The organism is Alkalihalobacillus deserti, from assembly GCF_020734105.1.
Lineage (GTDB): Bacteria > Bacillota > Bacilli > Bacillales > Bacillaceae_D > Halalkalibacter > Halalkalibacter deserti.
The window spans coordinates 1-57,671 of the sequence record NZ_JAJAFR010000022.1; the positions used below are offsets into that span (position 1 = coordinate 1).

Genomic DNA, 57,671 nt, shown 5'->3' on the forward strand with positions numbered 1-57,671 from the left:
TGGGCTAAGCTTGATGGAGCACACGTCTGGCAAACATAAGGGACAAACTAGAATAACCAAAAGAGGCAGGAAAAATCTAAGAGCCCTTTTGTTTAGAGTCATTATGCCGCTTGTGGCTAAGAATTCTGCTTTTAAAGCCTTACACGAATACTATACAAAACGCCCTGATAATCCATTGAAAAAGATGCAGTCACTGATAGCCTTATGTAATAAATTGATACGAGTGTTATTTGCAATCGGTAAGAAGCAGTTTGAGTTTAGTGAAGATAGAATGCTAAAGGATATTCCTCATATGACTGAATTGCCAAAGGTAGCTTAATTTTTCTCGATACTAGGAAAATAATATGGTTTTTAAGTAGATTATTTCAATAATTAATAGACATTTGAAGCACGGATTAGTCAGTAAATCAACTAAAATACGGACATTGATCCTGTCGGGCAGCATAACTGACATCTACCTCATGGAAAGGTTGGACGAAGGAATTTTGGAGCATAGACTCTGCGAGATATGGGAGGGTTGACCTCCATGAGAAATGTAGACATCCACCAGTGCGACCATACTTCAACTTAATATCCACTTTTTGGATAGAGGTGGTTTGGGTGCATACAGTCTTTTTTGCTTCTCAACTCCAAGATATACCTATAAAACAACTTTATCCCATGTTATCAATGTCTATTAAAAATGGATGACTATGAAATAGTGAGAAAAGGCTAGAAATCGAAAGATTTACCTTTCTATATAGAGGGAGTTTAGCTTTAATGTAAAATAATTAGCGGAATCCACTTCCGATACGATAGGGAGGAATTTATTACATAATAGGGGAATGATGATTCCTCGGAGTAATTGAAAGTGGATTCCTAGTGGTACCGAAAACAAGTCTTATAGATGGGATTTTAAGAGAGCTTCTGTTTTAAATCATAACGAAGACGGTACGTGATTTTCGCACCGTCTTCGTTAATTGATCCCATTTTTATTTACATCCCAAGATTTATAAAAAGTCTTTTGGCAGAAAAATGTCATCATAGATTTTAAGTTTTATACCGAGATAATAGACTGGACAACTCATCAAGATTCACTTTAAAGTTCCATTTTCCCTCCCAATCGGTTCCTCGTTCAGCATCGTTAATTAAATAGTAGTAATCGAAATTAAAGTAATTGAAAAATCGCTGATAAATATTATTAACATAGCTGTTAGACTGCAATTCCACAATTTTAGTACCAGGCCTGCAAAATATCAAGTTAGTTTCACCGGCTCCATGTGGTGTTATCACAACATCTGCTGAAGCAAATAAATTGACTTTTTCTGCAACTGATAATGAGCTTAGAGACACACTCTTAAAACCAAGAGGTTTGAGTAGCTCGATAACCTCAGTTTCATTGATAACCCTACGATAATGTGCATCAGTACGACTTATATACAATCTCTTATTGCGTTCCCAGTTATAAGGGAATTTAAATTTATTCATGAGTTTAGCCCGAACGAACTGCGCGCTCCATTTCGGATAATAAGACGTAACTCCGATCCAAGAAGTTACGATTAATTTTTTGGCTTCAAGATGAGTATCTGGAGTACATTCGATAATTTGATTCCTATCTATACCCAATGCAACAAGTGTTTCATATTGAAAAGTCTGAGACAATTTATTGAATACATATTTGTCAATTGGAATACCACTTTTCTGGATCAAGTGAATTCTAGGTAAGACATCAAAAAACCAATGGAAGTAATTTGTACTAGCAAGATCATAGGTTAAAACAGCAACTGTCTCAGAGGTGATTTGTTTGGGTGGTAAGGGTGTGGAGAATACATCTGTTTCTACCAAGGTGAAATCGCTGCAAATATCCAACAGTAATTTGTTGTTTGGAGTCAGGACGTAACCGTTTTCCTTTACCACTTTGCCTTGGCCGATCGCAGTAACATAAGCACTCCTAGAAGGGTGATATCTTTCTTGAAATTCGGGGTGCTCCATTCGTGTTAATGTTTTGCCTGCCTTAATAGGAAATTGATCATCTGAATAAATTTTTGTAACCATACCCTTGGTGTCGATGCCTATTGCTTCTAATTCTTTCACCCATTCTGATGTTGTCATGTATTGACCTGTTATATAATCCATTTAGACTCTCCTTTATTATTATGAAGGAAAAGTTCCTCACTGATATCTGTTTTGTTGTAGCAAGATCTCAATTATAACCATTATCTTTTAAGGCTTTCTTAACAGCTTCTATATAACGAAATTGGTTTTGTTTATCTGGCTCCAAATACGTTCCTTCCGCCCACTCATTCCATGCATTTATAAACAAAAATTCACTTTGGTATATGGTTTCTGCCCTTTTTATTTGCTCGCTCAGATATTTCTCAAACTTTTCAGGGGTGGCGCCTTGATAGATAGTAGCCTCGGTTCCCCTACGAGCAGTGTTATCCCAATCAAGAAAAGCACCAGGAAAGATTTTTGTATCGTCCCTGCTGTTTTTCCGACTGAGAATACACGACCAGATAGCATCATAATCTATCACTGCTTTTCTTTTCTTGTATCCAGAAACCATGCGCCAAATATTTGGACAGTTTGTATGCGCAGCTGTGTAATGTGGTTCAAATTCTACACTTGCATTAAAGCGTTCAAGCTTACTAAGCGGTAAATGACCATTCAATGTTCTGACAAAATAAATACCTTTTAAGCCGTTTTGCTTCGCTAAAATATCCCAGTAATCTAACATTTCTGAGCAGTTTGGAATACTTTCCGGTCTATAAATTAGAAATAAAGGTTTCTCCTCGACACAAATATATCGTTCATCTTGAAATGCATTTAAAAGGTAATCAAAATGTTCCTTCCAATCGTTTTCATTTCCATAGTGTTGTGGCATCAACACCTGATCATCTCTTCCATCCCATCTCCTAGTCCAAGGCTCATTAGCCCACGAGAGACAGAATGGAAAGTCTGGTTTACCCGTTCTTAAAACTTCATTAAAAGGTTTCTCTAGTAGCCTCTTTCCTTTAAACCAATAGTGATAATAGCAAAAACCATAGATCCCATACTTCTTAGCTATGTCAACTTGCCATTGCCTTACCAAAGGGTCTGTTAAATCATAATAAAAATCCTGATAGGGTTCTCGTGGCTGATAATGTCCTGGAAATAAAGGTTCTGCCTTTCGCGTATTTGTCCATTCAGTAAATCCATCTCCCCACCATTGATTATTCTCAGGAATTTCATGAAATTGTGGTAAATAAAAAGCTATCATTTTCATTTTTTTATTCTTGATCAAATTATTTTCTTTTTTGTGAGTGTTTATTTCTTCAAGTTGTTGAATATCCTTTTGCTTCGAAATGTGAGTCGAGATTCTCTCACTAAATATTTGGTTGTTTTCATGAGGATAACCGCTCCAATTTAAAACAAGCCCTTCTTCATCTCCTACTATCTCGTTATTCATACAATCGTTGATGAGATCTTCGCTTCTTGGATGATCCCATATTCGTAAATCTTTTACCGTTCCAACAAAAAAGCCATAGGGATCAAGTCCTCCAATCGTACCTGACGCATATACATCGTTCTTAGGACTTGTATATCCATTCTTCACAAACACTCCATTTATATAAAGGAAAGGTGTCTTATTTCTATAAACAATCGCAATATGAGTCCACTCTATAAGATTTGCATTATAAACAAGAGTAGCTGGAAAATAACAGTCCGTATGTTCCAATACAGTGACACCATTTGTACCAACAGATACTCCGGCACCCGCTTGGAGTAAATTATTTGGATGGCCTGGAAAGATAACATAGCGCTGTCCCTGAGTATTGTCGCCCAGTATCGATTGTTCAACCAAGCGATGATCCGCCTCTGGTTTCACCCAAAATTCATATGTGAAATTATTTTTTACTTTTTCATATAAGGGTTCGAGTTGAAGATGCATCTTACCATCAAAATGCAAGAACACTTTTTTTAGCATAATAATCCTCCAGTGCATTAATATGATTAATAAAATCTTTATTTTGACATTTATTTCTACTACAATCTTTTGAAATAGGACTACCAGTAATAAGATCATTATATCTTGGATGAAAATGAAATAATCTCTTGGTTTAATTTCATAATTCAAACTTACAATTATATACTATGTCAACAGACCTACGTTGTTAACGGCTGTACCATAGGTTAAAGTAGAAATTTTCTAAATCAAAAGAAATCTAAAATGGTGTATGAATTAATAATTTATAGCTTTAACAGCCTAATATATTTAGATGCGAACGTCATTCTATATGTTTAATTAATGGAAAAGAACGTAATGATATCATCATGACTTTTCTGATACGGATATAATTGTAATATACTAGAAGTAATATTTTTTTAAAGTGAGGATTCGAAAATGAATTTAAAAGATATTATTGAAACTGGTAGTTTTACCTTACATGTATATGAAATCCTGTGATGGGAACTATTCACCAACGGATGTTGTTGAAAAAGCAAAGAGGCTCGGTTAAAGACGATCGCGATTATAGATCATGACACCCTTTTAGGTGATAGAAGAGCTGAAAGGGCAGATAAGAAGTTCGAGTAATTCTAGCAATTGTGCTTAGTACGAAGTATAAAGGGAAAAGTATTGATATATTTTAACAATACTGCAGGGGGAGATCTAGAAACATTCTGCTACGAATGCGTAAAGGACGAGAGGGAAGAGCGAAACGAATAATTAAAAAATTTATTGATTTAGGCTTCTCTATTTCATTAGAATATCAAACTGTGTTTGATGAATAATATTTAGCAGACGGGAAACCTTGCGCGCTTGATAAAATGATCTTATCGTCAAGGAGGGGTTCCATCTTATTCAGCAGGCAGGAGAAAAAGCTGTTCTAGCGCATCCCGTTTATATTGGGGACGACCAACTCGTCCGATAATTGTTAGCTTTTTGATTTGATAGAATTGAAGTATGGCATCGTAGCCAAAATAAGATTCATAATGAGCAGTATAAAAAGATGGCAGAAGAATTTAAACTTTTATTGACAGGTGATTCAGATTTTCATAACGATAACCATCAATTAGGGCAATTTGGAATGAAGTAATATAATATTGAATTTCATTGCATTTAATAAAGTCATTATTACTATGATATAAAGAGAAAAAAGAGTAGTTCTCCTATTAGAACAACTCTTTTAGGAACCTGAAATTGTATTAATCATTTTAGTTAATCGATGATGAAATGTATGCTCTAGTAACACTCGTTGCCGTCCTTTTTCTTTAATATCTTCCCTCATTTTGTCGTTTTTGAAAAAGTGAACCACTTTCTCTAGCAAGTCCTGTTGACTTTTAAATGAAATAATTTCTTCGCCTTTTAAAAAATGCGTTGTTAAATCCTCTTTATGCTCGATTAATTGAAACCCACCGCAAGCTGCAATGTCAAAGGTACGATTATTAACACTTTGATTATTAACTCCAATTCTATTTTCATTCATTTCTTCATTATATGATCGATGTGTATTTAAAACGATTTTTGCATTTGAATAGTAAGTAGCAACTTTCTGGGGCGGAAGCCAACCTCTTATAATCTGCAATTGGTCAGATTCTTCTAAATGCTCTTGCCAACCACCTGACACAATAATTCGATAAGAAGATTCTTTTAATAATTTCTTTATGATTGTAACCCTGCTTCGATAAGGGTAACCAATTAAACAAATGTCACTCACATATTTTTTTTTGAAGCTTTTAGGAGAAAAGGTATTTGGATCGGTACCTAAAGGTAAATGATAAACGTTGTTGAAGCCTTGCAAGTGATAATATTTGAGAGCTGCGATATCGATCGTAAAAACATAATCGTAGTTAGGGAGGTGTTTTATTGCTCGATCAATATAATAGGGGTCTTCTGTCAACCATAGGGCTATTTTAAATTTCATTTTTTTAAGCCATTGAAGCATTTCTGATGGAAGTTTATCTCCAACTAAGGTTAGTACAATGTCTGGTTGAAACAATCTGCATTCCGACTTTAAGTGTGAAAGTCCCTTAGAAAGCTTAAAACTTTTAGCTTTAACATGCTTAATATTGTTTAATTCTTTGAGGATACATTGATCAAAAAAAGTATATATTTTTCCATAGCCAGAAGAAATGTATAATACCTTCATAATTTTTAACCCCTAATAAAGTTTTAAAAATATCTCTGTACTTTTGAGATATTAATCACTAGATCATTCATACCAACTATGGCTGTATTAATTCATACAAAGGTAGTTTAATGTCAGTAAATTTCAATGAAGAGATTCAGAGCATTGGGTTATTTCATTAACTGAAATAACCCAAAGATCGCATAAAATCGTCTTTAATAATTAATAATAATCTGATTTAAAGCAGCTCCGCCCTGTTGTAGTTCCTGACAATAAGCAAAGCCACTCACAACAATAGAATTTCCTATCTCAGGTGGTGAAAGTGTAAGATCAAAGTTTGAAAAGCTTATTTGTTCACCCGGATCAATAGTCGTTTGGTTTGCAGGTTTTAACCAGTGCTCTCCATTATTTTTGATTTTTTCTCTCCAATTATCATGAATATAGACCCACTCTTCTGTTGCTGATTCATCAAAGATACGGTCATCTTCCTTATCACGAGAATAAAGTTTAATCTTACCACCTAACTTTCCGCCTTCCGAAGGTGTAACACGAATACAGATAATGGGTGTTGTTAAAGGTTGATTACCTGTGTTTTTTAAAATAAAACTCCCAATCACAAGGACATTTTCCTCTTCAGGCTTCGGTAAAATGGTTGAATAGCTAAAATACACTTGACATTCAATTCTTGATTCTTCTACCTTCTCTTGAGGTTTATTCTCATTCTTTTCCAGAGCTTCTTTTAGTTGTGTATAGCCTTTCTTGTTATCTTGTAACTGTTTTTCATAAGAGTTAAGTTGTTGTTTATAACGAGAGATTTCAGAACGATAATGAATGATTTTTTGTTGTAATTGTATAATAGAATCGTTTTGAAGTGATTGCTGAGCTTTTTTTGGCATAAAGCTGACCCTCCTTCATTATATAGTTATATAGATTGTATGTAGGAAAGAGAATGACGATTATCAAAAAAATAATAAGAAGGGAGAGTAAATCCTCTCCCATAATCAAAAAATTAGCACTTGCGTTTAACTGAACCCGGGAAAATTTCTGGGCATTGTGGTGGGAAAACATCTACAGGACATAGAACATCTTCGACTGGAAGCTCTTGACGAGGCTTACAGATCGCTGCTTCTATCTCTAACTTTACAGGTGCTTCCATTTGTACATCTAAGCACAACAAGATAGAGATATCAAGCTGTTGAAAATTATCATCACAAATAACATCGGCATCACATTGGAAGTATGTTATATGACATTGTACTTCGGTTCCTTCTGGAGCACATAAGAAGAATGTTTGCGCAGTTGCAAATTGAATAGGTTCAGTTTTACAAATAATTTGCTCATTAGCATCTCTAATGACTACTTGAACTAATCCTTTTACAAGAACCTTAACTTTTTCAAGTGTAACTGTTTCTCCTGTAGGAAGAGTTACAGTTACTGGCTGTCTTCCATTGTGTTGTCTGATTTCTTGACAGAGAATAGAATCCTCAATTAAATCACAATGTACTGTAAACCCAGGGTGGGCTTCTAAAAATTCACAAAGATCCTCTGGTGGTGTGAATCCGTTAGTTACACAGTCGAAAATGTTATTTAATTCATCACCATTGAAACTCATGAGTGGTAAATCGACTTGGCGTGTTACCCAGTCATACACTTTTGGAACTTTAATACAAACTTTATGCTTATCATGGCTCATAATTGTTATACCTCCTTAAATTTTCACCCATTATAATAAATTTTAGTATTAATTATAATGGGTAGCGAACTACTGTATCCTATGAAGCTCATGGTTAAGTGTGCAGGGTTCAGCGTAAATTTTGTTCAATAGGCATATCCCTAGAAATAAGTCAAGGTTGCCAATCATAAGTATGTATAAAGAGAATACTGAAAGACGGAGGGATAATTAATGAATAAGGGTGAAAATCAACGGAAACAAAGCACGAATGACCCTATTTTACTGAAGCAAAAGTTAATCCATGTTCAATCTGAGCTTGCTCTCTATAAAGCGAAAGTAAAAGATTATCAAAATAATTATCACTATCGTCAATTAGAAGAGTTAAAAGAAGAAAACATTAAATTGCATTATGAACTGGAACAAAATAATGAGGTTTTAAATGAGAAGGATAGTTCAATAGAACGTTTAAATAAACAACATTTCCAACTGAGTGAGAAGTTAAAGGGAAAAAGCAGTGAAAATAAAAACTTACAAAATGACCTTGAGCAACTGAGTCAGGAATTAAAGGGAAAAAGCAATGAAAATAAAAACTTACAAAATGACCTTGAGCAACTGAGTCAGGAATTAAAGGGAAAAAACAATGAAAATAAAAACTTACAAAGTGACCTAGAGCAACTGAGTCAGGAATTAAAGGGTAAAAGCATTGAAAATGAAAATTTAAAAGAAAAACTTAAACAAATGAATCGGGAATTAAAGGAGAGAACTATCAATAATAAAAACGTAAAAATGCAACTGGATAAAGAGCAAGAAGCTGGTAAAAAAGTTCAAGAAACCATGGATAGTCACATTATAAAGTATGAAGAATCATCTCAGTTGGTATTAGAGTTAAAGGAATCACTTGATGTTAAAAATAGTGAAATCGATGAGTGGATAAAAGAAGTAAAAAAACTGCAAGAAAACTTAAAAGAAAAAGAAGAATTTATAAAAAAAATTGAACAACGAGAAACAAATTTGCAGAATCAAGAAGAAGATGAATCATGGTTTATTCGAAATTTAAAAGAAAAAAAGGCAATTAGTGGAGCTAAGCCAAACGGTCAATACACCGAGCAGGCCGATTCTGTATTTCTTTCAAATAAGAAAACGGAAAATAAAGAATAAGATGACAGAAAGTTAATGGTACTCCATGAAGGAGAGTACCGAACAGTTTATACCCAATTTTAAATAATGTGACCATGAAAGAATACATTTTGTACACCTTGACTTGTAAAAAAACATAAACTAATTGTAACTTCAAGTTTAAAGGTGGAATGTATATGAAAGAAAAGAAGATTAGAGGAGCATATGCTTCACCAATCTATTCAACAAGGCCAAAGGTAAGAAGTAATAGGAAAAAAAATACTTCTCATCCTACCACTTATAGTACTTCAGGGCGTTCCTTTTCAAGCGGTTGTAATTGTGGAAAACAATATAAAACAAAATAAATAATGTACTCAGGCTAAGTTATTTTCTAGCCTGAGTTTTTTAATAACCTTAATGTAAATGTTGTCTAAAATAATATTCATATCACTTATATAGATTTTCATAAATGAAAATGCGATTACCAAACATTAATGGTGTACTTTTGTTGGTTGGCAGTCCCTGTCATTTGCAATCTTCGACTTAAGGGTTGTGAATACAATAATCTAAAACGAACCATCGTGGAGTTGGCTGTTTAGAGCATGAACGACATCAACCGGTTGGCTGGTTGGCCGTCATTTTCAGCTAGGAAATCGTATTAATTTTTAACTTGTTGGATTAATAATTTGAAAACTTCAACTATCAATTTCGTTTAAAAGACAAGGCGGTTTCCCCCCACGAAGTCCTTTCACTAAGTTTTCAGCTGCCAGTTTAGACATATTGTACTCGCATTCAGTGGTGGACGAGCCTATATGTGGCAAGGTGACGATATTTCTTAATTGAAGTAATGGATTATCTTTAGGGGTTGGTTCTTCAGTGAAAACATCAATACCAGCTGCATGAATGTCACCATTTATTAAAGCGTAATATAAAGCTTCTTCATCAACATTCTTACCTCTGGAGCCGTTAATGAAAATGGCTGAATTTTTCATTTGCTTAAATTGCTCAGCTCCCATTATTTTCACCGTTTCTTTGGTAGCAGGAACCATTAAACAAACAAAGTCAGATTGCTCTAAAAGTTTGTCCAATTCACAATAGGTTGCTTGATATTTCTCTTCTGCTTCTTTATTTTGAGAGCGGTTGTGATAGAGAATGTTCATCCCGAACCCATAGTGTGCTCGCTGTGCAATAGCGCTACCAATACTACCCATTCCAATTATACCTAATGTTTTATGATGAACATCTATACCATACTGTTCAGGTTGCAAAGAGATGTTCCATTGACCTGTTTTAACAATGTGATCTAATTCAGGGATTCTTCTTGCAGTTGCAAGCAAAAGTCCGAATATGGCGTCAGCCGTTGTTTCATTTAAAACGCCTGGTGTGTTCGTTGCCATTATCTTTCTTTTAGAAAGTTCTTTTAAATCTAAGTTGTCATATCCAACCGAAACATTACAAACAATTTTTAGGTTAGGAGCAGCATCTAATAATTCCTTTGTTATGTTTAATGCTAAGCCAATAATTCCATCTGCTTCTTTTAATGCTTGTTCAAATGTTTTGTCCCCCAGATATTCATGATTACTGAAGGTTGTAACTTGAAAATCTTTCTCCAACTCATTTATGACACGATCATCAACTCTCATATAAACTAGTATTTTAGGTTTCATGGCAATCCTTCCTTTAGAGGCGAGTAAAATAATATAGTAAAACATTAACATACATCTTGTATGGAACCAATGCTGATGTAAAAAGTATAGGTTTTTCGGTGAAATATGGTATGCTTCTTTCGTAATGAAATTGATCACATGGGAGGTCATTAATGATGGGATTTTTTGATGGGATAATGGGAAACGCATCAGAAGTGAGCATTAGTGAGGTGGAAAAAGAGTTTTCAAAAGTTCTCACAAATGATGAAAGAATAGAAAAAGCCTATAAACTGATTCGAGATTTATTTATTTTTACTAATAAGCGTTTAATCCTTGTCGATAAACAAGGAATGACAGGAAAGAAAGCTGAAATCCACTCCATTCCTTACAAGAACATCATACATTTTAGTATTGAAACAGCTGGGAATTTTGACTTGGATGCAGAACTAAAAATTTGGGTATCTGGTACTTCGACACCAATCCAAAAGCAATTCAATAAGAGCTTAAATATATACGAAGTGCAAAGGGTATTGGCTGATTATGTTTTATAAGTAATTTCTAGGAAATGCAAATGGTCAACTAGGAATTTAGAGCTAATATTTAGAAAAGTGTTTTATTATTCCTACATTTGCTATATACTGGCAATGTAAACAATTTAATAGAATAACTAGGGGTGTCCAATAAGTTGGGCTGAGAGACGAGCGCGTTAAAGCTTGTCGACCCTTTGGACCTGATCTGGCTCATACCAGCGTGGGGAAGTTTAAGAAATCATCAATTTGATGCTACTTCTAATTAAGCCGGGTCCAACCAACTATTATTGGTTCCCGGCTTTTTATGTATCTTCATCCTTACTTCTTCCTTTCTTATGTTCTAGATCTCGTCCTTTCTATTTAAAAAAGGAGAGATTTAAATGACAACATCTTCATTGAATGAAAAAAACATTTCCATCATGTCTAGTTTTTCAGGTAGTAAAAAAGTGTATGTCAAAGGTTCAAGGCCAGACCTGTTAGTACCGATGCGTGAAATTGAATTAAGTCCGACCACAGGTTCCGTTGGTGAAGAGGAAAATCTTCCTGTACGGGTTTATGACACGAGTGGTCCTTATACTGATCACAATTATTCTGTTGATATTACAAAAGGGCTGCCTGCTATTCGCAGTAATTGGATTCAGGAACGGAACGATGTCGAACAATATCAAGGACGTGATATTAAGCCTGAAGATAATGGCTATATCAATAACGATGATCCACGTGAAAATGACCTTGTGTTTCCAGGGCTGAAACGTAATCCAATGCGTGCAAAACAAGGGAAGAATGTAACACAACTTCATTATGCTAAAAAAGGAATTATTACGCCTGAAATGGAATTCATCGCATTGAGAGAAAATTTAGATCCTGATTTTGTGCGTGAAGAGGTGGCAAAAGGTAGAGCGATTATTCCGGCTAACATCAATCACCCTGAAACGGAACCAATGATTATCGGACGTCAATTCCATGTGAAGATCAATGCGAATATTGGTAATTCAGCGGTTTCTTCTTCCATTGAAGAAGAAGTTGAAAAGATGACTTGGGCGACTCGTTGGGGTGCTGATACGATGATGGATTTATCGACAGGGAAAAATATTCATACGACACGTGAATGGATCATCCGTAATTCAGCAGTCCCAGTAGGAACCGTTCCTCTTTATCAAGCATTAGAGAAAGTAAAAGGGATTGCTGAAGATTTATCTTGGGAGATATACAGAGATACCTTAATTGAGCAAGCAGAGCAAGGTGTCGATTATTTCACGATTCACGCGGGTGTTCTCTTAAGATACGTTCCGTTAACCGTCAAGCGATTAACAGGTATCGTTTCTAGAGGTGGCTCAATTATGGCCCAGTGGTGCTTACATCATCACCAAGAAAATTTTTTGTACACTCACTTTGAAGAGATTTGTGAGATTATGAAGGCTTATGATATTTCATTCTCATTGGGAGACGGCCTTCGTCCTGGTTCAATCGCAGATGCAAACGATGAAGCACAATTTGCGGAATTAGAAACGCTTGGTGAATTGACAAAACGAGCATGGCAACACGATGTACAAGTAATGGTTGAAGGACCTGGCCATGTACCGATGCATTTAATAAAGGAAAATATGGATAAACAGCTAGAGATGTGTCATGAAGCACCATTCTATACATTAGGACCTTTAACAACTGATATTGCACCAGGTTACGATCATATTACTTCAGCGATTGGGGCGGCCATGATTGGTTGGTTCGGAACGGCGATGCTTTGTTATGTAACTCCGAAAGAGCATTTAGGTTTACCAAATCGAGAGGATGTACGTGAAGGCGTGATTACATATAAGATCGCGGCGCATGCAGCCGATTTAGCCAAAGGACATCCAGGGGCACGTGTACGGGACGATGCATTATCAAAAGCTCGTTTTGAGTTCCGTTGGAGAGATCAATTTAACTTAGCTTTAGACCCTGAACGTGCGATCGAGTATCATGATGAAACTCTGCCAGCTGAAGGAGCAAAAACAGCTCATTTTTGTTCAATGTGTGGACCGAAGTTTTGTAGCATGAGAATTTCTCATGACATTCGCCAGTATGCAAAAGATAATAAACTCGAAACAACTGAAGCAATTGAAAAAGGAATGAAAGAAAAGGCAGAACAATTTAAAGAGTCAGGTGGAGAGATTTATCAGTAAAAGGGTCCTAAAGGAGGTTTTGCCGATGCAAGTCCATAATGTTCAGGAAAAAATTGGTCAATTGAAAAACCAACTTACTTATTGGGAAAGTCATTTAAAAGAAATACAAAACAAGTGTAATCATGACTATCAAACAGATTCATTTTATAAAAAGTGTTTGAAGTGTCAAAAAACAGAAGCGTTATACTATTAAACTTAAAGTGCTCTATTTAAAATTTGCACGAGTCATTTAGCTACGAAGTTCATAAGATAGAAAAGAGACACAGGGGTATTATAGCTCTTGTGTCTCTTTATTTAACTGCTGACGTTCTTCTGGTGTAAACATTCTTGAACTCGCTTTAAAAATCGTTTTCCTTCCGGGCCTTCAAGTGAAAACACTCCTCGATAACCTTCGACTACAATAATCAGTTAAGTATGTTTCCTATATTCGTATTGCGCTGAACTATTATAAAAGCTATTTCGCCTAGTAATGTACCGCTATCGCCAATGGTAAATTCATTGTCGGTACAACGGTGAACTTCCATAACTAGATTCTAAGTAAAGAGAATTTTTCCTTAAGTGTTTCATCACTATGGGCTGCATGGAGCCGTTCAATTGTCAAACTTGCCGAAAATTGGGCTAGTTTAGCTTTTTTTAGGCAGTTATATTAGTTGCATTATTCTATTTACCATTAGATAGATTATAGGGACATTGCTAGTAACAATTAAAGAGTATGTGATATATCTTTTTCTGTAGACGGTAGAGCCTATCAAAAAGGTTTGGTATTAGAACGGTCACTAGTATGAATTTGATCCTTTTAATAGTAGAAGATTGGTTGAGGAAAGGGACTTTTGGGTTTCATCGACATAGAGGGATAAAAACGGTTACATATTTGATAGACCACAAATTTGAACATAAAGATAATTCAGGTGGTGAAGGTATTTTACAAGCAAGAGATGTTCAGTGGAATCATTCAGAATTGAGTGCCTTTTTCAGTAGCCTTCTCCTTTATGAAGTCTTTTTTAACTCTTTAAGGAATTTTTTTCACAATTTGCTCTATTAATGGAAAATTTCTGTTATTATTTCATAGAAGGAGTGGGATTGTTATGCAAGTTTTCCAACGTATATATGAAGCAATCATGCTCCTACTTGTCATGGTAACCATTATGACGCTTTGGTTAGAACACTCTTCGAACCCATTTATAAATTGGGTTGTTTGGTTTATTTTTTTTGTTGATTTTTGTGTTCGTATGTTTAGATCACCTAATAAATGGATCTTCATTAAAGAAAATCCATTTTTGTTAATAGCGATTATTCCATTTGATCAATTTTTTCAAATAGCAAGACTTGTTCGAATCATGTATCTCTTTCGAATGAAAACCATCACGAAATTCTATATACATCCGATAATGATGAAAATATCTTATCATTCTAAATTACTGATTTTAATGTTGGTGTCAGTTTTTTTAATACTCGAGTCCTTGATTATCCAGTCTTTAGAAGAAAATATTACTACGTTATCGGAAGCTTTCTATTATGTTTTCCTTCAACTTTTCTTTTTTGGACAACATACAATCGAAGTGGAGAAAGTGATCAGTCTTACTCTTTTTGTAAGCACGGCCGTAATCGGAGTCTTGCTTCATGGAATAGCTCTTCAGTGGTTTTTTACTAAAGTAAACTTGTATTTTCAGAAGTACAAGAAAAATAAAAAAAATGAAAAAAATGAAAATTGTTCTAATATAAGCAGCGGCTAAAAAAAGAAAAAAGGTGAGAGTAAGTTGTCAAAAATAAGTGTCATAATTATCTATCTTTCTAGCAGTTTCATCTGGTTTAATGTCAGTGAATATACGTTCGTTCATTTGCTCAATCTTAATCCTAATTCGAATGTTCGCGAATTTATCTTTGTTATCTGTACAGCTATCTTTATCTATTATTTACTAATAAAAAAAGAAAAGCTTGTAACAGCTAAAAAAGAAGAACATAAAATTTCCTCTCTCATGAATGCCATGGTAGACTTTGTTAATTTCAAGGACGGAGAAGGAAGATGGTTAACATGTAATACATTTGGTCTTGAACTATTTCAACTAGGTAACGTTGACTACAAAGGGAAAAAAGACTCTGAATTGGCACAATACACGGATTTTTATGGAGATGCTCTAAGGTATTGCGAGATCTCAGATGAAGAAACGTGGCGGGAAGGTACTATTAATCGGTGCGAAGAAACAATTCTGCTTCCGAATGGGAAAACAAAAACGTTTGATACGATTAAAGTTCCGTTGTTCGATGAAAAAGGAGATCGTGAAGCACTTGTTGTAATGGGACGGGATATTACCGAACGGAAAGAAGCGGAGGAACAATTACTTGTCAGCCAAATGAAATACAAATCTTTATTTGAACACAGTCCTGATTTAATTTACATGACAGACTTAAATGGGGTCGTTACTAATTCGAATGCTCAAATTACAGCTATTAGTGGATACTCTATTGATGAGTTAATTGGACAACCTATTTTGAAGTTCATTGCTGATCAAGATAAAGACAGGGCAGATTATGCGTTTCAGATGGTCTTGCAAACGAAAAAAGCTTGTTCGAAGTCTCATGTACATGTTAAACATAAAAATGGAAAAATGCTGTCATTGGATTGTACGTATGTTCCGATTATTGTCAATAATGAGGTCATCGGTGTAACTGGTTTCAGTAGAGATGTAACGCAATTAATCGAGACTGAAAATCGATTACGAAAAGCAGAGAAATTATCTGTTGTCGGCGAGCTAGCCGCTAGTGTTGCTCATGAAATAAGAAACCCTTTAACAGCATTAAAAGGATTCGTTCAACTGTTTAAAATGGAAGATAATGGTCCAGATCGATTTTACAACATCATGTTACAAGAGCTTGATCGTATTAATCAAATCGTCGGTGAATTACTTGTCCTTTCTAAGCCCCAAGAAACGAAATTTACAATTTGCAATATTGAGGAGATTATGGAAGATGTGATTGGTTTATTACAATCGCAGACAAATCTGTACGGTTCAGAATTGAAACTTGAATTTGAGAATTCTTTGCCAATGCTCGACTGTGAAGCGAATTTATTAAAACAGTTATTTATAAATATTATTAAGAATGCAACCGAGGCTTCGGCTAAAAGTATAACGATTCAGATAAAAAAAGACAGGGACGAACACCTTAGTATAACCATTATAGATGATGGTTGTGGCATTGCTGAAGATCGGATAAATAAACTAGGTGAGCCGTTTTACTCCAGTAAAGAAAAGGGAACGGGATTGGGTCTAACCGTCAGTTTTAAAATTGTTGAAGAACATCAAGGAACGATTCAATATGAAAGTGAAATTGGGAAAGGGACGACCGTTAAAGTTAGATTGCCACTTTCTAAATCGGAAGACAAACTAGTAAATAAACATACGTAAGGGAGTTCATTAGAACTTCCTTTTTTATAGCGTAAAAGCGGTAGTTGAAAAGTTTTTACGAACCCATAAAAACCTAGTAAATTTCTTAGAAGAATGTATTTTTCATAAAGATAAGAATTTATAAAATTTGAATTAAAATTCAAGCAGTGTGAAAGTAGTTCAAAGAAGCTCTCTAGACAACTCAACGAAGGGCAATGGCTCCGCACGTTGCGCGCCTTTTAGGAGAAGGGCATTCCTAAAAGGCTTAAAATCAAGGCAACGGCTCCGCTCATTGCTTATAAGAAAAGACGGCTGCGCCGTTTTTCTTATTTTTTGTAACCTTTTTGTAAGACTTATCGTTTCATAAGTAAAGAAAGTGAGATCGATTGAATTCGGAGGTTAATAACGATGGAAGAACAACTAATTGAACGTGCGAAACAAGGAGATGATGAGGCCTTCCAGCAGTTAATCGAAGGGCATCTAAAAACGGTTGAAAAGTTTGCTTTTCAAATTGGGGTGTCCCCTAGTCATATTGAAGACGTCACCCAAGAAGTTTTCTTGAAAGTTTATCGTTTTATTCATAAACATAATCGAGGTAAATTTACAACATGGCTTTACTCAATCACATTAAATGTAATCAGAGACTTTTACCGAAAAGAAAAACAAATGAAACGAAAAACAGTGGAACTTCAGAAGTATGCAACACAACAAACGTATATTAGCGATAATTTTGATGAAGAGGCGCAAGAGTTACATCAAATGATTCATCGATTAGATGATAAGTATAAGGTTCCAATCGTTCTTCATTTCTTCCATGGACAAAACTATCAAGAAATTGCAAAGGTATTGGGTGTAACGGAAGGCGCAATTAAAACAAGAATCTTAAGAGCGAAACAAAAGCTGAAGGCAGAGTATGAAAAAGTAGGTGAGCAGCTATGAGTCATAATAACAATTTTGATAAAACAATGGAACGACTGAATCAATACTACGATCAAATGCCAACACAATCGTCCGCTGCGAACATCATGGGAAATATTAAGAAAAAGAAAAAGCGAAATTGGGCTAGATATTATCAGCGCTGGCAAGTAGCTGCTTTAATTGTACTCATGATTGGAATTGGGTATGTGTTAGGAGTCAGTCAACTAGCTAGTCAAAAGGAATCTGCTCATCAAACAGAGTTAAGCGCTGATCGGGGATTGCCAGAGGAAAGCATGAGTATCGCAGCGATTGAAGAAACCGAGGAGTCAGAAGTTTTCAATGCCGATGATGCAGAGGTTAGAGAAATTCCAAAGGAACTTACTGATGATCAGGATTCTATGCCACTTGAAATAACCAATGAAGAAGGTATGCCAGAGGTTATCCAGGTGAAACCGTTTGAGGATGAAATCTTTGGTTTTACAACGAGATATGATGAACGTTTGGTAATAGAAGAAGTGGACAATAATGAGGGTAGAGCGATTCAATGGTTTGCTAATTATGGTAATGGAAAAATTGAACCAATTGTTTTTGAAATTTTTCAAATTAACAATGAAGGTAGTCATACTGAGCAACTTGACCTATACCGGAAGATGATGAGTGAACATGGATATACGGAGGTCGAATCGGATAACTACCTAATGTCTATAGGGCTACCTGCTGAAGGAATTGTAGAAATGAAATTTGAAAAAGATGGTTTGAACGCACATGTTGTCCAAGTTGAACAAGGTGAGAATATTTATTTCTTTAAGACAAGTTCGTTTGCTAATGACAACCCATTTATTGAGTATTCAGAAGGGTTTGGAAGACATGTTAAAGTTATTTTTGATGAATTTAGCTGGACATACAACTAACAAAGAAAAGAGGCGACTGTAGACATAAGTAGTTCCGATAATGGAGAAAAAGTAAAAGAACCGTATAAATACGAGTGAAATAACAAAACAATTAGCACAAAAGCGCTTGGATTATTATTTTAATCCAAGCTTATATATTTTATTTAAGATACGACTCCGATAAACATTTAAGTGATTACTATCGTACTCGTACTTTAAGTGTACTTCTTCACTTTTCTATATGTATTTTAACATAAAATGACAATTATCTTTTGAAGTTTATTAACATAGCAAATAGCATTCCTTTTAACATACCAATTATACATTGACAACAGCTATTGTCATGAATGGATTTATTATGTTATTTGCAAGGCAATTTCATATGTTTAAAATAAAATCATTTATATGTTATTTCTCCACCAAAACGGAACTACTTACTTAGACAGTCAGCCTCTTTTCTTTGTTCTTTATCTAGATTGTAGTAACATATACCATATAAAGGGTTTACATACTAGCGTATCGAAGGGAGTATATATTAGATGAAGGCTTATAAATCAAGAGAAGAAGTCCCGTTAAATGAAAAATGGAATTTAGCTGATATTTATCCCGACCTATCTGAGTGGGAAAAGGACTTACAATTAGTTGAAGAACGAACAGAAAAATTAAAAGAATTTGATGGGAAGATTACTGATGCAAAAACGTTGTATGAGTATTTAACCTTAAGTGAAGAAATCGGTTATACGTATAAAAAGCTTTATGTCTACACGATGTTTCAAGTCGATATTAATACAAGAGATACAAAGGCCCAATCGTTACAAGAGCGGGCGAAATCGCTTGGGGTAAAGCTTAGTTCAGCCACATCTTTCTTCATGCCTTATTTATTAAGTCTTGAAGAAAAAACGTTAAAAGCTTATATTAAGGAAATTGATGGTTTAAGTTATTTTGAGGAAGATTTACTTGAATCATTTCGTTATAAAAAGCATGTGCTAACAAAAGAAAAGGAAGAAGTTCTTTCTCTGTTAGGAGAATCACTCTCTGCCCCGAGTAATACGTATGGCATGATTAATAACGCTGATATTAAGTTTGGTGAAGTTACAAATAAAGATGGCAAAAAAGTTGAATTGACGAGGGGAATGTATTCAAAATTAATCGAGGACGATAATCGCGAGGTTCGTAAAGAAGCATACAAAGCATACTACAAGCCTTATGTTCAGCTTAATAACACAATTGCCTCAACGCTTTCTGCTACTATAAAAAACAACGTTACCTTATCAAAAATGCGTCAATACTCGTCAGCATTAGAGAAGTCACTTTTTTCAGATATGGTTCCTACTGAAGTATATGAAAATTTGATAAACGCAACAAAAGCGAATATTGAGCCACTGCATCGGTATACGAAGATTCGCAAAAAAACGTTAGGACTAGAAGAGTTACGCCAGTACGACTTAAATGTCCCCTTAGTAAAAGACGTTAAAGAAGATATATCGTTTGACGAAGCATATGATTTGATGTTGAAAAGCCTAGCTCCACTTGGAAAAGAATATGTAGAAGCGTTACGCGACTTTAAAGATAAACGCTATTTTGATGTAAGAGAAACTCCAGGTAAAAGGTCGGGTGCTTATAACCTTGGACTTTATGGGGTTCATCCGTTTGTCTTATTAAATCATCAGGATGATCTAGATAGTTTATTTACACTTGTACATGAATGTGGTCATGCGATGCATTCTTGGTATTCATCTAATCATCAACCACAGATTTCAGCAGGTTATTCGATTTTTGTTGCTGAAGTTGCTTCAACGGTAAATGAAGTGTTGCTCATTCGTTATTTACTTAAAAATACCGAAGATGAGAAAATGAAAAAGCATCTCCTTAACCATTTTATTGACAGTTTTAGAGGGACATTATTTACACAAGTCATGTTTTCGGAATTTGAAAAGGTCACACATGAAAAAGCTGAAATTGGTGAGCCATTAAACGCGGAAGTATTAAATGACGTTTATGAAAAAATCTTTCAAGAATATAATGGAGATGAGATTGTATTTGACGAAGAAGTCAAATATGGTTGGTCCCGTATTCCTCATTTTTATCGTCCCTTTTACGTCTACAAGTATGCAACAGGTTATGCTTCTGCTATTCATATTGCAGATCAACTACTTGAAGGGAAGCCGGAGACACTTGAGAATTATTTAACGTTTTTAAAGAGTGGGAGTTCGGACTATCCATTAGAACTACTTAAAGCTACGGGTGTTGATTTGACAAAGCCAGAACCAATCCAGAATGCGTTAGCCATATTTGGTGACTTAGTTGATGAGTTTTCATCTTTATAAAAGTTTCTATAGACCTACATTTTTAATGTGTAGGTCTTTTTTATGTATTTTTTTTGGTTTCAAATCGCATCTTAATAAATAGCTGTATCACATTCAAAAGAAAAATTAATGTGGTAGAAGGAGATTGTTATGACTGAGAAGAAGACCAAGGGTTTAGTCATATTAGCGATAGGATCCATTCCTCTAATTATGACTTTGGGAAATTCAATGCTTATCCCAATATTACCAAAAATGGAAACAGAACTCGGTATTACAGCATTTCAAGCTAGTTTAACGATAACGATTTTCTCGATAACAGCCGCTATCTCGATCCCGATATTGGGTTATATGTCTGATCGATTTTCGCGAAAATCGATCATCGTGCCGGCACTGATTGTATATGGTGTTGGGGGTTTATTAGCAGGTGTCGCTGCTGCTTGGTTTAACAATTCTTATATGTGGATTATGGTAGGACGGGCTTTACAAGGTATAGGAGCAGCAGGAACAACACCGATTGCCATGGCTCTAACAGGAGATTTGTTTAAAGGAGGTTCACAAAGTAAGGTACTCGGGATTGTGGAAGCCTCAAATGGCTTTGGGAAAGTAATTTCTCCGATTGTCGGTTCGCTTTTGGCGTTGTTAGTTTGGTATGGCCCGTTTTGGGGTTTTCCAGTATTTGTTCTAATATCTGTTTTACTTACAGTTTTCTTTGTGAAAGAAAAAAAGAAAAAGAAAGAAGCTCCTCCACTTGGGAAGTATGCGAAAGGATTGCTTTCGGTATTTAAACATGAAGGTAGATGGTTGTTCACAGCTTATTTAGCAGGTGCAACGTGTTTATTTACTCTTTTCGGGATTTTGTTTTATTTATCGGATACCCTAGAAACAGAGTATAATATTGATGGAGTTTTAAAAGGTTCGATCTTAGCCATTCCTTTGTTGTTTATGATGATCACTTCATTTGCAACCGGAAGTAAAATTGGTAAAGATTTAAAAAGAATGAAAAAACTAATTGTATTTGGGTTTTTATTAATGACAGCATCGTTTGCAACATTAACCTTTTTTGAGAAACTATGGCCTTTTATTGCTGTTCTAGTCGTCTCTAGTATTGGGACTGGTTTAGTTCTGCCTTGTTTGAATAGTTTAATTACAGGATCTGTTGGGGCTGCAAGAAGAGGGTTTGTGACATCCCTTTATGGCTCTGTTCGATTCTTAGGAGTTGCAGCGGGACCACCTATCTTTGAATCATTAATGAATTGGTCAAGAACAGGGATGTTTTTAGCGACAGCAGGGTTAACACTTTTAGTTGGGCTCCTTAGTTTTCTTTTGATTCATGTGAAAAATCAAAAAGGATCGAAGGAAGAAGATAGTAGTGAGGCTCATACTTTATTTAAAAAACTTCAACTAACGACAGAATAACTAGGAGGAACCAACTTGCAAATTTATTTTTCTCCCGAATTTATAAAAGAAGATTCTCAAGTTTTAAATATCGTAACTGATGATAATAAACCTGTAGGGTATTTGGCTTTTTTAATGGAAAAGGAAAAGAAAAAGATGTATGTATATGGCTTGTTACAAGAAGAAGGAGTTTGTGAAGATTTTAAAGATTTAGTGAAACCATACTTAGACGGGCTTTCGAAATTAAAGCCAGAACTAGAAGTGTATTCATACTTATCAGTAGGTGGAAAGAAAGTAGAGCTTGAAGCAGAAAGCAAGAAAAAAGAAGAATAGGCAATCTTTTAAATAAATGAGCGACACCACCCCTTGTGTGAACACGCACTTATAGGCACTTAGATGAATACCATATCCTAGCTAAAACTTGGGGGGCTAGGATATGGATTTTTTCTTTTTCTGGCAAATATTTGAGATACACCATATACTCGTGCTTGTGATTGGGTTAGTTCTAGGTATTGTAATTGGTGCGTTACCAGGATTAACGCCGACCATGGGTGTAGCCTTAATGATTCCTTTTACGTTTTCACTAGGACCTACTGAAGGTCTAATTTTATTAGGGGGCATTTATTGCGGTAGTGTATTTGGAGGATCGATACCAGCTATTCTATTTAATGTTCCAGGTGCACCAGCAAATGTAGCCACGACTTTCGATGGCTATCAAATGACGAGACAAGGTCAATCAAGAAAGGCGTTAGAACTAGCAACGATATCTTCAGTCATTGGAGGACTGTTTGGTATGTTTTTGTTGCTCTTTTTTGCACCAGTATTTGCAAGTTTCTCATTAAAGTTCGGACCGACTGAGAGCTTTTGGATTGCAATATTCGGGATTACAGTAATCGCAGCTATATCCGAAGGCTCCGTTTCAAAAAATCTCATCGGTGGATGTTTAGGGATAGCTTTGTCCTTTATTGGAATTAGCACGATTACTGGAATGGCTCGTTTTACATTTGGATTTGACAGTTTAGTTGGGGGATTGCATATGGTCGCGGTTCTGATCGGACTATTTGCCTTTCCTCAAGCCCTTAGATTAATTGAAACGTTACGGGATAAGCATGATGAACGTACTGTTACACATAAAACAACAAAATCAACGATTAGAGAATCATTTGGAGATGTTATAAAACGTCCTAAGGCAGTGACGTTAGGGAGCGGGATAGGGGCATTTATTGGAATGGTACCAGGCGCAGGGGGGAATATCGCCAGTTTACTAGCCTACAATGAGGTGAAAAGATTCTCGAAGAACAAGAAACGATTTGGAAAAGGAGAAAAAGATGGCGTTATTGCATCTGAAAGTGCAAATAATGCCATGGTGGGTGGGTCACTGATCCCATTACTTACACTTGGCATCCCAGGTTCACCAACAGCAGCTATTTTTTTAGGGGGACTGCTAATCCATGGAATTTGGCCAGGAAATAATCTCTTTGTTGATCATGCGGGGGTTGCTTATACTTTTTTATATAGTATGATTGCGGCACAAGTCCTGTTGTTATTTGTAGGACTTGCGATGATTAGATATATGACAAAATTAATTCATATTCCCGCTTATTTTATGGCGCCAGTTATTTTGTCTTTTTCTATTATTGGAGCCTACACGACTCAAAATAATGTGTTTGATATTTATACCGTTGTGTTAATCGGGCTTTTTATGTTTTTTCTCCAGAAATTCGATTTTTCACCTGCTCCTGTTGCGTTAGGTTTTATACTAGGAACGATAGCAGAGCAGGGACTTATGCAAGGCTTACAACTAGGAGGAGCAAAAGGTTCAGCCCTGTCATATTTTTTTACGGGTAGTTGGAATGTCGTTTTGTATGGATTAGTTGTAATAACGGTTGCCATCGCCATCATGCAAAACGTGAAAAAGGAAAATGGAAAAAGCATTCAATCGAAAATCAAAGTACATTCATGGAGGGAATTTCTGTCTCTTAGTTCATTGTGTTGGTTAGGATTTAGTGGAATCGTTTTACTGTGTTTTTACTTGATGTTTGATTTATCTTTTCAACAAAGGCTTTTCCCTCAAATTACGTTCATCTTTTTATTTGTGCTATCGGTCATTGAATGCATGAAAAGTTGCTTCAGTCAAACAGGAGGATCGACTAAAAAGAGATCGTCTGAATTAGTTTCCTTGATAGGAATTATAATGTTTGTCTCTGTCATTAGTTTATTAACGACACTGATTGGATTCTATCTACAAGTGCTAATCCTAATGGTAAGCATACCTTTGTATATTTACTTTAAAGGTAAGAAAGAAATCTCTATTAAGAAAATTTTAGTTGTTAGTTTATCTTTCACCTGCATTTTGTACGTAATTTTTACTATTTTATTAAGTGTACCGTTACCTAATTTCTTTTAGTTGTAAGTATTTACTTTTATAGAGATTGTTCAAAAGGGATGGTTTTGCTCTTATTACAATCTCTAAGAACGTTGCCATCAACCTTTTAGTTCAAAGAAGCACACTCAACAGTATAGAGTGTGCTTCTTTGAGTAAGGGAAGCTTTTACAAAAAACAATACATGAATAAGATAAAAGGTAGTTCAATCGAAAAATGCTGTCGAGGTGTACTCAACAGCATGAGGTTAGAAGTGATTAAAAGGCGAAGTTAGAACAAGAATTTTTGCATTTAGACGGCTAAACTCATTTTTTCTAATCAATAACACCGATTGATTCTAATAATTCTTGATAAGTGTCTGTTCTTACATCCAGATCAGCTATGACCTCTTCTCGGTTCATTATGAGCATGTCAGCCCCAGCCTGTTCCATTTCTGCTAGGAAATCCTCATCCTGTAGTACTTGTATGAACGCTTTCTCTAACTTTTCAATGATTTCAGGCGGGGTTCCTTTTCTTGCTGCAATCCCACGATCTGTACTCATAATAACTTCTGGATACCCGAGTTCTACAAATGTAGGTATATCTGGAGAAAAGGGGTGACGTTCCTCGGTTGCAATGGCTATTGGCACGACGTCAGAGCCTAGACGATATATGTCAGATAGATTCCCTGCGACAACATCAGTATGCCCACCTAGAAGTGAAGCAATTGCATCAGCAGCACCTTGATATGCAACGTCTTCCAAATCAATATCGGCTGAGTTTTCTAATAATAAAGTGGCTAAATGTTGCCCTACAAACAGTCCCGCATTCCCTACCGTTAGACTACCGGGTGATTGTTTTGCTGCAACAATTAAATCATCAAGAGTCTTTATTTCACTATCGCTCCGAACCGCAAAAACGGTTGGATCCCCACCCCAATTGACGAGAGGTTCGAAAGTATCAAGTTCGAAACTTGTTTGACCCACTAATGGTTGTGTAATAATATGCGGAAGGTTATAAGCGGCCAATGTATATCCATCAGCCTCAACTGTTGAAAACGAATTCCAACCTACTTGACCGCCACCACCAGGCTTGTTTACAATAACAAGTTCTTGGCCTAGATAACTGCTAGCATACTTAGAAATGATTCTAGCTTGTGTATCTGTGGCTGCTCCAGGAGAAAACGCAACAATCAGCTGAATGCTATTATCTGGAAAGTCATCAGGTGAAGCTTCATTTGAACAACTTGTTAAAATGAACAAACTAAAACAAAGAAAAAAAGCAATCGATTTTTTTATCATCCTTATCCCAACCCCTTCTGTTACATATATAGGAAGAATATGCAAGGAAAGGTTAAATGAGATGTTGTCTACTCGAAAAAACGTAAATGAATTCACTTTTTACGTCTACGTAAACTAAGTGGAGGGACTTGAAGAAATTGAGTCCGTAGTCGAAAGATAGCATCAACAATTCGAGTGGAAAGCCATTGGGATAATAAAGCCTGAATGACGATGGGCCAGGCGATAACGGAAGCAGTAAATACAAAGATGGATCCGTTTAAAAGAAATAGTGGTTTACCAGGTGAACTATCTTTGACCCTAGCTATAATCAAAGCGAGAACACCCATTCCTCCATTTGAAACACCTTGTCTAAGTAATATGCCGACACCGGTTCCTAAAATAATGGATCCAATTAATAAGTCGATCCACACATTGTCATACGGCTTGTACATCGCGAAATTAAAAAAATGTACACTTAACGAAGTGATCGTAATGCCATACATAGTTCCTATCGCACTGGCATTACCAAGCCATTTAATCGCGGCAACCAATAAGGAGAAGTTCACAATCCAAAGAGCAAAACTTAAAGGGATATGAATCCAGTAGTTCAGTAAAACAGCTAAACCCCCTGCGCCACCGGAGGGAATAGAATGAGGAAATAAAAAAAGAGACATCGCCATTCCTTGGATTAAACCGCCGCATGTAATTAAGATGTAAGTTCTTATAGAATGTGTCATTTTAGCTCCTATAAAATAGATTTTCTCCATGTATGTTAATTACTTATCCTAACTTAATTATATTTACCAAGCCTGTATTTATGTTAAGGCAAAAAAATGTGTACAATTTTTTTTAGGGAAAATACAAAAGAGCCCAAACGAAAATGTAAACCAGACATAGGATAAAAATGTAAGATCAACAGAAACTAAAAGGAGATGATTTTTTATGACACATGTAGCAGGATATGGTGGCGGCGGTTTTGCGTTACTAGTAGTTCTATTCATTTTATTAGTAATTATCGGTGCAAGCTGGTCAGGTGGATACGGATACTAATTAATAAGTTTAAAATAGTCGACTCATTATGAGTCGGCTATTTCTTTTTTTGTTGAAGAGCATGAATTGGCTTTGCACGTATTAGCTCCATCATTTTTATCGATTGTCTAAGTTTGCGTTGCGCACAGCAGATAAAATCACTCGAGAATGTTCCAAATAAACCGCTTGGACAACCTTTATAAAAATCATCTTTTTAGTCGTAAAAGCTTGTTCTCCTTCATAGACTGTACAGGCAGGTTGGTTGTCCGACTTATTACTCGTTACTGGAGGATGGTTGTATGAGTGTGCTTTTAGGGTACATATTTTTAGGTTTAAGTTTGGCAGCTCCGATTGGGCCTGTTAACGCAGCTCAGCTTGACAGAGGAATAAAAAGTGGTTTCTTGCATGCTTGGCTTGTAGGACTAGGAGCAACTGTAGCAGATGCGATATATATGCTTCTGGTTTTTGTAGGTATTGTTCAATTTATTGAAGTGCCTATTATTCAAACTTTTCTGTGGATCTTTGGATTTTTTGTGTTGGTTTATACGGGAATAGAGAGTATTTCTGGCGCAGGAAGAATGTCAATAAATAGTAGAAAATATAAACAGGATTCCAAAATAAAATCCTTTTTTTCAGGTTTTTTCATGTCATTATTTAATCCATTAACGATTCTTTTTTGGTTGGGGATATTTGGATCGATTTTAGCAAAAACCGTTACTACATATGGAACAAATCAACTAATAATCTATTGTGCAGCCATTTTTATAGGGATAACCGTTTGGGATATTACGATGGCTGCACTTGCAAGTACGATGCGAAAGTTTTTAACGAATCGACTCTTAACTATCATTTCGATTGTGTCTGGTTTTTCATTAATAGGGTTTGGTGTTTACTTCGGAATTCAAGCACTACTTATTCTAGTTTCGTAAATAGAGATGGTTGGTCGGGCGGCGTATCGTCTTGAGATTTTTTCCAAAAGTGACGCATGACCAAAGTCACAATAGCTACTAGTAGGATAAAGACTAAGCTGATAAAAAATCCAGGTCGGCTCGTTGTGTGGAATATCGTTCCTATCACGCCAAGGAGAACTAAAATAAAGCCTAATAGTCGTTTGATTTGGTCTTTTATTGTTAGATCTAGTAGACGACCATAAGATCCAAGTATGAATAACCAGTTGTAAAGCAACATAATACCTGCAGCGGTTGTGACGTATTCATAAAGTCGACCTGGGATGACAATAGCCAAAATAATCGATACAACCATTCCTGCGGCCGTTAGCCCAATAGCAGGTAAAGCAATGTTATTTCCTACTTTTTTTGAGAAAACGGTAGGGGCATCATGATCTTCTGCTAATGTGACAAGAATTCGAATAACAGCAAATAAGGATGCGACCATCGTTGAAAAGCCAGCTATGATAAATACGCCATTAAAGAAATGGTTAACATATGGAATTCTAAAAGCATTTAAAGCTGTTACAAAGGGGCTTTGTTCAGTCGAAACACCATTCCATGAAACCATTAGTATGGCTAAACCTATCGAAGTGATGTAAATAATAGCTAATACTAAAAGCATGACTTTTCCTGATTTCGGTGCATCTTTCATATTTTTGAGTCGAATGGCAAGTAACCCCATGATTTCAATTCCAGCAAATCCATAAAATCCATAAATAAAGGCTGGTAATAAACCAGTAACCCCATTTGGAAAGATTGTGTTGTATGTCCTAGGAGTAGCGACACTTTCTGTTTCTTGTCCAATAATTCCTAATAAAGCTAGGACAGCTAAAATAATAAACATTAAAATAGCGGCAATTTTAAGAACTGCTAGAAGATTTTCTACTCGGTCAAAGCTTTTTGTTCCAACTATTATAACAAGAATCCCTAGAGCGGCGTAGACACTTGCAAATACCCACAACGGAACGTTAGGGAACCAGAACCTGGTAAAGATCGATAAAGCCGTCATTTGACTACCCATGATGAGCATTTCAGAAAGCCAATAGACCCAACCACTGCTAAAACCTGCCCAACGACCATAGGCGTTTTTAGCATAAGATCGAAACGAGCCTTTTTGAGGGTCAGCGATTGTCATTTTAGCAAGTGCTTCAAAAACGAAATAAGTACCAACTGCAGCTAAAGCAAAGGCTAAAAGAACAGATGGACCTGCCATATCAATAGCAATACTGGAACCCAGAAAAAAACCTGTACCGATCGTACCTGCTACACCTAATAAAGATAATTCCCACCAGCGTAGCTTCTTTTCTGATTGTTCACCGGCTTTTGTTTTCATTATAAATCACTCCTCATTCTTCTGTATTGTTCGATGAAAGACATTAGTTTATGTAAGAAGAACGAGCACTTCATTTGGAAAATAAGGGTAGGAGGGCCATGATTTATAAAGAGGATACATCGACTTTTTTTGAAAAAGTTTATGTTGGAATAGACATGGTGAATCATTTTTATTGAATGCATTGAAATACAAGTAGAGGCTACTGAAGAAGGTGTTTACCTTCTTCAGTAGCCTCTAAGTCAAAGGTATGAATAGTGTCTCATACCAATATGCCTGTTTCTCAATCTTCGGGCGCGCAAAGTGCGTGGAAACATTGTCACTTTCTCGAAGATCTTTCTTTTTCTAAAGCCTCACTCTGTCTTTTCTTTTTGAATCATATTTGTTCTTTCACGGGAATATCGCACGATTAATGCCATTAATTCTTCTTTTGAAATAAACTCTCCAAATTCTTGAGTATATTGTTGTTGCAATTTCTCTAATGTACCAATTGATTTTCTACTTAATCGTGAGAATTGTTTTTCTGTTAAATCCATCTTGCCTCTCCCTTCTTTAATAACCTATATATTCTATGCGAGAAACGAATAAATATTTCTAGGATTTATGTCATCATTAAAAAAGGAATACAAGAAAAGATTTGCGATAGTATCTAGAAATGGCTATTCAAAGAGTGTATGATAAAAAAGGTCATTTTCACTTATTTTCTTGGTATGATAAGATGGTATACGTACATATATTAGCCAGTAATGGGGTAGTTAGACAATTTTACTTAGGGGAGTTTATAAAAGATGCATGTAAAGTTACAGTATGGGGTGTTAAACTATCAAGTATCAGGTGAAGGTCAGAGTATTATTTTGCTCCATGGGTGGGGAGCAAATATTAAAACATTTGAGCCTGTTCATAAACATCTAGAAAAACATTTCAAGGTTTATTCTCTTGATTTTCCTGGGTTTGGTGAGAGCCCGGAACCAAAAGAGCAATGGGGAGTAGACGATTATATGGGCGTTTTGCATGAGTTTATTACAGTGCTAAACATTGAAAATCCTATTTTAATCGGTCATTCATTTGGTGGGAGAGTGATCATTAAATATACGGCTAAATATGGTGACGTTAAAAAAATTATTTTAACGGGTGGAGCAGGGATCAAGCCAAAAAGAAAACTTAATTATTACGTGAAAGTGTATTTTTATAAATCATGTAAGAAATTATTAAAGCTACCGATTTTGAATAAGTATGAAGACGAGATCTTAGATAAAATGAAAAGTAAATTAGGTTCTTCTGACTATAAGAGCATTAGCGGAGTCATGCAGCAAACGCTCATTAAAGTCGTAAACGAAGATTTACGTCATTTATTACCAGATATCAAACCGCCAACGTTATTAGTTTGGGGGGAGAATGATACGGCAACCCCTGTTACTGATGGACAGTTAATGGAGAAAATGATTCCGAATGCAGGGTTAGTTGTCTTGAAAAATGCAGCTCACTATGCGTATTTGGAACAATTACACCAATTCCTTATTATTATTGACAAATTTTTAGAAGAGGATAGAGAGGTACGTTCATGACAACTTTATTATATTTATTAGTAATTGCATCATGGGCATTATTAACTGCAAGGCTTGTTAAACGAAGTGTTCATATGCTTCAACAAAACTCTTACCGGAACGAGCGCTATGTAAGATGGATGAAAAAGAATAAGGTGAAAGTATTTCCTATTAAACACTATTTAGTTATCATTCCGTTTCTACTAGCGTTAGTTCAATTTGAAAATAGTGCTCTTATATTATCCACGATAGTATACACGGCATTAGCTGTTTTTATGTCTAAGGAAATTGAAAAGAAAAAGCTAGTTGTTACAGCCCGTGTTAAGCGTTTATTAATCACGACAACAGTTCTATTGCTGATTGTTGCTGTTTGTTCATATTTCTTGTTTGTAGCTTTAGGAACAGGAGTAGCGCTTGCGCTGTTATTCCTTGTGATGATATTGACGTATCATTTTTTAATCTTAGCTAACATGATTAACAATCCTATTGAACTCCGTATCAATCAATTTTATTTCGACGATGCGAAAAAGCTGTTAAAAAGCTCAAAAGACCTAAAGACGATTGGAATTACAGGAAGCTATGGGAAAACAAGTGTAAAGCATTTTCTAGCAGCAATCTTAGGAACACAGTATAATGTTCTAATGACACCTGAAAGCTATAACACAAAACTAGGTGTTACGAGAACAATTCGCGAAAAGTTAAAGCCATATCATGAAGTATTTATTGCTGAAATGGGTGCGAAACAAGAGGGGGACATTAAAGAAATTTGCGATCTCGTTGAACATCAATATGGCATTTTAACAGCGATAGGTCCGCAACATTTGGAGACATTTAAAACGCTTGATAACATTAAAAAAACAAAGTATGAAATTATTGAAACCCTACCTGAACATGGCGTAGGCTTTTTAAACGGGGATGATGGGAATATCAGGTCTGTGACAGCGAAAAATCCTTGCCGTAAAGTTTATTTCGGTATCCACAGCAATGATCTTGATTTTAAAGCGAGTGATATCTCTTATGATTCAAGAGGAATGTCTTTCACGCTAACTGAAAAGAATGGAGAATCGATTTATTTCTCTACAAAGTTATTGGGTGAGCATAATGTTTACAATATTTTAGCTGGAGTTTCTGTCGCTAGAGAACTAGGTATCCCATTACAGAAGATGGCTCCAGCTATTAAGGCACTTCAACCGGTTAAGCATCGTTTAGAGTTGAGAAAGACTAGAGGCAACATTACAATTATTGATGATAGTTTTAACTCAAATCCTAAAGGTGCGAAGATGGCGATTGATGTACTCGCGAAGATGGAAGAATTTAAAGTTTTAGTGACTCCAGGTATGATTGAACTTGGAGAGGAAGAGTATGCTCTTAACAAAGAATTTGCTGAATATGCAGCGAAAACATGTGACTATATTATTTTGGTTGGGAAAAGGCAAACGAAGCCTCTACAGGATGGCTTAGCAACATCAAATTATCCAAAAGAAAAACAATATGTGGCAGCAAATCTACAAGATGCGATTGCACATATGAACGGGATCGCAAATCAAAAAACAGTTGTATTACTAGAAAATGATTTACCAGACTCATTTAACGAATAAGGGGAGGTAGACTCCATGAGAACAAAGGTTGGAGTTATTTTTGGAGGGATGTCAGTAGAACATGAAGTTTCTGTCATCTCTGCATCACAGGCAATGAGTGCAATAGATAAAGATAAATATGAGGTTGTACCGATTTATATTTCGAAAGATCGGGCTTGGTATACAGGTGAACAATTAACCAATATTGAGGAATACAAAGACCTTAAAGGCTTACTAAGCAATGTCCAAAAAATCCAGTTGCAACGAGACCCTAATGGCAAATTCTTATTACAGAAAGACCCTCAACCTAAATTTGGAAAGAAATATGTTGATGAAATTGATGTAGCCTTTCCAGTTATGCATGGTACCTACGGGGAAGACGGAGTACTACAGGGCTTTTTAGAATTGTTAGGAATCCCGTACGTTGGGCCGGACGTATTAGCATCAGCAGCAGGTATGGATAAATCATTGATGAAGAGTGTGGTTAGAGATTACAATATCCCAATTCTGGATTTTATTTCTCTTTATTCTTCAGAGTGGCGTGTAAATCAAGAAGAAGTAACAGCAAGGATAGAAAAAGAGTTAGGGTTTCCTGTAATCGTCAAACCGGCCAATTTAGGTTCGAGTGTTGGAATCAGTAAAGCGGCTGATGTGAACGAATTAGAAGATGCGATCGATTTAGCAACGTCATTTGCTGCAAAAATCGTGATAGAGAAAATGGTTACAAATATGAAAGAAGTAAATTGCTCTGTTCTTGGTGACTATGAACATGCGGAAGCTTCTATTTGTGAGCGAGTACTCGGAAATGATGAATTCCTATCATATGAAGATAAGTATCAAAGTAGTTCATCAAGTAAAGGGGCAAAAGGAATGGAAGCAACAAACCGGATCATTCCTGCTGATATATCTGATGAACAAACCGCAGAAGTTCAGGCTATTGCTGTCAAAGCTTTTCAAGTGTTAGGATGTAGTGGTGTGTCAAGAATTGACTTTATTATTGATTTAGATGATAACGAAAAAGTGTATATTAATGAAATTAACACAATTCCTGGTTCTTTATCGTTTTATTTATGGGAACCAACAGGTAAGTCATTCTCTGATTTAACAAATGATCTAATTAAGTTAGCATTAAAACGTGAACGCGAGCGCGAGAATCTAACATTTTCGATTGATTCGAATTTATTCAACACTCAAAGTGGTGGTTTAAAAGGAAGTAAAAATTAGTAAGAGGATGAGAGGTTGAGTAATCAGCCTCTTTTTCGTGTGTAAAGAATGGCAAAGTGATTTACACATACAAGTAACGCTTGGACAACTAACCAAATCCAAGCGTTTTAAAAAGCATTCATTTCTCCTACCATTAGAACAGCCAACTGATCGAGGGGAAGTTGTTGTCGCTCCCATTCCATATATAACCTAGCTAGAGCTTCAGGACCGGTATCCATTGACAATCTGTATGTTCCGTAATGCATTGGAACAAACCTTCGCGCCTCCAAGTCGATAAACGCTTTGACTGCTTTTTCTGGACTTATATGTGAAAGACCAGACAACCAATCTGGCTCATAATCACCGATGGGCATAAACACAACATCTACATCGAATCTTGAGCCAATCTTTTTAAAGCCATCAAAATAAGCTGAGTCGCCGACAAAATAAAGGGTGATCTTTCTATCTTTAATAACCCACCCTCCCCAATGTGATTTGTTTTTATCAAAAATCGTCCTTCTACTCCAATGTTGAGCAGGAACAAAATATAAGTCTAAACCTTTATAGTGAATGGAATCCCACCAATTCGCTTCACTTACACGAAGATACCCTCGGTTTGTAAATAACTTTTTTACCCCAACTGGGACAAAGAAGTGAGGACTACCTTTTAAATTTTTTAATGAAGAGAATTCTAAGTGATCATAGTGAGCATGTGAAATGAAAACAGCATCTATTTCTGGTAAGTCATGAAGAGAAATACCAGGCTTGATTAAACGTTTTTCCAGTCCCATTCTATTTGAGAATACAGGATCTGTTAACAAGTTTAATCCGTCGATTTGAATGAGAAAGGTAGAGTGACCAATCCATGTATAGTACGTTCCCTGACTAGCCTTGTTGGACCCTGTAGTTTGAGTGATTGCAATGCGTGCTTTTAAGTCTTTGCCTTTATTTCGATTGTAAAAATAAGAAACGAGTTTTAATGGATTGACACGGTTTTCTATATGATCGAGATTGTGATATCTCTTTTTCAAGTTTCCACCTCCTTAAGACTCGATAAAAGTGGCTAAAGGAAGCGGTCTATAGCCCTTATTTTCGAATGAGGAAACAAGTGTAGCCCAATGCTACACCTGTCTATAAGTGATTGTCACCGTCTCTTAAAACAGGAAGAGTACAACAACGGAATGAGCCACCCGACTTGATAATTTCTGTAATATCGACTTCGATGATTTCATAGCCTCGATTACGCAGTTCTTGGTTTACATTTGTATTAACCGGTAAACTAAATATCTTTTTATTCCCGATTGAAAGCACATTCGTTCCTAATGTAAACTGTTCTTCTTCCGATACTTCAATTAATTCAAAACGACTAGCAAGAATTTCAGTTTCCTTCTGTGTAAATGCATTTGGATAAAAAAGCGCTTCGGTTGGTGAGATAATATTAAATACACAATCTAGGTGCAAGTATTTTTCAGTAAAAGGAACTGTAACTACTTCATAATGAGGCAAGATACTTTGAAGATGGTCAATGGCTTTTTGGTTTGTCCGTGCACTAAGGCCGACATAAATGGTTTCACCATTAACGATCACATCTCCACCCTCAATTTCATCTCCTCGTAGATTGAAATAAGATATATCTTCTCGTTCTAACCAACCCTTTAATACTTCTTCCTCGCCTTGTCGGAGTTTATTGGCCATTTCAGCTACAAATAAAATGTGGCCCAATGTAAACCCGATATCGCGGGTGAAAACTTGTTCAGGAAACATTTTTAGACTGGGGAGAAGGATGACATCTACATCGTGATCCTTTAATGTTTGTATGAATTTTTTATGTTGGGCCATAGCTAGTTCAATGTGAATTCCTTCATCTTTAAACTTCTTTTGTGTTTCGTTAATCACATCACGAATTGTCATATACTCAGGCTTACATAAGATAACTTGTCGTAAAACATCATATTCACTTCGCGCAAACGGTTTTTCAGGCGATTTTGATAAAAAGGACATTGAAATTCCTCCATTACTGATTCAATATTTTCTTATTGTACCTATTAACCAAGAATTTATAATTTAATTGTTTTCACTTTTTGATATTAAACGTTTCATGAGTTTGTTACTATAACAAGTGTAGTCATAATAATAGGGGCAATTAACAATCAAGTGTTTAAAGAATGATTAATTTGTTAACACTGACTTATTAGGAAATGGTTCGATATGTATGTAAGGAGGAACTGTGAAACATTTACCAGAATTATTTCATTCACAATCAACTTGGTTCATGATTATCGGAAGTATCATCGCTGTTTTCCTTTTGGTTTCACTTCTGAAAACGTTGTTTAAGTTTGCTGTAGTGTTAGTTATTGTAAGTATTGCTGCGGTGTTTTTATTTAATATTGCTCCTAAAGACCTTGTGGAAACAGGAGCGGAATCGTTAAGATCTGGATCGGATTATCTTCAGGAAAAAATGATTCCATTAATATCAGAATTCTACTTAGTTAAGCTGTTGGAAAATGAAAATAATCCAAACGAACATATGAATCGAATGTTGGAAGATCATAAATGATTTAGTTAAAAAGACCGGACTTTTCGTTCGGTTTATTTTGTTTTTTAAAACTATTATTCTATAATAGAAGTTATTCGTAAACTTGCAAAATCTTGCTTTATGAATAGATGGAATTTTGAGGCTGTTTTTTAAAACAGTTTTAAGGAGTAGGAAATAAACTATGAAACTCATATCTTGGAATGTAAATGGAATTCGTGCTTGTATAACGAAAGGATTTTTAGATTACTTTAATGATGTTAATGCTGATATTATCTGTGTACAAGAAACAAAGTGTCAGCAAGAACAAGTCAGTCTTGAGTTAGCCGGATATTATCAATTTTGGAATGATGCTGAGAAAAAGGGTTACTCGGGTACGGCTGTTTTTTCAAAAGTGAAACCGATCACCGTTCAATATGGTCTCGGTAAAGACTTTGAAGAAAAAGAAGGTAGAGTGATCACGCTAGAATTTAATGACTTTTATCTTGTCAATGTTTATACACCTAATTCAAAGCGAGACTTGGCAAGACTTGATTATCGTTTGGAATGGGAAGATCAATTCCGCCACTATCTACTAAAATTAGATGAAATGAAACCAGTAGTGTTATGTGGAGATCTTAATGTCGCTCACAAGGAAATCGACTTAAAAAATTCAAAAACAAATAAAAATAACTCAGGTTTTACAGAAGAAGAACGAGAAAAAATGACCAAACTGCTTGAAGCGGGTTTCATCGATTCATTTAGATATTTTTATCCGACGAAAGAACTTTCTTATACTTGGTGGTCCTATATGAATAAGGTTAGAGAAAGAAACATAGGATGGAGAATCGATTATTTTATTGTCTCGGAACGGTTAACAGAAAAACTAATAAGTGCGGACATCCATTCTAAGGTTATAGGTAGCGATCACTGTCCTATTGCCTTAGAGTTATCAATGTAAGAAAGTCATGAGTTTAGGATTGCTTTAATCTAATTCCTATTAGAATCAACAGGATCATTCTATGATGAATGATCCTGTTTTGATGTTATTTAGAAACTTTAGCTAAGATAAATTTTTCTACAACTTTAGCGACACCGTCGTTCATATTTGAATCGGTTACATAATCGGCTACTTCTTTAATGTCATCGGGTGCGTTCCCCATGGCAACACCAAGGCCAGCAAATTCAATCATAGCTAAATCGTTATAGCTATCGCCCATTGCAATTACTTCATCACGCTCGATGCCAAGAGTTTGAATGAGGGTATTTAAACTAGAGCCTTTTGTGACACCTTCTTCTAGAAACTCCAAAAAATAAGGCTTTGAGCGCATGATACTAAGAGTACCGGCGAATTCTTTTTTTAGTTTTTCTTCCACTTTAATAAGCTTTTCAGGGTTTTCTACCATTAGGACTTTTACAACTGGGCCTGTAACAGATTCAACAAAACTTGCTACTTTTTTTATAGGAAGTCCAGTAATTTCACCTTCCTTTAATGTATATGGATGTTCATTCTCCGTAATGATCCAATCTTCAACATAGGTATGAATGCTTACACCCTCAGCTTGGCTAAGTTCATATAAACGATGAACCATATCTGGAGTAAGAGTACTACTGAAATGCTCTTTTTTTGTTTGAACATCAATAATTTTCGCACCGTTAAAAGATAAGATGAAGCTACCATATTCTTTTAACTTAAGCTCTTCTGCAATTTTATTCATGCCATATGTAGGCCTTCCAGACGCTAATACGACTTTTACACCTTGTTGCTGTGCAGTCATGAGGGCTTTTTTCGTTCGGGTAGAGATCGTATGATCATCTCGTAGTAGTGTGTCATCTAAATCAAGAACAATCATTTTGTATGTCATAATATAATTCCTTTCTGTAAATAGAGGATTCTTTTACTATAAAGGAAAAATAGCCGACCGACTAGTCTGTTTGTTCGAACAAAAAAAGATCAATTAAAACAAAAAGTAAGCAAAGAATTTTGCTTGCCCCTTGCTGGTTACTCATACGATGTAAAAAACATTAAAGTGTCAACAATTAGATGACGCTACTTTCAATGGCATGATCCCAATCAGGAAAATAATGTAGCGCACTTCTCATTAGTTGCGAATTTGATTTTTTATTTTCTTTTTGTTTAAGCTCTCACCCGCAGCATTTAATTGTTGAATGGCGATCACCACTTGTTTAGCCGTCATATCTACATCCATCTTGTAACCTCCTATTCAGATTTATTACAATACTTAGAGGTGAAATTTATACATTTCATTTTAAAAAAATTTAAAGGAACAAAAGATGAAAGTGTCGAATGAAGTTTAATCATTAATCATAGAGGAGGGTAATTGATGCAATTAGTTGGGGCCGTTTTTTCGTTAAATATTGGGGTTAGCAAAAATATTGCTGGCAAAGATGAAAAGAAAATTATATCGGCGATTTATAAGGATTCAGTTTCTGAACAAAGGCTATATTTGACAAAACTGGGTCTCGAGGGAGATCAACAGGCAGATCTTGTGAACCATGGTGGAATCGATAAAGCTGTATGTATTTATCCAATGGAACATTACTCGTACTGGGAAAAACAACTAAGTAAAACATTTCCATTTGGTTCGTTTGGAGAAAATATTACTTTAGCTGGAATGGCAGAGTTTGATACACACATTGGCGATATTTGGAAATGGGGAGAGGCTATGGTCCAAGTAAGTCAACCACGCAGACCTTGTTATAAAGTGGCGCAGCGACACGCGGAACCAAAGCTACCTTTATTCATTCAAGAAACAGGATATTCAGGTTATTATGTAAGAGTGTTAAAGGAAGGCTATGTATCGGCAAATGACCGGTGTATACTCACGGAGCGAACATCAGATGTAAGCATTAAATTTGTTAATCACATTACCTATCAAGATAAAAACAACGAAAACGCAAAGCAAAGATTACACGATTTAAATGAATTATCTTTGGCTTGGAAAAGTTCTTTAAAATAACAAATTAACCATGTGAATAAAACATTCATGTGGTTTTTTATTTGTATCGATCTACTTTTCTATTTTGGTAATATGCTATAGTGATATGAAAAAATAGATAAAGTTAGTTAATTCAGGAGGTGTAAGGATGCCCGTTATACAGAAAGATCCTAAAATAGGTTAGAATTTTAAGAGAATTTCAAAAATGTTTTCAATAGCGGGATCAGCCAATTACAAAACGTAATTTAGACGATTTAAATTTAGAATCTAATATAAAAATAACAGCTGATTCAAACGAAACTTTCATGATGAAAATGCATGACTATTTTGAAATGCTTTGGACGAACGATCAAGCCCAATTTACTTCCAAATACGAGGAGTATGCAGATTGATTCTTTTTTTAGAATTATTTTATATCGCTATCATACCAAATTTCACGTACCGTAATTTCAGCAAATATATTAAGGACTTAATAGCTATAAATATTATCTGAACACTATCAATAGGTCAATAGAGTTGTTCATATAATTTAGTAATTGCTTACATAGTGAAGAAGTTGAATGGTGATCTAAAAGAAGTGTGTATGAATAAGGCTTGTTACTTTTAAGTATAAAAAGAGGATAGTATTTAAGATTGAATTGACTTGATGATAAAACGATTATTTCACTTATACATTGGCTCTTTCAGTTTACCAGTTTTAAATCGTAGACGTCTTGGTTATAAGTTGCTTTAAGTATCTAGTTTCTTTTGTTGCATAGGACCCTTTTAATTTATAATTTTACGCAAACTGTGTTATTTGAATAAAATTTGCAAATAGGCGGATAAGTTTTGGTTTGTTACAATGAGAATTAGAATAAGTACCTTTATAGAAGGGACCAAATTGGATGGCTAAGATTATATTATTCGATGGTATTTGTAATTTCTGTAACGATAGTGTGCAATTCGTTATTAAAAGAGATCCAGCTAGTTTATTTGTTTTTGCCTCTTTACAAGGAGAAAAAGGAAAAGAATTGTTGAGAAAAAATCTAGTTCCTCTTGAAGTTGATAGCTTAGTTTTAATTGAAGGGGATCGCTATTATTTAAAATCCACTGCAGCATTACGAATTTGTAGGAACTTGAGAGGTGGGTGGAAATTACTTCAAATATTTATGTTTGTTCCGAAACCATTTAGAGATGGGGTGTATGACTTCTTGGCAAAAAATCGCTATAGATGGTTTGGAAAAAAAGAAAGTTGTGAGCTGCCTTCGCTAAATATTAAAAAGCGTTTTTTAGATTAACACTTGTACTAAATCTTTTTTACAGCAGAAACGATGTTTTTATTTCGTTAATCTACTAATAGCAGTCAATTAATAAGGTTAATAAATCCATATAGAATTAGCAATGATTTACTTTTTTTAAAGACAAAAACTGTGGAAAATGAAACACCATCTAGAGTAGATAATTAGATTTCCCTTTTTTAAGATTACTAGAAAAAGGATGTAAATGATCCTAAATTATATGGGTAATTATGTTAAAATGAATATTAGAAGAAAGCTAGATTCGACAAAGTTCTTAAAAGGTATGGAATCGAAAATACGATTCATGTATGAAGAAAGGATTATTGCGTTTAGTAAACGATAAGGGGTGGGGTTTTGAAACAAAAGAAACAAAAGAAAAAGAATCATTTGTCTTTTCGTTTAAATGTTTTATTCTTTATGGTCTTTCTTTTATTCTCTGGATTAATTCTTCGCCTAGGTTTTGTACAAATTGTGCAAGGGGAAGACTTCATAAGTCAGCTTGAGAGAACAAGTAATACAACAAATCGTGCTGAGGCGCCTAGAGGGATTATGTATGACCGCTTTGGAAATGTCGTCGTTGATAATCAACTCGAACTTTCTGTTACCTATACGAACCCCTCTCAATCAACTAGTGCAGAAACGATGCTTGAGATTGCTCGTGAAATTGAGCCAATGCTTGATATGGAAAAAGAGACAGCTCGTATTACTCCTAGGGACAGACGGGATTATATTTTAATTAATATGTCACAGGAAGAACGATTCGATCTTGTTAGTAAAGAAGAGAGAAAGGAAATTGATAGCATTTCAGAAGAGTATCGCCTCGAGATTGATCGAATTACAGATGAGCAAATAAATGCTTTATCTAATAAAGATTTACAAGTACTCGCTATTTATCGGGAAATGTCAAGAGGGTACGCAAACTCTCCGCAAAGAATTAAAGAAAGAATCACAGATGAGGAAGCACACATCATTAGTGAAAATTTAGATCGATTACCGGGTTTTGAAATTGCTCGTCATTCTAGTCGTTCCTACGCTTACGGTGATTCATTTAAAAGTTTATTTGGTTCAACTAATGAAATTCCAAGCGAAAGGTTAGATTATTACTTATCGCGTGGTTATGATCGTTCTGATCTTGTTGGAACTAGTTTTCTCGAACTTCAGTATGAAGAGGTTCTTCGTGGGCGAAAGGCTATTGTAGAAAGTATTACAACAAAACAAGGAAGTCAAACGATAGATAGATTTGTAAATGAACGGTTGGGACAAAGAGGAAACGACCTTGTCTTATCAATGGACATGGAACTGCAACAGCGTTTTGAAGAAATTATCGATGAAGAAATGCGCGCAGCAGGAAGGAATTCATTTATTAAAGATCGCTCTGCTTATGGGGTGTTAATGGATCCGCGGACTGGTGATATTTTGGCGATGGCTGGTTTTTGGGACCCTGCAAATCGGGAACGCGATAGTTATGCCGATCACATTGGCAATGTAAACAAAGCATTTGAAATGGGGTCATCAGTGAAAGTCGCTTCAGTATTGACCGGTTTTCAGGCTGGAGTTGCAGCACCTGGGACTCGTTTTAATGACCGACCTTTATACTTTGGACAACAAGTTAAACGTTCTTGGAATACAAGGGGTTTTGGATGGATTGATGATCGCTATGCTCTTGAGCAATCTTCTAATGTTTATATGTTTGAGATTGCAATGGGAATGGCTAATTGTAGCTATTCCCCATCAAATACAAGATGCGAAACTGTTAGTGAGGCATACAGTGAAGTTCGTAATAGCTTTCTGCAATTTGGATTAGGCGCCAATACAGGAATCGATCTCCCTGCATATTCATCAGGTCTTACTGGTGAGTCAATAAAACTCGGGAACCTACTCGATTTAATGATTGGTCAATATGATACGTATACGACTTTGCAGTTAGCTCAATATATCGCTACTATCGCAAATGATGGGTATCGAATGGAACCTCGTCTCGTACGAGAAATTCGCGAACCGGGGATTAATGAGCAAGGCGCCGTGTTACAAAAGTTCGAACCTACTATCTTAAATCGGATTGAGATGAGTGATTCACATATTAGAAGAGTTCAAGAAGGACTCCGTGCTGTGATGACAAGAGGAACAGCAAAATCCCGTTTTTCCGGGGCTTCTTATCAACCTGCAGGTAAGACTGGAACGGCTCAGGTGAGTGTAACGGTTGGTGAAGGGGATAACCGCAGACGTGTAGAAGGGAATACCCAAACTTTAGTTGGCTATGCGCCATATAATAACCCTGAAATTGCTTTTGCTGTAGTGGTGCCAGACGTTAAATTAGAACGTTACGGTGGGGCACAGGGTATTGCGCAAAATATTTCTAAAAAAGCTCTGGATAGTTATTTTGAAATGAAAGAAGGCCGAAATGGACCTACTAAGGTAGCACAACCTTTGCTTGATTGATAGAAATAGTGAGTAAAGCAAAAGAACAAGATGGGTACTATATTTCATAGGCACCATCCTGTTTTTGTGTTAAATTACTTTGCCCACTTATTGATATAGACTGGTTTAAATGCTTTCATTTTTGCTAATAAATCATCCGGATTATTAGAAATGATCAGGTTATCTAAAAATTCTTGTTTGATAAATCCTTCCGTTTTCATATGTTCAAAAAGCGATGATAATTTATCGTAAAAATGATTGGTATTTAAAATACCGATCGGTTTCTGATGATAGCCAATTTGTTGCCAGGTGAGGGCCTCAGCTAGTTCTTCAATCGTTCCAATTCCTCCTGGGAGAGCCACGAAACCATCCGCTAATTCATACATTTTGGCTTTTCTTTGATGCATATCTTCAACGATGATAAGATCTGTTAGAGTTACATGTTCTACATTCTCATAAATTTTTTGGGGGATAACTCCTACAACTTCTCCATGTTTTTTTAAAACATAGCGAGCAAGCTCTCCCATTAACCCTGCATTTCCTCCTCCATAGACTAAATTAATATTATTTTGAACTAAAGCTTGGCCAAATTTTTGTACAGCATCGACATAGCTCGTATCACGTCCAAAGCTTGATCCACAAAATACACATATATTATGTAACATCACAAGATCCCACCTATTCTAAAGTCTATATCTTAGAATAATGGAAAGTTTATAATTTGTAAATTATCGATCTCAAATCAATTTTTTTACTTTATTTTTTCAGATTAAAGGAAGATCTAACCGATTAGGTCGAATCTAATTAGTAAGGCATCATATAGGAGGGAAAACATGCAAATGGGAAAAATAGTTTCTTTAAAAAATGTAATGTGGAGCCGAGAGGGGAGAACGATATTAGATCAAATTTCCTGGGATGTTTCCCCGGGAGAGCATTGGGTGATTCTAGGTTTAAATGGTTCAGGAAAAACATCTATTCTCAATTTACTTACAGGTTATCAATGGGCTTCAAAAGGAGAAGTGCATGTTCTGGGAGAAAAATTTGGACAAACGAATATTCCAGAACTTCGAAAATCAATTGGTTGGGTGAGTGTTTCCGTGGACGAGCGCTATGCCGGACGAGGAAGTGACATTGCATTAGAAGTCGTGATTAGCGGAAAGCATGCTTCAATCGGTCTTTATGAGGAAGTGACTAAAGAGGATATCGTCAGAGCGAATGCTTTACTAACAGAATTAAGAATTGAACATTTAGCAAGACAGCCTTTTATGAAACTTTCTCAAGGGGAAAAACGACGAGTCATTATTGCAAGAGCTCTGATGGGTCAACCCAAAATTCTAATTTTGGATGAACCGTGTAACGGATTAGATCTTTATTCTAGGGAACAGTTACTAGAGACAATTGAACGTTTGGCGAGTATCGAAGGTGGTCCTACCCTTCTTTATGTGACACATCATTTAGAAGAGGTCGTTCCAACCATTAGCCATGCGCTGTTAATTAATCATGGAAAAATTGTAGCTCAAGGAGAGAAGCAATCCGTGCTTACTGAATTTAATTTAGAAAAGACATTTCAATTACCTGTTGTGGTGAAGTGGGAAGATGAGCGTCCATGGGTTAGTATCAAAAAGAGCGTAGAATTTTCTAAGAAGAATTAGATAAATCATCCTATTGTGAAATGAGAGAGAAATTCCCGGAATTGATTTGATGATACTATTACTTTATTAGATAGAACCTCTACCTTATGGAGAGGTTTTTATTTTGTTTATGTTGCAACCAATGACTGATGAGAGTCGTCTAAGTGGTAGTAGAAGTGAATATGGAGTGAGAGAAATGAAAAGTAGTAAAGACTTTACAGAAGAACTCCGGATTCAGCCAAATGAAAGACGCTTAGAACATTTGATGGATCAATACGGTGAACAACTGATACGTCTAGCTTATACATATGTGAAGGATTGGGGAAAAGCAGAAGATATTGTGCAAGATGTATTTTTAACCTGTTATTTGAAATTAGATTCATTTCGTCATGAATCATCTTACAAAACGTGGCTATATCGAATAACGATTAATCGATGTAAGGATAACTTTAAACGATGGTCGTTTAAGAATATTTTCTATTATGCTTCTTTATCAGATAAAAGGCATCCAGTAGAAGAATCTCCTGAATCGGTTTTTTTAAATAAGATTAATAAAGAAGAAATAGAGTCACTGATTTTTACATTACCTATTATTTATCGAGAAATGATTATCCTTTTCTATTATGAAGAAATGTCATTAAGACAAATAAGTCAGTTATTAGATGTTAAAAGTTCAACCTTAAAATCAAGATTATCACGGGCGAGAGAGTTGTTAAAAAAGAAACAAGATACGGGAAGGGGACCTGAGTAATGGATTCGGATGAGAAACTTTTAAGATTAAGGAAGAAATGGAACGAAACTGTTTTTAAACAACCGCATTTTACAGAGGAAACAAAGGGGAAAATTTTATCTAAATTAGAAGAGAAAAAATCGAAGAATAGGAAAAGGGAAAAAATGGTGTATGTAGCGAGTTTATCCGTTCCTTTGCTCATTCTTGTCTTTGCGATTTCTTATGTGACTAATAGTGATGATTCTAATCATTTAGCTGGAAAAGAGAGCGAAATCGCTGTAGTTGCTCCAGATAAATGGGAAGAAGATCGTCTAGAACAACCTGAGGGCGAAACCGTTGAAGTTTTAAGTGAGGAACCTGAAACGGATGTGTTCAGAGATGAAAATGCTAAAGTTCGCTATCATTCTTGGGATGAGTATACATTAGAAGAACAAGCAGAACAGATTGCTAACATAACAAGGTTTGCTAATATTAATTTGGTAAGTTCTAAGGAAATGTTCGGAATTACAAAAAGCCGCGCTACAGAAACAACGAACCGTCTGTTAGAAAGCAAAGACCCTTACTTACAAGCTCTAGGTAAAGATCTTCAACTGATGGTTAATGAATATACAGAAGAAAACGAATATGTTATTCACCAAGTTGCTCAAGATTTATGGAACTATGTGTTTGAAAGAAGGACGGAGGGTCTTCCAACATTTACTTCAGAAACAGCTAGATATATTATGTCTCAAGATATACAAAAGCAAAGAAGTGCAGCTGCGAAATTTGCCTATGAATTACACTATGAGACTAATCAGTATGTGTATGATGGTGTGGCAAAATGGAAATGGACAAAAGAAATGATTGATCAATCAATGGTGCAACAAATTAAAAAAGTCGAGTATGAAGCATTTAAGAAGGGTTTATATGATGTGTTGCAATCATCAGATCAAAAGCTCTTACAAGTAGTAGGAGAGGACTTAGATCGAGCATTCCAGTTGTTGATTAAAGGGTATGGTGAGTATAAGATTGAGTATATTGAGGAATCACATAATATTGTCAGTGACTTAAATCAACAAGTCTTTGGAGGAAAGTTAGACGACGGGCCTTCTTATGGAGATGCAGAAGCTTTAAACTATTTAGATTAATGGATTGTTTTTAAACAAACTAGAAGGAGATACAGATCGCGTAGATCTGTATCTCTTATGCAGTAGCTAAAATTACATGCGTCGGAGTAGAAATCTTTTCGGAAAATCCTCTTTATTTAAATTCCGGTATGGTCTCGTAAGCTAATCTTTTTATAATCTCTTCATGCTGCGGATAATCATTGAGCAGATCTTTCTGCGTAAATAATTCAAAGTCTTCATATTCAAAACCAGGTGCAACCATGCAACCGACTAATGAAAATGATTTTTCTTCTGAAAGAGAAGATCCGAATATCGAATGTTTTGGTACTAATACTTGCGGTACCTCTCCTTTATCTGCATTTAACCCCAGTTTTGCTTCTTCGTAGTCTCCGTTCTCATGAATGATATGAACAGACATTGAGCTCCCTGTATGGAAATACCATAATTCATCTGATTGCAAGCGATGAAAATGAGAAACGTCACCTGCACGTAATAAAAAATAAATACTCGTATAAAGCTTTCTTGCTTTCTCAGAGATTTCTTCCTTTGATTCAAAAGACCTTTTAAAGAATCCCCCTTCTGGATGAGGTTCAAGACCCAAATGGGTGATCCAATATTGTGCTTGGTTTTGGTTCAATGTAAAAAAACTCCTTCCATGTCCTATGTAAAGTATCATTCCTTATTCAGTTAAACAGAAGGAGGGAAAAGAATCAATAGTTGATCAACCCTTAATAATTTTGAAGAAAAGGGATAATCAAAACCTATCTTACTGTTGGCAGAGCAACCTGACTATGAGAATCTATGAATGAGGTGAATTAAATAAGAAGAAGCTTCGACATCTCGCTGACACATTTTTCTGCTAGGATCCTTATAATTGAAATGGTATAAAGGTTATAAATAAATACGGGTAAGGAGAGACAATCGTGCAGACTGTTTTAATCGTAGAAGATGAGATTCCGATTAGTCAGGTATTAAAGGTTTATTTACAAAAAGCTAACTTCAAGATCGAGCAGGCTTTTGATGGTAACGAAGCGCTTAGTAAGTTTGAAAACTCAAACCCTGCTCTTGTCTTATTAGATGTGATGTTGCCCGGAAAAGATGGTTGGGAGATTTTAAAGGAAATTCGTCAAATTAGTTCGTGTCCTGTGATTATGTTGACTGCGCTTGGTGATGTCCACTACCGGCTTACGGGGTTAAATGGAGGGGCCGATGATTATATTTCTAAGCCTTTTATCGCAGATGAGGTGATTGCTCGTGTTCAAGCTGTGTTAAGACGTTCAACTAATTCTTCAGAACAGGAAGAGACTGTATTACGGTTTGGAAAGTTGGAAATTGATTGTAAATCTCATCGAGTGATGATTGATAACTTAGAAGTAGTTTTAACACCGCGAGACTTATCACTGTTACTGTTTTTAGCGCGGCACCCTAATCAGACGTTTTCAAGAGATCAGTTGATCGAGCATGTTTGGGGTTGGGAGTATGACGGAAGTGATCGAGCAGTTGATCTTGCTATCAAAAGGATGAGGCAGGCTCTTTCGAATTGGCCAGAGTCTGAAGGAGAAATCAAAACACTTCGAGGATTGGGGTATCAGCTCTGTGTTTATAAAAAATAAAAAAAGAATTTCATTACTTCGTTATTGGACAAGCCGCTATTTAGTTACTCTTTGTATTGGTTTAGTCGTAATCGCCATCATTTCTGCTTTATGGATTCGTCATACGACACTAGAGCACCGTTTAAACATGACTAAATTAATGGCAGAGGAAATTGCAGATCGTTTTGTTGAGATCAGCGAAGGAAGGCCCACTCCTAGAGGAGATATTCCTGGATTTCTGATGGATCGTGGTCGGTTTATGAATATAGAAAGCGACCCTTCTATTTATATTGTGGATGCAAATGGATTGATTCTTTCGAGTAATAGACCGAGGGAGAGAGTGTTTGGACAGACATTCCCGCAGGATATTTTACAAGATGAAGAAACGGTCCAAAAATTAAGGATTGATAGTGAAAAAAACAACTTTTATGTCGTCAAAACGCCGATTGAGTCTGAAGGTCTATTGTTGGGGTGGGTGGTCATCCTCGAATACGAACAAAACTTAGCCCAAGTAAATCAAGAATATCGTCAATTAGCTATTATGATTATTGGATTAGCATTGCTTGGTTGGGCAGCTATCTACTTTTTATCAAGGAGATTGTCTAATCCGATCGCAGATGTCGCACGAGCAGCAAAGCAGGTTCAAGAAGGGGATTATAATATTAATCTTCCTGAAGAAAATATTAATGAGCAGGAAGTTTACGAATTGGTTCATTCTTTTAAGGAAATGTCCAATCGACTTCATCAATTAGAATCTTTGCGTACTGAACTGTTAGCTGGTGTGACACATGAATTAAAAACACCAGTTACTGCGATTAGCGCGTTATTACAAGCTGTTAATGACGATGTAGTAACTGGAGATGAGGCAAAAGAATTTTTAGAGATTTCGTTGAATGAGACGACAAAAATGAAGAAGATGGTTGAGGATCTGCTGGCTTTTAATTCTTTTGCGGCTAATGCCATACCGGTTGTGAAACAAGTCCATAGCTTGAATGAGCTCGTTGCTGATTTTGTTCGTCAATGGAAGATCGTTCAAGAAGAGAAGAATGTTGAAGTGGATGCTGTTTTTCTAGATAGAGAATGCCTTGTCGATGTCGATTCGATTCGATTGCAGCAAATCCTTACAAATCTTCTTAATAATGCAAAGCAATCTATGGTAAATGGCGGAACGATTAAATTAGTTTTAGCAGTTGATGGAGAACAAGTACAGATTGATGTTGTTGATTGTGGTCATGGGATACCTAAAGAAGAACAAGGACTTGTATTTGAACGTTTTTTCAGAGGAGAAAATAAGAAATTAAAAGTGAGAGGGCTTGGTTTAGGATTGCCTTTTAGTAAGATGATGGCGCGATCGTTGGATGGAAACTTGTACTTAGTGGAAAGCTCTCCTTCTGGTACAACTTTTAGGATAACCTTACCGAAAATAGAAGATGATCTTGAAAACTACTGAGAGTTCTCAGTAGTTTTTTTATGCTCGTTTTCCTTTGACATCTTCCTGACACATTAAAAAGTTAGAGTGCAAGTGTAAGACGAACAAATCTATTTTTGGAGGGATTCATAATGCAAAAGAAATTAATTGGATATGTAGTGGCTGGAGTTATAACAATTGGTTCTGTTAGTATCGCCGTTCCTGCACTAGCATCCGTAACAGAAACAGAAATAAATTAAAGCTCAAGGAGAGAGGGCTCCACGCTTTGAAGTCTTAGATGAAGAAACACGAGCCAAACTAAGGGGAATTCACGAACAAGTAAAAGAAGGAACATTGACAGAAGAAGAAGCAAAAACTCAATTAGAAGAGCTAGGAATCGACCAATCGATGAGGGGATTTAAAGGTCCAGGTAAATTTGAACAGCTAGATGAAGAAACACAAGCTAAGGTAAACGAGATTCATGTACAGGTAAAAGAAGGAAAGCTAACAGAAGAAGAGGCGAAAGCAGAGCTTGAAAAATTAGGTATCTCATTTCCAGACAAAAGGGAAATGAATAGCCTTTAATGCTAATGAAAAGAAGAAGAAATTGCTATGATGGACCAACAAAATGATAACTATGTTCAACTAGAGCGAAAACAGATGAAAAAGATCAAAGATAAGGGCTTTCTAATGACCCGATCCGGTGGGGTCATTAGATCAGCTTTCACACTTTCGATTACCCCACACTATAATCAGGCTGCTTCTATTCTTTCTGAGAATACAGTACCAGCCCAAGCAGTGACGTAAACATTCACCTGTTCGACTGCCACATTCTTCTATTGCATATACAATCGAACATGCATCAGCAGCGATTGCTGGAGTTCAATAGCAACAAAACCCACTTAGACCACTAACTGAATCGGTTGAGAGCGGTACGGGGTCTGGTGTTATTTCTAAAACACGGAAGAAGTTGCTATATTGTCACATAATCATGTCATTGAAGGAGAAAGTGAGTTTTGAAGTGTCTCTTCATGATGGACAATAGGCGGTATTTATACACGGAATTTTCAATCGATGATGAAGTTGAGATGAATACTACCATCAAGGTAGTTAAAAGTCAGCTGAAATTACACTAGGAAGTAATCAATATAAGAGGAGTTATTATGAAACAGAAAAAAATGCTTTTGTACGTATCTTTAGTGTCTATTTTAGTTAGTAGTATTGTGTTAATATTCTTTTTCTTTCAAGGAGATCGAGTGGCTACGGTTAATGGTCAATCCATTCAAAAAGAGGAATTATACGATAAACTTGTCTCTGAATATGGAGCAGAGTCTTTGGACTTTTTAGTAGCTGATATTATCACCGAACAAGAGTTGAAAAAGGAAAGTATACAAGTTAGCCAAGAAGAAATAGACGAGGAAATGACTGCTTATATGGACTCATATGGGGGAGAAGAATTGTTTACTCAATTACTTGAAGAGAGTGGAGTTGAGGTTTCGACGATTGAGAAAGATATTGAAACATTTCTGGCATTGAAACAACTTCTTCAACCGCGGATTACGATTACAGAGGAGGAAGTCAGTTCCTACTTCGAAGAAAATAAAGACTATTTTGGAGAAGAAGAACAAGTACATGCAAGCCATATTTTGGTTAAAAATGAAACCACTGCAATTGAAATAAAGGATAAGCTTGAAGCTGGAGAGAACTTTAGTGATTTAGCAACCGAGTATTCAATAGATGAAACCAATAGTGACTTAGGTGGAGATCTTGGCTTCTTTGGGCGTGGACAAATGGTTCAAGAATTTGAAGATGTTGCCTTTTCGCTTGGAATTGGTGAGTTGAGTGATCCTGTTCAGACCGAGTTCGGTTATCATATTATTAAAGTGGAAGAAAAGACTGAAGAACGAGAAGCTTCTTTTGAAGAAGTTAAAAAGGAGATAGAAGCTACATTGTTTGATCAGAGAGTAGAATTGGAATATACGACTTGGTTAAATGAGAAATTTGAAAATTATCAGATTGAGTATTTTCTTGAAAAATAAAGGATGAACTGATTTTGGTTTGTGTAGCAGGGGGATAAACCCCAAAACTAAAGATTTATGGTGGTTGATTTCTTCTCCCTATATAAGTAAAAAAGGATAGACATACTAATAAGCAGTTTGAACCTAGAATAGTTTCAAACTGCTATATGCAATAAAGTATTGAATTATCTTAGAATTGTAAGCCGCCCATTTGTTGCTCGGTCATTTGAACAAGACGTTTTGTAATTTCACCACCAACGGAACCGTTAGCACGAGAGGTTGTATCAGCGCCAAGTTGAACTCTAAATTCTTCTGCAATCTCATACTTCATTTGATCTAAAGCTTGTTGTACTCCAGGAACTAGTAATTGATTTGAACTATTGTTGTTGCTTGCCATGGTAGTTCTAGTATGTGGGATTCTTTGTTTACTATGCAAAAAAGGATGTGGGGATTTATTCCACTCTGTCCACTGATTTTAAACAATCAATCGCAACAAAATCGATCTCTTCATCCATTCTTATTTTAATTCGTTTTAAATGCAAGTCGACTTTGTCGATAATGCCAATCAGCTCATGAAAAAAGCCTTCACTCCAGTACGTTATTTTAACATTAAGCTCGTGCTTAAGTGAGTCGAGCACAATGATGCCAATCTCCTGCAATTCCTGCTCATCTAATTCTGGTTTTTCTATTTTTTTTAGTTCTTCTTTTCGAAGAAGTAATGCTTGTTTGTGCTCTGGTAAAAACATGCGGCTGCTCTCCCAGAGTAGATTTCCACGATCTAAATGTTGCTGATTCATTTATAATGTCCTCCTATCTTTTTTGAACGTTCAAATGCTTGCCCTGCCTTCGTTAAAGAGGAAGCTCGAATAAGAGAGGTCGTGCCATATTTCTCCCTAATTCCATCCATAACATAGCCAAGGTCTAATTTTTTATCTCGATCTGTATCAAATAAGTTCAGTTGTAATTCATGATCAGAACAAAGCTTAGTAAGGCTAACACCGAGACGTCTTATTGGATTCTGATCCCAAAATTGAAGGAACAGCTTTTCAACCGCTTGGAACACGTCCATCACATAATTGGTGGGCCCATATAAGGTTGTTTGACGATGGAAACCAGTTTGGATTTCATAACTAGCTCCGCTAACGCTAATGGTCACCGTTTGACCCATCACACCTGATTTGCGCGCTCTCGTACAAACTTCTTCACAAAGCTCAAGCAAAACGACGCGAATTTCAGCAAGGCTTATGTAATCACGAGGTAAGGTCATTCCGTGTCCAATTGCTTTTTGTCCATCGTGTGAAGTCGTTGTAACAGGCGAATAATCCTCACCGTGTGCGGTCATCCAAAGAACTTGACCGTTAATGCCCCATTGGTCTTGTAGACGTTTAAGGGGGACGTCTGCAAGTTGTCCAATCGTTCGGACACCCATGTTGCGCAAATGAGTAGCCATTTTTCCACCAACTCCAAACATTTTTTCTACGGGTAAAGGCCATAGTGTATGGGAGAGTTCATCTTTCTTCAGCCAAAAGATGCCTGATTTATTTTTTTTGGAAAAGTTATCACAAGCCATTTTCGCAAGAATTTTATTTTCGCCAATGCCAACTCTAGCTCTAACCTTTGTCGACTCCCATATATCTTTTTGAATGTTTAAGGCGATGTCAAACGGAGTGCCAAACAATTTTTGGCTTCCTGTTACATCCATGAATTGCTCATCAATCGAAAAGGGCTCGACTAAGTCCGTGTATTTTTCCAAAATAGCTGTAATTTCAACGGAAGTTGTAATATAATCCTGCATCCTAGGCGGAACAACGACTAAATCTAAGCATTTTTGCTGAGCCTCCCATAAGCGTTCTCCATTTTTTATTCCGTTTTTCTTTGCTAGAGGGCAAGCGGCTAATATAACACCCGATCGCCGTTTAGGGTCACCAGAGACAACGAGCGGTTTATGATGCAAATGAGGGTATCTCGCTTTCTCGACTGAAGCATAAAAAGATTGCATATCGACAAGGAAAATTGTTTTCATGAAAGCTCACACTCCGAATAAGAACGAATGTTTGTATCTATTATATGCGAAAGTACGTTCGACATTCAACATACATTTTATGCCAAGGAATAGCTGGAAGAGAGTCAAAGCTTGACTGTATACCCCACTCTGTATAAAGTATGATAAGAGTATAAAGGTATAAAGGGGTGAAACAAATGAAATACAATGATCAAATGAAAAATAGAGTGAAACGAGTAGAAGGACAAGTTAGGGCATTGCTAAGAATGATGGAAGAGGAAAAAGACTGTAAAGACCTCGTGGCGCAAATGTCGGCAGCAAGAAATGCACTTGATCGTACGATTGGTCTAGTTGTGAGTACGAATTTAGAGCAATGTGTCAGAGACCAAATCGATAAAGGCGAAGATACGGAGGTTCTCATACAAGAAGCTGTAAACTTACTAGTAAAGAGTCGCTAAAAAAGCGCTAAGGAGGGGCACGGATGTTAAAGAGTCCATGAATTGTTTCCAATGAAGTTGTGTACAACTCCTCAGAAGAAAATATAATAACGAATTTAAAACAGCGGGAGAAAAAAGGCATACTCCTAACATTTGATGATGGACCAAGTAAATATATAAACCGCTTTTTAGATATTTTAGCTGAAGAAGAAGTGACGGGACTGTTTTTTTGGCAATCAAGATTATTGCATCATAAAAGACCATGGGAACGTCTGTTAGAGGACGGCCATATGATTGGAGCGCATTCACACAGCCATCCGAATCTAACAAATCTAGACTTCAATCAGCAAATGAACGAGATACAGAAAAGTAAACAAATGATAGAGGGTATTACAGGGCAGTCAGTCCGGTATTTTAGGCCACCGTTTGGCCAATACAATCAAGATACTTTGGAAGTACTAGCAAAACTAGAATTAGAAATGGTGATGTGGGATATTTCCTCCTTTGATTGGAATTTAAAACAGGAGCCAAATCAAATCATCGAAAATGTGATGAATCATGTTCAAGATGGATCTATTCTTTTACTTCATGAGCTTGAACAGACCCTTCAGATCTTACCAACACTTATTAAAAAATTAAAAGAAAAAGGATGTCATTTCTCAAGGCTATAAAGAGGTGACATCCTTTTTCATAGTACTAGCTGATCATATGCTTGTCTTTAGAAGCAACAGAATGGGCGTACACAGTCTGTTCATGGCATAGTGAAAAGGTTTCTAAAAGTGATTAGGGGATGCTTATGCAACTTTCTGTAAAAGATTGTAATTATGATCGAGAAGACATCTCAATATTACTCACTACATTTAATGGAAGAAAATGAGAAATCAATTCGAAAAGATGTTTGTCAGTTTAGCGAATACATTAGTGAAAGCCTTAATCAAAAACGGTTTGCATGAGAAAATAACGTATTTTTATGCAAAAGGTTAGTCAATGGCAATCTATCATTGAAAATTTAAAGTTTAAAAAATGATCATGATTATTAGGAAAAGATTCTATTAAATATTGTTGAATGTATAAGTAAATGGTAAAATTAGCAACTGAGGTTATAAAACCTAATCCATATACATAAGGAGTGGCACAAATGGAAAAAGTACTTATTTTTGGTCATAAAAATCCAGACACTGATACAATTTGTTCAGCGATTGCCTATGCTGATTTAAAAAGTAAGTTAGGTTTCAATGTAGAACCTGTTCGTTTAGGTGAAGTTAATGGAGAAACTCAATATGCGCTAGATTACTTTAAAGCAGAAGCACCACGTCTAGTTGAAACAGTTGCAAATGAAGTTGATAATGTAATTCTAGTAGACCATAATGAGCGCCAACAAAGTGCGAGTGATATTAATGATGTCCGCGTATTAGAAGTCATTGATCATCATCGAATTGCCAACTTCGAAACAACAGATCCTTTATACTACCGTGCTGAACCAGTTGGTTGTACAGCAACAATTTTATTGAAGTTATATAAAGAAAAGAATGTTTCTATCAGAAAAGAGATTGCTGGGTTGATGCTATCTGCAATTATTTCTGATTCTCTTTTATTTAAATCCCCAACTTGTACGCAAGAAGATATTGATGCAGCGACCGAACTAGCCGAAATTGCTGAAGTAGACAGTGCTACATATGGTTTAGAAATGCTAAAAGCGGGTGCGGATTTAAGTGATAAAACAATTAGCCAACTGATCACTCTTGATGCAAAAGAGTTTGATATGGCAAATAACAAAGTTGAAATTGCGCAAGTGAATGCAGTCGATACAAATGATGTTCTGTCACGCCAAGCTGAGTTAGAAGAAGCGATTGCACAAGTGATTGCTGAAAAAGAGTTAAGTTTGTTTGTATTAGTTGTGACAGATATTTTAAATAACGATTCAGTAGTATTGGCATTAGGGCAAGAAACGAAAGCTGTTGAAAAAGGATTTAATGTAACATTAGAGAACCACACGGCTAAGTTAGAAGGTGTTGTATCACGTAAAAAGCAAGTGGTACCACAATTGACAGAAGGATTCTCGAAATAATAAAAGAGTTACGGGGGTTTGTAGAATTTAATCCTCATGCATACAAAAAGGGAGTGGCAAAAATGCTGTTCCCTTTATTTACGTTAATGACATGCATAAAACCACGCAATTCAACCAAATACTGAATTTGAAAAGCTCATTTGATGAAAGTGGGAATGGTGTGTGTCAATAAAAGAAATAGATGTTGTTATAATAGGTGCAGGACTAAGTGGCTTATCCTCAGCTCTTGAATTAAATAAACAAAAAATTCCCTTTGTTGTATTAGAAGCGCGTAATCGAGCGGGTGGACGCATTCATAGTATCAACTTAGAGGGAGATGTACCAATTGATTTAGGTGCACAATGGATAAGTCCTTATCATGAAAGAGTAAAAAAATTAGTAGGTGATTATGGGCTTCGACTAGTCACTACTTACCGAAAAGGCAAGACCATTTATGATATCGATGGAGTTATCCAAGAAAGTGAAGGGGCATGGCCAAAAATGTCTCTCATCGAAAAAGTAGATGTTTGGAATTTCAAAAAGGAATTAAACAGCCTTAGCAACCAAATAAGGTGTGATCAACCTTGGGAATCAAAAATGGCTAGAGAGCTAGACCAAAAAACATTGGAAGAATTTCTACAAAAACATACATATACGAAGTTAGCCAGATCTTTCTGCCGGCTTTTGCTAGAAGAAGCTCTATGCAGTAAATTATATGAAGTATCAACACTGGATTTGTTGTGGTGTATAAAGACAGCTGGGTCGATTGATCGCTTGTTAACAGCTGAAGATTTTTGGATAGAGGAAGGGGCAGAATCGCTTGTTAAGAGAGTGTCCGAGTCTTTAGATGGAAAAATTCTGTATGGGAGCCCAGTTAAAACAATAAATTATGAGGACCATCAAGCTATTATTTACACAGATGATCAAACTTTGAAAGCAAAGAAATTAATTTTAGCTTTACCTCCGAATCTAGTAGCACGAATCAAGTTTGCCCCTCCATTACCAGCTAATCGCGCTCAACTGAATGAACGAGCTGGGTTGCCATCTGTCATCAAAATTATTTTTGTTTATAATAATCCTTTTTGGAGAGAACGGGGGTTAAGCGGAATAGCTTATTCAAATCAAGGTCCGGTTAAACTAACGATAGATAGCTCACCGCCAAACAGCAAGAAAGGGGTTTTGACAGCGCTCATTACTGGAGATTTTGCACAACAGTTAACAGATTGGTCGTCTCAAAAACGAAAGGAAGAAGCAAGAAAGAATTTGGCCCGTTTTTTTGGGGAAGAGGCAATACATACAAGGGAAATTTATGAGGAAAATTGGTCAGCAGAAGAGTGGACTCGAGGAGGATATGGAACACATTTTTCACCAGGTGTGATCACTCAATTCGGCAAGACGATCTTCAAGCCAATTGGTCCCTTACATTGGGCCGGAACAGAAACGGCTACAGAGTGGAGGATGTATATGGAAGGAGCTGTTCAATCTGGCGAGAGGGCAGCAAAAGAAGTAATAGAGTATTTAAATGGAGGAATCTTTTCAAGAATATTGTTTTAGTATAGTCCGCCGCTAACTAAAGATTAACCTAGTACACTTTAATGGTGATAAAATAATTTAATGTTACAGTAGCAAACTCCTATAAACAAGCAACAAGAAACCCTTTTAACTTACAGGGCTTGGTTACTTATTCTTATTGCTGATGTAGTTCGTTTTGAAACCAATTGGAAAATTTATGTATGTAAATCTTTTATTTAAGAGATACTAACAGCAAAACTTCAAAAGGAGAATCCTTGATGACATTTGAAAAGGGAACCGAGTATAAAATTTCTCAGACAACGAAAGGTCATTTTAATTCAGCTGAAACATTAACCATTATCCGACAAAGTGATCATATTATTCAATTTACACTTGGAAATGGAAAAGGTCATGGTTCAATGCCATTTGAGCACATGAACTATCTTTTAAAAAAGAATGAGTTAACGCTTAATAAGCGTACGTTATTAAATAGCGATACTGGCGAAGAAAAAATTGGCTAGGTGCATATTAACTAAAAGAGAGCCCGACATTTAGATCTGGTTCCGACCCCCGAAAGTTAGAGTAGAAAATCAAACTTTCGGGGGTGTTTTTATGGCCAAATATAGTGAAGAATTT

At 36.0% G+C, this 57,671-nt stretch carries 57 protein-coding genes, 2 pseudogenes and 1 riboswitch (1 of these 60 running past the window's edge); of the genes and pseudogenes, 39 read left to right on the top strand and 20 right to left on the bottom strand.

The features are described from left to right. Positions 1-319 (top strand): transposase (locus tag LDX58_RS21910; RefSeq protein WP_227939400.1); only part of this gene is annotated, 319 nt, incomplete at its 5' end. A gap of 710 nt (positions 320-1,029) precedes the next feature. Here the strand turns inward: LDX58_RS21910 and LDX58_RS21915 are convergent. From LDX58_RS21915 to LDX58_RS21940, 6 genes and pseudogenes are all read right to left on the bottom strand, one after another. Continuing rightward, positions 1,030-2,115, bottom strand: a complete 1,086-nt coding sequence (locus LDX58_RS21915; RefSeq protein ID WP_227939402.1) for a glycosyltransferase family 61 protein — start codon at positions 2,113-2,115, stop codon at positions 1,030-1,032. Between the two features lie 67 nt (positions 2,116-2,182). Beyond that, positions 2,183-3,244 carry a glycosyltransferase WbsX family protein gene (locus tag LDX58_RS21920; RefSeq protein ID WP_227939501.1) on the bottom strand — a complete coding sequence of 354 codons (1,062 nt, stop codon included), beginning with the start codon at positions 3,242-3,244 and terminating at the stop codon, positions 2,183-2,185. A gap of 204 nt (positions 3,245-3,448) precedes the next feature. Next, positions 3,449-4,045, bottom strand: a pseudogene (locus LDX58_RS21925) (LamG domain-containing protein); the annotation flags it as partial. Between the two features lie 1,102 nt (positions 4,046-5,147). Beyond that, the gene (locus tag LDX58_RS21930) at positions 5,148-6,110 is read right to left on the bottom strand and encodes a CgeB family protein (protein WP_227939404.1); all 963 of its coding nucleotides are present in this window, start codon (positions 6,108-6,110) and stop codon (positions 5,148-5,150) included. A 194-nt stretch (positions 6,111-6,304) separates the two neighbouring features. Next, positions 6,305-6,985, bottom strand: a complete 681-nt coding sequence (locus LDX58_RS21935; protein WP_227939406.1) for a gp58-like family protein — start codon at positions 6,983-6,985, stop codon at positions 6,305-6,307. 113 nt (positions 6,986-7,098) lie between these two features. Beyond that, positions 7,099-7,782 (bottom strand): BMQ_0737 family morphogenetic spore coat protein, encoded by a 684-nt coding sequence (locus LDX58_RS21940; RefSeq protein WP_227939408.1) that lies wholly within the window; start codon positions 7,780-7,782, stop codon positions 7,099-7,101. Positions 7,783-7,992: 210 nt separating this feature from the next. Between LDX58_RS21940 and LDX58_RS21945 the strand changes: the two genes are divergently transcribed. Both LDX58_RS21945 and LDX58_RS21950 read left to right on the top strand, forming a co-directional pair. Continuing rightward, positions 7,993-8,919 carry a coiled-coil domain-containing protein gene (locus LDX58_RS21945; protein WP_227939410.1) on the top strand — a complete coding sequence of 309 codons (927 nt, stop codon included), beginning with the start codon at positions 7,993-7,995 and terminating at the stop codon, positions 8,917-8,919. Positions 8,920-9,074: 155 nt separating this feature from the next. Further along, positions 9,075-9,242, top strand: a complete 168-nt coding sequence (locus tag LDX58_RS21950; protein WP_227939411.1) for a hypothetical protein — start codon at positions 9,075-9,077, stop codon at positions 9,240-9,242. A gap of 330 nt (positions 9,243-9,572) precedes the next feature. Here LDX58_RS21950 and LDX58_RS21955 read toward each other — a convergent pair whose 3' ends face one another. Then, the gene (locus LDX58_RS21955) at positions 9,573-10,544 is read right to left on the bottom strand and encodes a 2-hydroxyacid dehydrogenase (protein WP_227939413.1); all 972 of its coding nucleotides are present in this window, start codon (positions 10,542-10,544) and stop codon (positions 9,573-9,575) included. Positions 10,545-10,699: 155 nt separating this feature from the next. On the opposite strand from LDX58_RS21955, the gene LDX58_RS21960 reads away from it, so the two are divergent. The 3 genes from LDX58_RS21960 (at position 10,700) to LDX58_RS21970 (ending at position 13,411) form a co-directional block, all read left to right on the top strand. Then, the gene (locus tag LDX58_RS21960; protein ID WP_227939503.1) at positions 10,700-11,074 is read left to right on the top strand and encodes a PH domain-containing protein; all 375 of its coding nucleotides are present in this window, start codon (positions 10,700-10,702) and stop codon (positions 11,072-11,074) included. A 108-nt stretch (positions 11,075-11,182) separates the two neighbouring features. Then, positions 11,183-11,297, top strand: a riboswitch (TPP riboswitch). A gap of 136 nt (positions 11,298-11,433) precedes the next feature. After that, a complete protein-coding gene (gene thiC / locus LDX58_RS21965; protein ID WP_227939414.1) occupies positions 11,434-13,218 on the top strand; it encodes a phosphomethylpyrimidine synthase ThiC in 1,785 nt (594 codons plus the stop codon). Between the two features lie 25 nt (positions 13,219-13,243). After that, entirely contained in the window at positions 13,244-13,411 is a 168-nt protein-coding gene (locus LDX58_RS21970) for a serine protease (RefSeq protein ID WP_227939423.1), read from the top strand. A gap of 78 nt (positions 13,412-13,489) precedes the next feature. Here the strand turns inward: LDX58_RS21970 and LDX58_RS21975 are convergent. Next, positions 13,490-13,715, bottom strand: a pseudogene (locus tag LDX58_RS21975) (DUF779 domain-containing protein); the annotation flags it as partial. Positions 13,716-13,999: 284 nt separating this feature from the next. On the opposite strand from LDX58_RS21975, the gene LDX58_RS21980 reads away from it, so the two are divergent. The 9 genes from LDX58_RS21980 (at position 14,000) to LDX58_RS22020 (ending at position 24,517) form a co-directional block, all read left to right on the top strand. Next, a complete protein-coding gene (locus tag LDX58_RS21980) occupies positions 14,000-14,260 on the top strand; it encodes a pirin family protein (RefSeq protein WP_227939425.1) in 261 nt (86 codons plus the stop codon). A gap of 43 nt (positions 14,261-14,303) precedes the next feature. Then, the gene (locus LDX58_RS21985; protein WP_227939427.1) at positions 14,304-14,951 is read left to right on the top strand and encodes a transporter; all 648 of its coding nucleotides are present in this window, start codon (positions 14,304-14,306) and stop codon (positions 14,949-14,951) included. 24 nt (positions 14,952-14,975) lie between these two features. Continuing rightward, positions 14,976-16,622, top strand: a complete 1,647-nt coding sequence (locus tag LDX58_RS21990) for a PAS domain-containing sensor histidine kinase (protein ID WP_227939429.1) — start codon at positions 14,976-14,978, stop codon at positions 16,620-16,622. 387 nt (positions 16,623-17,009) lie between these two features. Then, positions 17,010-17,540, top strand: coding sequence for an RNA polymerase sigma factor (locus tag LDX58_RS21995; protein ID WP_227939431.1), 531 nt, complete (start codon positions 17,010-17,012; stop codon positions 17,538-17,540). Continuing rightward, entirely contained in the window at positions 17,537-18,430 is an 894-nt protein-coding gene (locus LDX58_RS22000; protein WP_227939434.1) for a hypothetical protein, read from the top strand. The genes LDX58_RS21995 and LDX58_RS22000 overlap by 4 nt, the downstream gene beginning before the upstream one ends. Before the next feature lie 518 nt (positions 18,431-18,948). Further along, positions 18,949-20,736, top strand: coding sequence for an oligoendopeptidase F (gene pepF, locus LDX58_RS22005; RefSeq protein WP_227939440.1), 1,788 nt, complete (start codon positions 18,949-18,951; stop codon positions 20,734-20,736). A gap of 129 nt (positions 20,737-20,865) precedes the next feature. Then, positions 20,866-22,131, top strand: coding sequence for an MFS transporter (locus LDX58_RS22010; protein ID WP_227939441.1), 1,266 nt, complete (start codon positions 20,866-20,868; stop codon positions 22,129-22,131). Positions 22,132-22,146: 15 nt separating this feature from the next. Next, a complete protein-coding gene (locus LDX58_RS22015) occupies positions 22,147-22,443 on the top strand; it encodes a hypothetical protein (RefSeq protein ID WP_227939442.1) in 297 nt (98 codons plus the stop codon). Between the two features lie 103 nt (positions 22,444-22,546). Beyond that, complete coding sequence (locus LDX58_RS22020) at positions 22,547-24,517, top strand: tripartite tricarboxylate transporter permease (RefSeq protein WP_227939443.1); 1,971 nt, start codon at positions 22,547-22,549, stop codon at positions 24,515-24,517. A 290-nt stretch (positions 24,518-24,807) separates the two neighbouring features. Here LDX58_RS22020 and LDX58_RS22025 read toward each other — a convergent pair whose 3' ends face one another. Next, entirely contained in the window at positions 24,808-25,773 is a 966-nt protein-coding gene (locus LDX58_RS22025; protein ID WP_227939444.1) for a tripartite tricarboxylate transporter substrate binding protein, read from the bottom strand. A gap of 92 nt (positions 25,774-25,865) precedes the next feature. Continuing rightward, a complete protein-coding gene (locus tag LDX58_RS22030; protein WP_227939445.1) occupies positions 25,866-26,489 on the bottom strand; it encodes a YitT family protein in 624 nt (207 codons plus the stop codon). 205 nt (positions 26,490-26,694) lie between these two features. Between LDX58_RS22030 and LDX58_RS22035 the strand changes: the two genes are divergently transcribed. Together LDX58_RS22035 and LDX58_RS22040 are read left to right on the top strand one after the other, a co-directional pair. Then, positions 26,695-26,802, top strand: a complete 108-nt coding sequence (locus LDX58_RS22035) for a YjcZ family sporulation protein (RefSeq protein WP_227939446.1) — start codon at positions 26,695-26,697, stop codon at positions 26,800-26,802. A 278-nt stretch (positions 26,803-27,080) separates the two neighbouring features. Continuing rightward, on the top strand, positions 27,081-27,710 hold the full coding sequence (locus LDX58_RS22040; RefSeq protein ID WP_227939447.1) for a LysE family transporter: 630 nt from the start codon (positions 27,081-27,083) through the stop codon (positions 27,708-27,710). Here the strand turns inward: LDX58_RS22040 and LDX58_RS22045 are convergent. Both LDX58_RS22045 and LDX58_RS22050 read right to left on the bottom strand, forming a co-directional pair. Then, positions 27,694-29,064: an amino acid permease gene (locus LDX58_RS22045; RefSeq protein WP_227939448.1), complete on the bottom strand. Its 1,371-nt coding sequence runs from the start codon at positions 29,062-29,064 to the stop codon at positions 27,694-27,696. The genes LDX58_RS22040 and LDX58_RS22045 overlap by 17 nt on opposite strands. A 350-nt stretch (positions 29,065-29,414) precedes the next feature. Beyond that, positions 29,415-29,597, bottom strand: a complete 183-nt coding sequence (locus LDX58_RS22050; RefSeq protein WP_227939449.1) for a hypothetical protein — start codon at positions 29,595-29,597, stop codon at positions 29,415-29,417. 252 nt (positions 29,598-29,849) lie between these two features. Here LDX58_RS22050 and LDX58_RS22055 point away from each other — a divergent pair, with 252 nt between their 5' ends. The 3 genes from LDX58_RS22055 to LDX58_RS22065 are packed head-to-tail and all read left to right on the top strand — an operon-like array spanning position 29,850 to position 33,406. Beyond that, positions 29,850-30,626, top strand: coding sequence for an alpha/beta fold hydrolase (locus LDX58_RS22055; protein ID WP_227939450.1), 777 nt, complete (start codon positions 29,850-29,852; stop codon positions 30,624-30,626). Then, complete coding sequence (locus tag LDX58_RS22060; RefSeq protein WP_227939451.1) at positions 30,623-32,203, top strand: UDP-N-acetylmuramoyl-tripeptide--D-alanyl-D-alanine ligase; 1,581 nt, start codon at positions 30,623-30,625, stop codon at positions 32,201-32,203. The genes LDX58_RS22055 and LDX58_RS22060 overlap by 4 nt, the downstream gene beginning before the upstream one ends. 15 nt (positions 32,204-32,218) lie before the next feature. Beyond that, positions 32,219-33,406: a D-alanine--D-alanine ligase family protein gene (locus tag LDX58_RS22065; protein ID WP_227939452.1), complete on the top strand. Its 1,188-nt coding sequence runs from the start codon at positions 32,219-32,221 to the stop codon at positions 33,404-33,406. A 107-nt stretch (positions 33,407-33,513) separates the two neighbouring features. On the opposite strand, the gene LDX58_RS22070 is transcribed toward LDX58_RS22065, so the two are convergent. Beyond that, positions 33,514-34,416: an MBL fold metallo-hydrolase gene (locus LDX58_RS22070; protein ID WP_227939453.1), complete on the bottom strand. Its 903-nt coding sequence runs from the start codon at positions 34,414-34,416 to the stop codon at positions 33,514-33,516. 100 nt (positions 34,417-34,516) lie between these two features. Then, positions 34,517-35,386 (bottom strand): dimethylarginine dimethylaminohydrolase family protein, encoded by an 870-nt coding sequence (locus LDX58_RS22075; RefSeq protein WP_227939454.1) that lies wholly within the window; start codon positions 35,384-35,386, stop codon positions 34,517-34,519. A 226-nt stretch (positions 35,387-35,612) separates the two neighbouring features. On the opposite strand from LDX58_RS22075, the gene LDX58_RS22080 reads away from it, so the two are divergent. Then, positions 35,613-35,942: a hypothetical protein gene (locus LDX58_RS22080; protein WP_227939455.1), complete on the top strand. Its 330-nt coding sequence runs from the start codon at positions 35,613-35,615 to the stop codon at positions 35,940-35,942. Between the two features lie 160 nt (positions 35,943-36,102). Further along, the gene (locus LDX58_RS22085) at positions 36,103-36,858 is read left to right on the top strand and encodes an exodeoxyribonuclease III (RefSeq protein WP_227939456.1); all 756 of its coding nucleotides are present in this window, start codon (positions 36,103-36,105) and stop codon (positions 36,856-36,858) included. Positions 36,859-36,943: 85 nt separating this feature from the next. Here the strand turns inward: LDX58_RS22085 and LDX58_RS22090 are convergent, their stop codons facing one another. Then, the gene (locus LDX58_RS22090) at positions 36,944-37,762 is read right to left on the bottom strand and encodes a Cof-type HAD-IIB family hydrolase (protein WP_227939457.1); all 819 of its coding nucleotides are present in this window, start codon (positions 37,760-37,762) and stop codon (positions 36,944-36,946) included. Between the two features lie 480 nt (positions 37,763-38,242). Here LDX58_RS22090 and LDX58_RS22095 point away from each other — a divergent pair, with 480 nt between their 5' ends. The 3 genes from LDX58_RS22095 (at position 38,243) to LDX58_RS22105 (ending at position 42,573) form a co-directional block, all read left to right on the top strand. Further along, positions 38,243-38,878, top strand: a complete 636-nt coding sequence (locus tag LDX58_RS22095) for an MOSC domain-containing protein (protein WP_227939458.1) — start codon at positions 38,243-38,245, stop codon at positions 38,876-38,878. Between the two features lie 863 nt (positions 38,879-39,741). Continuing rightward, entirely contained in the window at positions 39,742-40,134 is a 393-nt protein-coding gene (locus LDX58_RS22100; protein ID WP_227939459.1) for a thiol-disulfide oxidoreductase DCC family protein, read from the top strand. Between the two features lie 354 nt (positions 40,135-40,488). Beyond that, positions 40,489-42,573 (top strand): peptidoglycan D,D-transpeptidase FtsI family protein, encoded by a 2,085-nt coding sequence (locus tag LDX58_RS22105; RefSeq protein WP_227939461.1) that lies wholly within the window; start codon positions 40,489-40,491, stop codon positions 42,571-42,573. 74 nt (positions 42,574-42,647) lie between these two features. On the opposite strand, the gene LDX58_RS22110 is transcribed toward LDX58_RS22105, so the two are convergent. Further along, entirely contained in the window at positions 42,648-43,217 is a 570-nt protein-coding gene (locus LDX58_RS22110; RefSeq protein WP_227939467.1) for an LOG family protein, read from the bottom strand. A 174-nt stretch (positions 43,218-43,391) separates the two neighbouring features. Here LDX58_RS22110 and LDX58_RS22115 point away from each other — a divergent pair, with 174 nt between their 5' ends. From LDX58_RS22115 to LDX58_RS22125, 3 genes are all read left to right on the top strand, one after another. After that, on the top strand, positions 43,392-44,204 hold the full coding sequence (locus LDX58_RS22115; protein ID WP_227939505.1) for an ABC transporter ATP-binding protein: 813 nt from the start codon (positions 43,392-43,394) through the stop codon (positions 44,202-44,204). 109 nt (positions 44,205-44,313) lie between these two features. Further along, positions 44,314-44,934 (top strand): sigma-70 family RNA polymerase sigma factor, encoded by a 621-nt coding sequence (locus LDX58_RS22120; protein ID WP_227939507.1) that lies wholly within the window; start codon positions 44,314-44,316, stop codon positions 44,932-44,934. Then, positions 44,934-46,040 (top strand): hypothetical protein, encoded by a 1,107-nt coding sequence (locus LDX58_RS22125; RefSeq protein WP_227939468.1) that lies wholly within the window; start codon positions 44,934-44,936, stop codon positions 46,038-46,040. The genes LDX58_RS22120 and LDX58_RS22125 overlap by 1 nt, the downstream gene beginning before the upstream one ends. A gap of 112 nt (positions 46,041-46,152) precedes the next feature. On the opposite strand, the gene LDX58_RS22130 is transcribed toward LDX58_RS22125, so the two are convergent. Next, positions 46,153-46,656 (bottom strand): cupin domain-containing protein, encoded by a 504-nt coding sequence (locus LDX58_RS22130; RefSeq protein WP_227939469.1) that lies wholly within the window; start codon positions 46,654-46,656, stop codon positions 46,153-46,155. 286 nt (positions 46,657-46,942) lie between these two features. Between LDX58_RS22130 and LDX58_RS22135 the strand changes: the two genes are divergently transcribed. From LDX58_RS22135 to LDX58_RS22155, 5 genes are all read left to right on the top strand, one after another. Beyond that, positions 46,943-47,632 (top strand): response regulator transcription factor, encoded by a 690-nt coding sequence (locus tag LDX58_RS22135; RefSeq protein WP_227939470.1) that lies wholly within the window; start codon positions 46,943-46,945, stop codon positions 47,630-47,632. Beyond that, the gene (locus LDX58_RS22140) at positions 47,616-49,061 is read left to right on the top strand and encodes a HAMP domain-containing sensor histidine kinase (RefSeq protein WP_227939471.1); all 1,446 of its coding nucleotides are present in this window, start codon (positions 47,616-47,618) and stop codon (positions 49,059-49,061) included. The genes LDX58_RS22135 and LDX58_RS22140 overlap by 17 nt, the downstream gene beginning before the upstream one ends. 312 nt (positions 49,062-49,373) lie before the next feature. Continuing rightward, positions 49,374-49,604, top strand: a complete 231-nt coding sequence (locus LDX58_RS22145; protein WP_227939473.1) for a hypothetical protein — start codon at positions 49,374-49,376, stop codon at positions 49,602-49,604. 27 nt (positions 49,605-49,631) lie between these two features. Continuing rightward, the gene (locus tag LDX58_RS22150) at positions 49,632-49,826 is read left to right on the top strand and encodes a hypothetical protein (protein WP_227939475.1); all 195 of its coding nucleotides are present in this window, start codon (positions 49,632-49,634) and stop codon (positions 49,824-49,826) included. Positions 49,827-50,182: 356 nt separating this feature from the next. Continuing rightward, positions 50,183-51,058 (top strand): peptidylprolyl isomerase, encoded by an 876-nt coding sequence (locus tag LDX58_RS22155; protein WP_227939477.1) that lies wholly within the window; start codon positions 50,183-50,185, stop codon positions 51,056-51,058. 169 nt (positions 51,059-51,227) lie between these two features. On the opposite strand, the gene LDX58_RS22160 is transcribed toward LDX58_RS22155, so the two are convergent. The 3 genes from LDX58_RS22160 to LDX58_RS22170 are packed head-to-tail and all read right to left on the bottom strand — an operon-like array spanning position 51,228 to position 53,060. Then, positions 51,228-51,434 carry an alpha/beta-type small acid-soluble spore protein gene (locus LDX58_RS22160; protein ID WP_227939479.1) on the bottom strand — a complete coding sequence of 69 codons (207 nt, stop codon included), beginning with the start codon at positions 51,432-51,434 and terminating at the stop codon, positions 51,228-51,230. A 55-nt stretch (positions 51,435-51,489) separates the two neighbouring features. Further along, positions 51,490-51,834, bottom strand: coding sequence for a YolD-like family protein (locus LDX58_RS22165; protein ID WP_227939481.1), 345 nt, complete (start codon positions 51,832-51,834; stop codon positions 51,490-51,492). Further along, entirely contained in the window at positions 51,831-53,060 is a 1,230-nt protein-coding gene (locus LDX58_RS22170; RefSeq protein WP_227939483.1) for a DNA polymerase IV, read from the bottom strand. The genes LDX58_RS22165 and LDX58_RS22170 overlap by 4 nt, the downstream gene beginning before the upstream one ends. Before the next feature lie 176 nt (positions 53,061-53,236). Between LDX58_RS22170 and LDX58_RS22175 the strand changes: the two genes are divergently transcribed. The 6 genes from LDX58_RS22175 to LDX58_RS22200 form a co-directional block, all read left to right on the top strand. Continuing rightward, a complete protein-coding gene (locus tag LDX58_RS22175; RefSeq protein WP_227939485.1) occupies positions 53,237-53,497 on the top strand; it encodes a metal-sensitive transcriptional regulator in 261 nt (86 codons plus the stop codon). Between the two features lie 59 nt (positions 53,498-53,556). Then, a complete protein-coding gene (locus tag LDX58_RS22180) occupies positions 53,557-54,147 on the top strand; it encodes a polysaccharide deacetylase family protein (RefSeq protein ID WP_227939487.1) in 591 nt (196 codons plus the stop codon). Between the two features lie 467 nt (positions 54,148-54,614). Continuing rightward, positions 54,615-55,544 carry a manganese-dependent inorganic pyrophosphatase gene (locus LDX58_RS22185; protein WP_227939489.1) on the top strand — a complete coding sequence of 310 codons (930 nt, stop codon included), beginning with the start codon at positions 54,615-54,617 and terminating at the stop codon, positions 55,542-55,544. 162 nt (positions 55,545-55,706) lie between these two features. Continuing rightward, a complete protein-coding gene (locus LDX58_RS22190; protein WP_227939492.1) occupies positions 55,707-57,077 on the top strand; it encodes a flavin monoamine oxidase family protein in 1,371 nt (456 codons plus the stop codon). Between the two features lie 236 nt (positions 57,078-57,313). Then, entirely contained in the window at positions 57,314-57,556 is a 243-nt protein-coding gene (locus LDX58_RS22195) for a hypothetical protein (RefSeq protein ID WP_227939495.1), read from the top strand. Positions 57,557-57,647: 91 nt separating this feature from the next. Further along, a protein-coding gene (locus LDX58_RS22200) for a helix-turn-helix domain-containing protein (protein ID WP_227939497.1) crosses the window boundary here: on the top strand, positions 57,648-57,671 show its beginning. The gene runs 201 nt beyond the window's last position; 24 of the gene's 225 nt are visible here — the first part of the coding sequence; it begins with the start codon at positions 57,648-57,650; its stop codon lies off the right edge, out of view.

Coding starts and splice junctions, on each gene's coding strand:
- LDX58_RS22115 (WP_227939505.1), top strand. CDS start 43,392: ATGGGAAAAATAGTTTCTTTAAAAAATGTAATGTGGAGCCGAGAGGGG.
- LDX58_RS22090 (WP_227939457.1), bottom strand. CDS start 37,762: ATGACATACAAAATGATTGTTCTTGATTTAGATGACACACTACTACGA.
- LDX58_RS22085 (WP_227939456.1), top strand. CDS start 36,103: ATGAAACTCATATCTTGGAATGTAAATGGAATTCGTGCTTGTATAACG.
- LDX58_RS22095 (WP_227939458.1), top strand. CDS start 38,243: ATGCAATTAGTTGGGGCCGTTTTTTCGTTAAATATTGGGGTTAGCAAA.
- LDX58_RS22010 (WP_227939441.1), top strand. CDS start 20,866: ATGACTGAGAAGAAGACCAAGGGTTTAGTCATATTAGCGATAGGATCC.
- LDX58_RS21955 (WP_227939413.1), bottom strand. CDS start 10,544: ATGAAACCTAAAATACTAGTTTATATGAGAGTTGATGATCGTGTCATA.
- LDX58_RS22050 (WP_227939449.1), bottom strand. CDS start 29,597: ATGGATTTAACAGAAAAACAATTCTCACGATTAAGTAGAAAATCAATT.
- LDX58_RS21995 (WP_227939431.1), top strand. CDS start 17,010: ATGGAAGAACAACTAATTGAACGTGCGAAACAAGGAGATGATGAGGCC.
- LDX58_RS22160 (WP_227939479.1), bottom strand. CDS start 51,434: ATGGCAAGCAACAACAATAGTTCAAATCAATTACTAGTTCCTGGAGTA.
- LDX58_RS21930 (WP_227939404.1), bottom strand. CDS start 6,110: ATGAAGGTATTATACATTTCTTCTGGCTATGGAAAAATATATACTTTT.
- LDX58_RS22175 (WP_227939485.1), top strand. CDS start 53,237: ATGAAATACAATGATCAAATGAAAAATAGAGTGAAACGAGTAGAAGGA.
- LDX58_RS22035 (WP_227939446.1), top strand. CDS start 26,695: ATGACACATGTAGCAGGATATGGTGGCGGCGGTTTTGCGTTACTAGTA.
- LDX58_RS21935 (WP_227939406.1), bottom strand. CDS start 6,985: ATGCCAAAAAAAGCTCAGCAATCACTTCAAAACGATTCTATTATACAA.
- LDX58_RS21985 (WP_227939427.1), top strand. CDS start 14,304: ATGCAAGTTTTCCAACGTATATATGAAGCAATCATGCTCCTACTTGTC.
- LDX58_RS22150 (WP_227939475.1), top strand. CDS start 49,632: ATGATGGACCAACAAAATGATAACTATGTTCAACTAGAGCGAAAACAG.
- LDX58_RS22055 (WP_227939450.1), top strand. CDS start 29,850: ATGCATGTAAAGTTACAGTATGGGGTGTTAAACTATCAAGTATCAGGT.
- LDX58_RS22120 (WP_227939507.1), top strand. CDS start 44,314: ATGTTGCAACCAATGACTGATGAGAGTCGTCTAAGTGGTAGTAGAAGT.
- LDX58_RS22165 (WP_227939481.1), bottom strand. CDS start 51,834: ATGAATCAGCAACATTTAGATCGTGGAAATCTACTCTGGGAGAGCAGC.
- LDX58_RS21960 (WP_227939503.1), top strand. CDS start 10,700: ATGGGATTTTTTGATGGGATAATGGGAAACGCATCAGAAGTGAGCATT.
- LDX58_RS21915 (WP_227939402.1), bottom strand. CDS start 2,115: ATGGATTATATAACAGGTCAATACATGACAACATCAGAATGGGTGAAA.
- LDX58_RS21950 (WP_227939411.1), top strand. CDS start 9,075: ATGAAAGAAAAGAAGATTAGAGGAGCATATGCTTCACCAATCTATTCA.
- LDX58_RS22030 (WP_227939445.1), bottom strand. CDS start 26,489: ATGACACATTCTATAAGAACTTACATCTTAATTACATGCGGCGGTTTA.
- LDX58_RS22040 (WP_227939447.1), top strand. CDS start 27,081: ATGAGTGTGCTTTTAGGGTACATATTTTTAGGTTTAAGTTTGGCAGCT.
- LDX58_RS22100 (WP_227939459.1), top strand. CDS start 39,742: ATGGCTAAGATTATATTATTCGATGGTATTTGTAATTTCTGTAACGAT.
- LDX58_RS22000 (WP_227939434.1), top strand. CDS start 17,537: ATGAGTCATAATAACAATTTTGATAAAACAATGGAACGACTGAATCAA.
- LDX58_RS21980 (WP_227939425.1), top strand. CDS start 14,000: ATGAATTTGATCCTTTTAATAGTAGAAGATTGGTTGAGGAAAGGGACT.
- LDX58_RS21920 (WP_227939501.1), bottom strand. CDS start 3,244: ATGAAAATGATAGCTTTTTATTTACCACAATTTCATGAAATTCCTGAG.
- LDX58_RS22155 (WP_227939477.1), top strand. CDS start 50,183: ATGAAACAGAAAAAAATGCTTTTGTACGTATCTTTAGTGTCTATTTTA.
- LDX58_RS22060 (WP_227939451.1), top strand. CDS start 30,623: ATGACAACTTTATTATATTTATTAGTAATTGCATCATGGGCATTATTA.
- LDX58_RS22045 (WP_227939448.1), bottom strand. CDS start 29,064: ATGAAAACAAAAGCCGGTGAACAATCAGAAAAGAAGCTACGCTGGTGG.
- thiC (WP_227939414.1), top strand. CDS start 11,434: ATGACAACATCTTCATTGAATGAAAAAAACATTTCCATCATGTCTAGT.
- LDX58_RS22020 (WP_227939443.1), top strand. CDS start 22,547: ATGGATTTTTTCTTTTTCTGGCAAATATTTGAGATACACCATATACTC.
- LDX58_RS22065 (WP_227939452.1), top strand. CDS start 32,219: ATGAGAACAAAGGTTGGAGTTATTTTTGGAGGGATGTCAGTAGAACAT.
- LDX58_RS22185 (WP_227939489.1), top strand. CDS start 54,615: ATGGAAAAAGTACTTATTTTTGGTCATAAAAATCCAGACACTGATACA.
- LDX58_RS21940 (WP_227939408.1), bottom strand. CDS start 7,782: ATGAGCCATGATAAGCATAAAGTTTGTATTAAAGTTCCAAAAGTGTAT.
- LDX58_RS21970 (WP_227939423.1), top strand. CDS start 13,244: ATGCAAGTCCATAATGTTCAGGAAAAAATTGGTCAATTGAAAAACCAA.
- LDX58_RS22025 (WP_227939444.1), bottom strand. CDS start 25,773: ATGATAAAAAAATCGATTGCTTTTTTTCTTTGTTTTAGTTTGTTCATT.
- LDX58_RS22125 (WP_227939468.1), top strand. CDS start 44,934: ATGGATTCGGATGAGAAACTTTTAAGATTAAGGAAGAAATGGAACGAA.
- LDX58_RS22170 (WP_227939483.1), bottom strand. CDS start 53,060: ATGAAAACAATTTTCCTTGTCGATATGCAATCTTTTTATGCTTCAGTC.
- LDX58_RS22075 (WP_227939454.1), bottom strand. CDS start 35,386: ATGTCCTTTTTATCAAAATCGCCTGAAAAACCGTTTGCGCGAAGTGAA.
- LDX58_RS22110 (WP_227939467.1), bottom strand. CDS start 43,217: ATGTTACATAATATATGTGTATTTTGTGGATCAAGCTTTGGACGTGAT.
- LDX58_RS21945 (WP_227939410.1), top strand. CDS start 7,993: ATGAATAAGGGTGAAAATCAACGGAAACAAAGCACGAATGACCCTATT.
- LDX58_RS22195 (WP_227939495.1), top strand. CDS start 57,314: ATGACATTTGAAAAGGGAACCGAGTATAAAATTTCTCAGACAACGAAA.
- pepF (WP_227939440.1), top strand. CDS start 18,949: ATGAAGGCTTATAAATCAAGAGAAGAAGTCCCGTTAAATGAAAAATGG.